We start from the raw sequence: 44,736 nt of genomic DNA, 5'->3' as shown, positions 1-44,736 counted from the left end.
CGGCCCCGCGGGCCGAGACTCGGCTCCGCGGACAGTTCCGCGGCCCGATCGCCCCGGAACTGTCCGACTGGCCGAGTCTCGGGTGACCGCCGCGACGGCGACGGCGGCCGACGGGGCGGCGCTCGCTAGTGCCCCATCCCCAGACCGCCGTCGACCGGGATGACCGCGCCCGAGATGTACCCGGCGCCATCACCGGCCAGGAAGAGCGTGGCGTCGGCGACGTCGTCGACGGTGCCGTACCGCGATGCCGGGATCTGCTTCTTGAACTCGGCCACGAGCTCGTCGGGCAGCGACGCCGTCATGTCGGTCTGGATGAAGCCCGGTGCCACGACGTTGGCGGTGATGTTCCGGGAGCCCAGCTCGCGCGTGATCGAGCGCGCCATGCCGACGAGCGCGGCCTTGGACGAGGCGTAGTTGACCTGGCCGACCTGGCCGTAGGCCCCGACGACGCTCGACATGAGCACGATCCGGCCGAACTTCGCCTTCATCATCCCCTTGGTGGCGCGCTTGACGACCCGGAACGTGCCGGTGAGGTTCGTGTCGATCACGCTCGTGAAGTCGTCCTCGGTCATGCGCAGGAGGAGCTGGTCGTTCGTGATCCCGGCGTTCGCGACGAGCACCTCGACCGGACCGAGCTCGGCTTCGACCTGCGTGAAGGCGGCGTCGACGGAGGCGGTGTCGGTGATGTCGGCCTGGACCGTGAGGGCACCCTCGGGGCCACCCTGGCCGCTGCGGGAGGTCACGGCCACGCGGTGTCCCTCGGCGACGAAACGGGCGGCGAGGGCGTGGCCGATGCCGCGGTTGCCGCCGGTGACGAGGACGGTACGGGGGGTGGTCATGGTCGCTCCGATCGAGTGGTGACAGTCCGACGCGCCGCGCCCCTGTCGGGGCCGACGCGCCCGGACGAGCGTACCCGAGCCGATCCCCGCACTCCGATCGAGCGCGGCTGAACCGGAATGCGCGGCGCGGGCTTAGGCTTGTACCCGGTAGACGATGGACAACCGCATGAAGACCTCGCACAGCATCACGGCCCTCCCCGAGTCGCCGGAGCAAGACCGTGCGCACCGACTCTCCCGCTACGTCTGGCAGATGGCCGTCCGCGTGGTCTGCTTCGTCGCCGCGGTCCTGGTCTGGACCGCCTGGCACACCTGGCTCGTCGTCATCCCGATCATCCTCGCCGGTGTGATCCCCTGGGTCGCGGTGATCCTCGCGAACGCCGGCAACCGCACCGAGAGCCGCGTCGTCGCCCCCGCCGGTGCCATCACGCTCTACGACGCCGACGACGTCCGCATCCGCGAGGAGCAGGAGGCCGCCCGGGCGCAGGCGTACCGCGACGAGCAGGACCGCCTGCGGCACGAGGCACAGCACGACCAGGACGAGTGGCAGCGGTCCGGTGACCACACCAACGTCTGGCCCCCGCGAGGTGGCAGGCGCTGATGGGAGCGACGTTCGACCTCTTCACCGAGCCCGGCTCGACGCCCGTGTGCTCCCGGGCGGGCTGCGGGGAGACCGCGGCGTGGCGGGTCAACTGGCGGAACCCGCGCATCCACGCCACCGACCGGGTGAAGATCTGGGCCGCGTGTGACGAGCACCGGGACTTCCTCGCCGACTACCTCCGCTCGCGCGCGTTCCCGGTGCGGGTCACCGGCATGCACGAGGACGTCGACCGTCTCGACGACCTCCGTGACCCGAACGCCGGACCGAAGAACGACGTCGGGGTGCGCGCCGCCGGCACCGACCGATGAGCGACGGGTTCGACCCGGCCTCGCGCTACGGCCGGCGGTACGCCGCGAAACTGCAGCGCGCGGCGGCGGTCCCGGCCGGCAGCACCGGGCACGGTCCCGACGAGCGCGGTCCCGACACGACCGAGCGCGACCCCGACGAGCCGTTCGTCGGCTGGCGGTTCGTCCGGAGCCGTCGGTGGGTCGGCTACTTCGCGATCGCCGTCGCCTTCGCGGTCCTGTGCACGCTGTTCGGCATGTGGCAGTGGGACCGCCGCAACGAGGCCGTGCGCGAGAACGAACAGGTCGCGCAGAACTACGACCACACCCCGGTGCCGCTCGACCAGGCACTGCCGCGAGCCTCGAGCTGGAACGACGGACAGACCTGGCTCCGCGTCACCGTCACCGGCCGCTACGACACCCGCGACCAGCTCCTCGTCCGCAACCGGGTGCACAACGGCCAACCCGGCTTCGAGGTGCTCACCCCGCTCGTCACCGACGACGGACGTGCGTTCATCGTGGACCGTGGGTGGGTCCCCACGGGCAACCGGCAGGACGCTCCCGACCACGTTCCCGCTCCCCCGAGCGGCGAGGTCACGGTCATCGCCCGCCTCCAGCAGAGCGAGCCGCGCATCCCCGGCCGGACCGACCCGGCGCACACCGACCAGGTCCAGTCGGTCACGCTCGCGGACGTCGCGAAGAAGGTCGACACGCCGATCTGGACGGGCGCCTACGGGCAGCTGGCCTCCGAGTCCCCGGCCCCGACCGAGGCCCGCCCGCTCGGCTGGGACCGGCCGACCGCCGACACCGGCCTCCACCTCAGCTACTTCATCCAGTGGTTCATGTTCGCCGCCGGCGGCTTCGGGTTCCTCGCGTACCTGATGGTGCAGGAGTACCGGAACCTCAACCAGGACGACCCCGAGGAACGGGAGCGCGCCGAGGAGCGGCGCCGCCGTCGCGACGCGCGCCCGAAGTCGGACGCCGAGATCGAGGACGAGCTGCTCAACGCGCGGTCCTGACGCGCGCGACCGCGGATCCGCCGCTGACGCGGCCAGCGGACGGACGGGAGGCCCGTGGCGGTGTCGCCACGGGCCTCCCGTCCGTCAGCGCGCACCGCGCGTACCGACTCAGGCGAGCTCGACGAGCTCCGCGTAGTCCTTGTTCCAGTGGTCCTCGGTGCCGTCCGGCAGCAGCAGGACCCGCTCCGGGTTGAGGGCCTCGACCGCGCCCGCGTCGTGCGAGACGAGCACGACCGCGCCCTCGTACCCGGCGAGGGCGCCGAGGATCTCCTCACGCGAGGCCGGGTCGAGGTTGTTGGTCGGTTCGTCGAGCAGCAGCACGTTCGCACCGGACACGACGATCATCGCCAGCGACAGACGCGTCTTCTCACCACCGGACAGCACACCCGCCTTCTTGTAGCCGTCGTCGCCGGTGAACAGGAACGAGCCGAGGACGCGTCGAGCCTCGGTCTCCGTCAGGTTCGGCGACGCCGAGACCATGTTCTCGATCACGGTGCGGTTCACGTCGATGTTCTCGTGCTCCTGCGCGTAGTAGCCGATGCGCAGCCCGTGGCCGGGGAGGATCTCCCCCGTGTCCGGCTGGTCGGCGCCCGCGAGGATGCGGAGCAGCGTCGTCTTCCCGGCACCGTTGAACCCGAGGATGACCACCCGCGAGCCCCGGTCGATGGCGAGGTCGAGTCCCGCGAAGATCTCGAGCGACCCGTACGACTTCGACAACCCCTCGGCCATGAGCGGGGTGCGCCCGCACGCGACCGGGGTCGGGAAGCGCAGCTTGGCGACCCGGTCGACGGCACGCTCGTCCTCGAGTCCGGCGAGCAGCTTCTCGGCGCGGGCCACCATCTGGTGCGCCGCGGCGGCCTTCGTGGCCTTCGCACCGAACCGGGCGGCCTGGTCCTTGAGGGTCGCGGCCTTCTTCTCGGCGTTCGCGCGCTCCTTGCGGCGCCGCTCCTCGTCGGCGGCACGCTGCCGCTGGTAGAGCTTCCACCCCATGTTGTAGACGTCGATGCACTGCCGGTTCGCGTCGAGGTAGAACACGCGGTTGACGACCTCGTCGACGAGCTCGACGTCGTGGGAGATCACGATGACGCCGCCCGGGTAGGTCTTGAGGTGCTCACGGAGCCAGACGATCGAGTCGGCGTCGAGGTGGTTCGTCGGCTCGTCCAGGATCATCGTCTCGGCGTCCGAGAACAGGATGCGGGCGAGCTCGATGCGGCGGCGCTGACCACCGGAGAGCGTCTTGAGCGGCTGGTCGAGGATGCGGTCCGGCAGCTTGAGGTTCGAGGCGATCGAGGCCGCCTCGGCCTCGGCCGCGTACCCACCCAGGGCGTTGAACTGGTCGTCGAGCCGCGTGTACCGGCGCATCGCCTTCTCGGCGACCTCGGGGTCGTCGCTCGCCATCGCCTCGGTCGCCAGGCGGATGCCCTCCACGAGCTCACCGAGCCCTCGGGCATCGAGGATGCGCTTTCGGGCGGTGTCCTCCGGGTTGCCGGAGCGGGGGTCCTGCGGCAGGTACCCGATCTCGCCGGTGCGCTCGATCTTGCCGCCGGTCGGCTGCGTCTCCCCCGCGAGGGCCTTGGTCATCGTGGTCTTGCCGGCACCGTTGCGGCCGACCAGGCCGATCTTGTCGCCCTTCTCGACGCGGAAGGAGACGTTCTCCATGAGGAGACGGGCTCCGACGCGGATCTCGAGTTCGTGCACGGCAAGCACAGAGGACGTCCAATCAGTTGGTGGATGTGCACAACGGTGTGTGCGGGAGGTGCACCGCTACGCTGACGGGACCGATGGTTCCGGAACGGGACCAGCAGTCCATTCTAGGAGAATCCATGACGAACGCCACCGGGTTCGCTCCCCGCGCAGTCCTCGCCGACCGTCTGCGCACGCGCGGCCTCGCCACCGACGCCGCACTGATCGCCGGCGGTGCGCTCTTCACCGCGGGCATGGCGCAGGTCGAGGTCCCGATGTGGCCGGTGCCGATGACCGGGCAGACCCTCGCTGTCGTCCTCGTCGGTGCGTCCCTCGGTGCTCGCCGCGGCACGCTGTCGCTGCTGCTGTACGCCGTGGTCGGTCTCCTCGGCCTGCCGGTGTTCGCGGACCACGCGGGCGGCCTCGCGTCGCTCACGTCCCCGAGCTTCGGGTACGTCATCGGCTTCGTCGTCGCCGCGGGTGTCGTCGGCTGGCTCGCCGAGCGCGACTGGGACAAGCACTTCGTCCGCGCCGCCGGGGCCATGCTGCTCGCAAGCGCGATCCCGTTCGTGTTCGGTCTGCCGTGGCTCGCGGTCGTCCTCGGCCAGCTCGGAGCACCGAACGACCTGCAGTCCGTGCTCGCGGCGGGCTTCTACCCGTTCATCGTCGGCGGGGTGGCGAAGGCCCTCATCGCGGCGGGCGCGCTGTCGCTGGCGTGGAAGGCACTCGGCCGGCGCTGAGTCGCCACCGCACGGCGTAGCGGCCGAGGTTCCGCCTAACGGCCGAGGTTCCGAAATTCCGGAACCTCGGCCGTTTTCTCGTTCCCGCGCGGAACCTCGGTGGACGGCACGCGGCGAGTCGTGGAACTCCGGGGCGGAGGGACGACCATGCACCGGAGCCGCGCTCCGGGGCCCGGACCAACGCCCGCGTGGCCGCCCACGCGGTCGCACGGCATGCCGCGCGGATGCCGTCGCGGTCGCCCAACGGGTCGCCCCTTGGCGCGCCGCGCGACACTTCGTGCGACCAGGCCGGACCTGCTGACATGCTCGGCTTGGAAGCAACGCACCCACACGACGGACGGGAGGCGCGGCACCTGCTGGCACCGCGCCTCCCGTCCGACCGTGGTGGCGTCTAGATCGAGAACCCGAGCGCACGCATCATCTCGCGCCCGTCGTCCGTGATCCGCTCTGGACCCCAGGGCGGCATCCAGACCCAGTTGATCCGGAACGCGTCCACGATGCCGTCGAGGGCGTTCGCCGTGTCGCCCTCGATGACATCGGTGAGCGGGCAGCCCGCACTCGTCAGCGTCATGCTGATCACGAGCGCGTTCGCCTCGTCGTCCATCGCGAGGTCGTAGATCAGCCCGAGGTCGACGATGTTGACGCCGAGCTCGGGGTCCTGGACCTCCTTGAGGCCCTCGACGACCTCGTCGAACTTCTCCGGGGAGAGTGCGGTGATCATCAGTTGCCCGCCGCTGCGGCCTGCACGTAGCGGTCGTAGCCCTCGTTCTCGAGCCGCTCGGCCAGCTCGGGGCCGCCCTGCTCGGCGACCTTGCCCGCCACGAAGACGTGCACGAAGTCCGGCTTGATGTAGCGGAGGATGCGCGTGTAGTGCGTGATGAGCAGCACGCCGAGGCCCGTCGCGGCCTTGGCACGGTTGACGCCCTCGGAAACGATCTTCAGCGCGTCGACGTCGAGGCCGGAGTCGGTCTCGTCGAGCACCGCGAACTTCGGCTTGAGGAGCTCGAGCTGCATGATCTCGTGCCGCTTCTTCTCGCCGCCGGAGAAGCCCTCGTTGACGTTGCGCTCGGCGAAGGAGCTGTCCATCTTGAGGTCCGACATCGACTGGCGGAGGTCCTTCACCCAGCCGCGGAGTGCCGGCGCCTCGCCGTCGATCGCGGTCTTCGCGGTGCGGAGGAAGTTCGACACGGTCACACCGGGGATCTCCACGGGGTACTGCATCGCGAGGAACATACCGGCACGGGCGCGCTCGTCGACGCTCATCGCGAGGACGTCCTCGCCGTCGAGGGTGATCGAGCCGCCGTCGACGTTGTAGCGCGGGTGGCCGGCGATCGTGTACGCGAGCGTGGACTTGCCGGAGCCGTTCGGCCCCATGATCGCGTGGATCTCGCCCTCGTTGATGGTGAGGTCGACCCCCTTGAGGATCTCCTTGGTGCCCTGGTCGGTGTCGATCGAGACCTGGAGGTCGCGGATTTCGAGAGTGGACATTGCGTTCCTTCGGTTGCAGCTGGTGTGCGGCGTCAGCCGCGGAAGAGAGTGGGGGTCGCTCAGTCGACCGGGACGATGTCGTGCACGTCGACGTAGACGTCGCCGTCACGGACCTCGACGCGGAACACCGGCACCGGTTCGTAGGCGGGGAAGTTCTGCGGCTTGCCGGTCGTGAGCGAGAACTTCGACCCGTGTGCCCAGCACTCGAGCGAATCGCCCTCGACGAAGCCCTCCGCCAGGGAGATGTCGCCGTGCGTGCAGGTGTCCCCGATGGCGTGCACGACGCCCGCGGAGTCCTTCACGATCGCCACCGCGGTGCCGTCGACGACGACCCGCATCGGGCTGTCGACCGCGATGTCGGCCTCGGCGCAGACCTTCTCGGCCATCAGGCGTCTGCCTGTGCGGTCTCGGGGTCCGCCTCGACGGTCTCGGGGTCCGCCTCGGCGATGACCGAGCGGCCGGCAGCCAGCTCTTCCTCGACCGCCGCGATCAGGCGCTCCTCGAGCTCGGGCGCACCGATCTTCTGGATGACCTCGACCAGGAAGCCGAGCACGACGAGCCGCCGGGCCTCTTCCTCGGGGATGCCGCGGGCCTGCAGGTAGAACAGCTGCTCGTCGTCGAACCGACCGGTGGCGCTGGCGTGGCCGGCACCCTCGATGTTGCCGGTCTCGATCTCGAGGTTCGGGATGCTGTCCGCCCGCGTGCCGTCGGTCAGGACGAGGTTGCGGTTCTGCTCGTACGAGTCGGTGCCGTCGGCCGGGCGGCTGATGAGCACGTCGCCGATCCACACCGTGTGCGCGCCCTCGCCCTGCAGCGCGCCCTTGTAGTTGACCCGGCCGCGCGTGTTCGGCGCGTCGTGGTTCACGTAGACCTGCTGCTCGATGTACTGACCGGCGTCGGCGAAGTACACGCCGTACATCTCGGTGTCGGCGCCCTGCGCACCGAGGTGCGTCGACGGGTTCACCCGGATGACGTCGCCGCCGAGCGAGACGACCACGTGCTTGAGGAAGGCGTCGCGGCCGACCTCGGCGAAGTGCGTCGAGACGTGCACCGCGTCGTCGTCCCAGTCCTGCAGGCTGACGACGGTGAGCCGTGCGTTGTCGCGCACGACGATCTCGACGTTCTCGCTGAGGAGCGCCGAGCCGCGGTTGTCGATCACGACGATGCCCTGCGCGTTCGCCTCGGCCGTGATCACGGTGTGGGCCGCGCGCGGCTGCGGACCGAAGTCCGACCGCGTGATCGTGATGAACTCGTGCTGCTCGGTCGGCTTCACGGTGACCGCGAGGACGGCGTCGCGAGCCGCCCAGGCGGCCGCGGACGCACGGTCCTCGGGGAGCCCGGCCGAACCGACGCGCTGGTCGTCGCTGCGGACCCACTCGACGTCGGCGCCCTCGGACTGGCGTGCCAGGTACGGGTACGGCGCGCCGTCCAGACCGCCGTCGAGCAGCGGCCGGAGCTTCGCGAGCGGCGCGAACTTCCAGTTCACCTCGCGGCCGGTGACGGTCGGGAACGCGTCGAGGTCGGCGGAGCGGAAGCGCTCCGACCGGGTCTGGACGGGGACCTTCTTGTCGGCCGAGTCCCACCCGCCGTCGGAGTGCGCACGTGCGCCGTGCTGCTCGGTACCGCCGGTCGCGGCGGTGCTGGGCTGTTCGGTGGTGCTGGACATCTAGCCGACGGATCCTTCCATGCTCATCTCGATGAGCTTGTTGAGTTCGAGCGCGTACTCCATGGGGAGCTCGCGGGCGATCGGCTCGATGAAGCCGCGCACGATCATCGCCATCGCCTCGTCCTCGGGCAGGCCGCGGGACATGAGGTAGAAGAGCTGCTCCTCGCTGACGCGCGAGACCGTGGCCTCGTGGCCGAGCTGGACGTCGTCGACGCGGATGTCGATCGCCGGGTACGTGTCGGAACGGCTGACCGTGTCGACGAGCAGCGCGTCACACCGCACGGTGTTGGCGGCGTGGTGCGCGTTCGGGTCCACCCGGACCTCACCGCGGTACCCCGCACGCCCGCCGCCGCGCGCGATCGACTTCGAGACGATCGACGACGTCGTGTACGGCGCCATGTGGATCATCTTCGCGCCGGCGTCCTGGTGCTGGCCCGGGCCCGCGAACGCGACCGAGAGGGTCTCGCCCTTGGCGTGCTCGCCGGCCAGGTAGATCGACGGGTACTTCATCGTGACCTTGGACCCGATGTTGCCGTCGATCCACTCCATCGTGGCGCCCTCGTGCGCGATGGCGCGCTTGGTGACGAGGTTGTAGACGTTGCTCGACCAGTTCTGGATGGTCGTGTAGCGGACGCGGGCGTTCTTCTTGACGATGATCTCGACGACCGCGGAGTGCAGCGAGTCCGACTTGTAGATCGGAGCCGTGCAGCCCTCGATGTAGTGGACGTAGGAGTCCTCGTCGGCGATGATCAGCGTCCGCTCGAACTGGCCCATGTTCTCGGTGTTGATCCGGAAGTAGGCCTGCAGCGGGATCTCGACGTGGACGCCCTTGGGGACGTAGACGAACGAGCCGCCCGACCAGACGGCCGTGTTCAGCGCGGCGAACTTGTTGTCGCCGGCGGGGATCACGGTGCCGAAGTACTCCTCGAAGAACTCCGGGTGCTCGCGCAGCGCCGTGTCGGTGTCCATGAAGATGACGCCCTGCTGCTCCAGGTCCTCGCGGATCTGGTGGTAGACGACCTCGGACTCGTACTGGGCGGCGACACCGGCGACGAGGCGCTGGCGCTCGGCCTCCGGGATGCCCAGGCGCTCGTAGGTGTTGCGGATGTCCTCAGGGAGCTCTTCCCAGGTCTGGGCCTGCTTCTCCGTCGACTTCACGAAGTACTTGATGTTGTCGAAGTCGATCTCCGACAGGTCCGCGCCCCACGAGGGCATCGGCTTCCGGTCGAAGAGCGTGAGCGCCTTCAACCGGTTCTTCGTCATCCACTCCGGCTCGGACTTGCGGGCCGAGATGTCGGCGACCACTTCCTCCGAGAGACCACGACGCGCGGAGGCTCCTGCCGAGTCGGAGTCGGACCAGCCGAACTCGTATTGGCCGAGCCCTTCGAGCTCGGGACGGTCGATGAGCACGTCGGACATGGTCTCCTCGTTTCCTTCTCGCGGCAGCGTCTCCGGGAACAACCCGGCACGGCTGGACGCCATTCCACCCCGGACCACCGACACGGTCGGCCAGGGCGCTGCTGCCTCGCAACGTCTATGGTTCCACGCGGTCCTGTGCCGGCGTGACGATCACGGCCCATTCCGAGCCGGCGCCTGCCTAGACTTGACTGCCGCTGAACCCTCGAATCCTACAGGTTCACCGCCCGGAACAACAGGAAGGCACCGCCCTCGTGACCCGCGTCGCATCCCCCGTCGAACCGGACGTCCGCACCCCGTGGTGGTCCCTCCCCCGAACCGTCGACCGTCGCGTGATCTGGCTGGCCTGGGCGTCGTTCGTCGTCGAGGTCGTCCTGATCGGCACCGGCGGACTCGTCCGGCTGACGGCCTCCGGGCTCGGTTGCCCGACCTGGCCGAAGTGCACCGCGGACTCGCTCGTGTCCACGCCGGAGATGGGCGTGCACGGCATCATCGAGTTCGGCAACCGGCTGCTCACCTTCGTGCTCGTGGTGGTCGCGATCGCCACGTTCCTCGCGGTCGTCCGCATGCGACGCACCCGCCCCGAGCTGTTCTGGCTCGCGTTCGCCCAGGGCGCCGCGATCCCCGGTCAGGCGCTCCTCGGCGGCATCAGCGTCTGGACGAACCTCAACCCGTTCGTCGTCGGCCTGCACTTCGTCGTCTCGGCCGCACTGACCTCGGTCACCGCCGCGCTGGTCTACCGGGCGCTGAACGGTCCGCGCACCGCCGTCCGGCTCGTCCCGGCCTGGTACACGAACGTCGTGCGGGGCACCGTCGCGGCCGTCGCGGTCACGGTCCTCGTCGGCATCCTGACGACCGGCAGCGGCCCGCACGCGGGCGCTGACGAAGCCGTCGACGGCGGACGCCTGCACCGCACCGGTTTCGACCCGGCGATCATGGAGCACGTGCACGCCGTCCCGGCCTACGCGCTCTTCGCCCTCACGCTCGTCCTCGTCGTCGGCGCCGTCCGCCTCCGCATCTCGAGCCGCTGGCCGCTGGCGCTGCTCGTGGTCGAGTTCGTGCAGATCGCGGTGGGCCTCACCCAGGCCCGCACCGGTCTGCCGGTCGGCCTGGTCGGCACCCACATGGTCCTCGCCGGGCTGCTGGTCGCGGCCACCACGGCGGTCGTCCTCTCGACCCGGGAGAGTGCGGGCCGCGACGCGGTCCGCGAGCCGCTCGCGGCCTGAGCGGCGTCGGCCGTCCGACGAAGCGCGCGTCGAACGACGCGCGCTTCGTCGCACCGCGCGCGCTTCCTGCGCTGACGCACCCGACCCGGACGGGAGACGCGGGCCAGCCCGCCACGCGCCTCCCGTCCGACACGCACCACGACGTCGACGGAACGCGCGTCGAACGACGCGCGCTTCGTCGCACCGCGCGCGCCCCGTGCGCTGACGCACCCCGCCCGGACGGGAGGCGCGGCGCCAGCCCGCCACGCGCCTCCCGTCCGACACGCACCACGACGTCGACGGAACACGCGTCGAACGACGAGTGTCCCGGCGAAACGCGCGCGTTTCGCCGGGACAGGCAGCGGGGCCGACGCCCCTAGAAGCTGAAGACCTGCGGCAGCAGCGGGTCGATGCCCACCGCGATGAAGAGCAGCGTCAGGTACGTGATCGAGCTGTGGAAGACGCGCATCGGGTGCACCTGCTCGACGTGCTGGATCGCCCGCGAGTACAGCCGGTGCGACTCCACGACGAACCAGATCCCCGCGGCCAGTGCGACGACCGTGTAGAGCGGCCCCATGTGCCCCACCGGGACGAGCAGCAGCGAGCAGACCAGCGTCGCCCACGCGTAGAGGACGACCTGCAAGCCGACGACCGTGCGGCCGCGCACCACCGCGAGCATCGGGACCTCGGCCGCGTCGTAGTCGTCCCGGTACTTCATCGACAGCGGCCAGTAGTGCGGCGGGGTCCAGAGGAAGATCACCATGAACAGGATGACCGGCTCCCACGACAGCGACCCCGTGACACCCGCCCAGCCGATCAGCACCGGCATGCAGCCCGCCGAGCCGCCCCAGACGATGTTCTGCGGGGTGCGGCGCTTGAGCCAGAGCGTGTAGACGCAGACGTAGATCAGGATCGCGACGACGCTGAGCGCGGCGGCGAGCCAGTTGACCAGGAGGCCGAGGACCGCGGTCGAGAGCACGGCGAGCGTCCAGGAGAACACGAGGGCCTCGCGGTCGGACAGCTCCCCCGTCACGAGCGGCCGCTTGCTCGTCCGCTTCATGAGCCGGTCGATGTCGCGGTCGATGTAGCAGTTGAACGCCGACGCCGACCCGGCGGACATGGCGCCGCCGAGCATCGTCCAGAACACGAGCCACAGGTCCGGCACCCCGCGCGCGGCGAGGAACATCGTCGGCGCCGTCGTGACGAGGAGCAGCTCCATCACCCGGGGCTTCGTCAGCGAGACGTACGCCCGGACCTTGCGCGCGAGCGTCGATCGGGGTCGATCGGTGTCCGGCCGGGTCACGGTGGCAGTGGGCAAGGGAACCTCAGTCTGTTCGCGTCAGCTCGCACACTCGGTGGACGGCTCCGTCGTCGTCCGGGCGTGCGTCGACCCGGAATGCACACGGGCCGGTGTCAGTTTAGGCCATCGAGGCGCCGCGACGATGCCCCGCCCGCCATCCGGATCGGGCGACCCTGCGTCGGCCGGGTCCTGCACGGCATACCGTGTCCGACCCGACACGCCCGAGTGATCGGCAGCCCGGCCGTTGGAGCGCTGCACCGCACGATCGGCGCACGTGACGACCACCGGCTGCGACCCGCGTCATCTGAACGCTCTCTGAGTGCATGGTCACTATGCTGGAGAGGCCTCCCGCAGAGCGTGCCCCGAAGACGTGAGCCGCGACGAGCCGGTCGGCCGCCGCCCGACGGCGACCCGAGCGCCGGTCCCGGGATGGTGATCATGTCCGTGCGATGGCACGAGCCCTCGCACATGTCGCATTCAAGAAGGGTCAACATCCAAGTGGCTGAATTCACCTGGGACGCCATCGACAAGAAGGCCGTCGACACGGCCCGCGTACTCGCCGCCGACTCGGTCGAGGCCGCCGGCAACGGTCACCCCGGTACCGCGATGAGCCTCGCGCCGGTCGCCCACCTGCTCTTCCAGAAGGTGATGCGTCGCGACCCCAGCGACTCCACCTGGATCGGTCGTGACCGCTTCATCCTGTCCGCCGGTCACGCCTCGATCCTGCAGTACGTGCAGTTCTACCTGCACGGCTACGGCCTCGAGCTCGAGGACCTGCAGCACCTCCGCAAGTGGGGTTCGAAGACCCCGGGTCACCCGGAGTACGGTCACACCGACGGCGTCGAGATCACCACCGGCCCGCTCGGCCAGGGCCTGGCGTCCGCCGTGGGCTTCGGCTACGCGCAGCGCTTCGAGCGCGGCCTGTTCGACCCGGAGACCGCTGACGGCGAGTCCCCCTTCGACCACTTCACCTACGTGATCGCCGGCGACGGTGACATGCAGGAGGGCGTCACCAACGAGGCCGCGAGCCTCGCCGGTCGGCAGCAGCTCGGCCGTCTCGTCGTGTTCTACGACTCGAACCAGATCTCCATCGAGGACGACACCGACATCGCGTTCTCCGAGGACGTCGCCGCCCGCTACGAGGCGCTCGGCTGGCACGTGCAGCACGTCGACTGGAAGAAGACCGGCGAGTACTCCGAGGACGTCGAGGAGCTGTACCGCGCGGTCGAGGCCGCCAAGGCCGAGACGACGAAGCCGTCGCTCATCGTCCTGAAGACCATCATCGGTTGGCCGTCGCCCACCAAGCAGAACTCCGGCAAGATCCACGGCTCCGCCCTCGGCGGCGAGGAGCTCAAGGGCCTCAAGGAGGTCCTCGGCTTCGACCCGGAGCAGACCTTCCACGTCGACCCCGAGGTGCTCGAGTACACCCGCGGCGCCGTCGCCAAGGGCCAGGCGGAGCACGCCGAGTGGCAGAAGACCTTCGACGCGTGGGCCTCGGCCAACCCGGAGAAGAAGGCGATGCTCGACCGCATCAACGCCGGCGAGCTCCCCGAGGGCCTCGAGGAAGCGCTCCCGGTGTTCTCCACCGAGAAGGCCGTCTCGACCCGCGCCGCCTCGGGCAAGGTCATCAACGCGATCGCGCCCCTCATGCCCGAGTTCTGGGGCGGTTCGGCCGACCTCGCCGAGTCGAACCTCACCACGATCGAGGGTGCCAAGTCCTTCGGTCCGGCCGAGGCCTCGACCAAGACGTGGAGCACCGACCCGTACGGCCGCGTGCTGCACTTCGGCATCCGCGAGCACGCGATGGGCTCGATCCTGTCCGGCATCGTCCTGCACGGGAACACCCGTCCCTTCGGCGGCACCTTCCTCATCTTCAGCGACTACATGCGCCCGGCGGTCCGTCTCGCCGCGCTCATGAAGGCGCCGGCGATCTACGTGTGGACGCACGACTCCGTCGCCCTCGGTGAGGACGGCCCGACGCACCAGCCGATCGAGCAGCTCACCGCGCTCCGTGCGATCCCGGGTCTCGACGTCGTCCGTCCGGCCGACGCCAACGAGGTCTCGTACGCCTGGCTCGAGATGCTCAAGCACAAGGACCGCCCGGCCGGCATCGCGCTGAGCCGTCAGAACCTCCCCGTCTTCGAGCGCGGCGAGGGCGAGGCCTCCGGCGAGACCCTCGCGTCGGCGAAGAACGTCGCGAAGGGCGCCTACGTCCTGGCCGAGGCGCCGAACGGCACCCCGGACGTCATCCTGATCGGCACGGGTTCCGAGGTGCAGATCGCCCTCGACGCCCGCGAGCAGCTCAAGGGCGAGGGCATCAACGCCCGCGTCGTGAGCGCGCCGTCGCTCGAGTGGTTCTTCGAGCAGTCGGAGAACTACCGCGAGCAGGTCCTGCCGCGCGCCGTCACCGCCCGCGTCTCCGTCGAGGCCGGGATCGCGATGAGCTGGCGCGACATCGTCGGCGACAAGGGCCGCAGCGTCTCGATCGAGCACTTCGGTGCCTCGGCCGACTACCAGACGCTCTTCCAGGAGTTCGGCTTCACGACGGAGCACGTCGTCGCCGCCGCGAAGGAATCGATCGCGGCTTCCTGACCCACCAGGGCCGGGTCCGGTCACCCGGATCCGGCCCTTCTGCCGGGAGGCGCGGCTCGGCCCCGCCACGCGCCTCCCGGTCCCCCACCAGACCACGACCGCACGGCCCACGGCCAGACGGCCGATGAAGGAAGAAGACACACACATGGCTGAGACCACCCCCACCGCCGCCCTCTCCGAGGTCGGCGTCAGCATCTGGCTCGACGACCTCTCGCGCGAGCTCCTCGAGACCGGCAAGCTCGAGCAGCTCATCGCCGAGAAGAACGTCGTCGGCGTCACCACGAACCCGACGATCTTCGCGTCCGCCCTCGCCAAGGGCGAGCGCTACGACGCGCAGGTCAAGGAGCTCGCCGCGGCGGGCACCGACGTCACGGACGCGATCTTCGAGATCACGACCCAGGACGTCGCGAACGCGTCCGACGTGTTCAAGCCGATCTACGACGAGACCAAGGGCTTCGACGGCCGCGTCTCGATCGAGGTCGAGCCGGGCCTCGCGCACGAGACCCAGAAGACCATCGAGCAGGCGAAGTTCCTGTTCGACAAGGTCGGCCGCGAGAACGTCCTCATCAAGATCCCGGCGACCGTCGAGGGTCTGGAGGCCATCACCGAGGTCATCGGTGCCGGCATCTCGGTCAACGTGACCCTGATCTTCTCGCTCGAGCGCTACCGCGCCGTGATCGACGCCTACCTGGGCGGGCTCGAGAAGGCCAAGGCCGCCGGCCACGACCTCTCGAAGATCCACTCGGTCGCCTCGTTCTTCGTGTCGCGCGTCGACACCGAGATCGACAAGCGCCTCGACGCCGTCGGCACCGACGAGGCCAAGGCCCTGAAGTCGAAGGCCGGCATCGCCAACGCGCAGCTCGCGTACCAGGTCTGGACCGAGGCGTTCGCCACCGAGCGCGCCCTGGGTCTCCTCGAGGCCGGCGCGAACACGCAGCGTCCGCTGTGGGCCTCGACCGGTGTCAAGGACCCGTCGCTGCCCGACACGCTCTACGTGACCGAGCTCGCCGCGCCGAACACCGTCAACACCATGCCCGGCAAGACGCTCGACGCGACGTTCGACCACGGCGAGATCCACGGCGACGCCATCGCCGGCTCGTACGACGCCGCGCAGGAGGTCCTCGACCAGATCGCCGCGCAGGGCATCAGCTACGACGAGGTCGTGGCGCTGCTCGAGAAGGAGGGCGTGGACAAGTTCAACGTCTCCTGGGGCGAGCTCGTCGACACCGTGAAGACGGCCCTCGAGGGCGCGAAGTAGCGTGACCGTCTCCATCGCCGCCAGGGGCGCGGCTGCGCGGACCATCGAACAGGTGGTCCCGCAGCTCGTCGCCGACCTGGTCGCGTCGGGCATCACGGCGCAGGACCCCGAGCTCTGGGGTCCTGCCGCCGAGGCGGAGGCGTCGGGGCGTCTCGGGTGGACGGAGGCCGTCGCGGTCTCCCGTCCGCTCGTCGCGGAGATCACCGCGCTGCGCGAGCGGTTCGCCGCCGACGGGGTCGACCACGTCGTCCTCGCCGGCATGGGCGGCTCGTCGCTGGCGCCCGAGGTGATCGCGCGGACGTACGGCGTCCCGCTGACGGTGCTCGACTCGACCGACCCGGCACAGGTCCGGGCGGCGGTGGGACACGACCTCGAGCGCACCGTGCTCGTGGTCTCGTCGAAGTCCGGCTCCACGCTGGAGACGGACTCGCAGCGTCGTGTGTACGAACAGGCGTTCCGTGACGCGGGGATCGACCCCGCGTCACGGATCGTCGTCGTCACCGACCCGGGCTCCTCGCTCGAGCAGCTCGCACACGACGCCGGCTACCGCGTGTTCACCGCGGACCCGACCGTCGGCGGACGGTTCTCGGCACTGACCGCGTTCGGCCTCGTGCCGTCCGGCCTCGCCGGTGCCGACATCGCTGAGCTCCTCGACGAGGCGGACGCCATCTCGGTGCTCCTCGCAGTGGACACCGACGAGAACCCCGGCCTCGTGCTCGGGGCCGCCCTCACGACCATCGACCCGACGGTGGCTAAGATCGGCCTCGTTCCCGACGGCACCCACATCGTCGGTTTCGGCGACTGGGTCGAGCAGCTCCTCGCGGAGAGCACGGGCAAGGACGGCAGGGGCCTGCTCCCCGTCGTCCTCACCCCCGGCGCCCCCGAGGTCGCCGCCGGCCTGCCCGATCTGCAGGTCGTCCGCATCGTGGGCTCCCGCGACGACGAACGACACGTCGCCGCGGACGAGGTCGAGATCGACGGCACCCTCGGCGGCCAGTTCCTCGTGTGGGAGTACGCCGTCGCCGTCGCCGGGCGGCTCATCGGCGTCAACCCGTTCGACCAGCCCGACGTGGAGGCCGCCAAGGTCGCCGCCCGAGCGCTGCTCGACGACCGCCCCACCCCCGCCGAGCCCGCGTTCACCGCGGACGGCACCGCCGTCCGCGCGACGGAGGGCCTGTCGGTCGGGACGACGATCGCGGAAGCCGTGACGGCCCTCCTGTCCGAACTCGACGCCACCGGCTACCTGGCCGTGCAGGCGTACGTGGACCGCACCGCGGACAGCGGCCTCGAGTCGCTGCGTGACGCCCTCGCGGCGCGCAGCGGCCGACCCGTCACGCTCGGGTACGGCCCGCGGTTCCTGCACTCGACCGGGCAGTACCACAAGGGCGGGCCGGCGAACGGCGTCTTCCTGCAGATCGTGGCCGACGAGGCGGAGGACCTGGCGATCCCGGGTCGCCCGTTCACGTTCGGCCGTCTCATCCAGGCCCAGGCCGCCGGCGACGCGAGCGTGCTCGCGCAGCACGGCCGGCCGGTCCTGACCCTCACGACGTCGGACGTCGCCGCTGCCACCGCAGCGTTGCGCGCCGCCGTCTCCCTCTGACTCGTAAGGAGTTCACCGACTCATGTCACCGGTGGCGATCACCCCGGAGCACAATCCGCTCCGGCTGCCGACCGACCGACGTCTGAACCGGATCGCGGGGCCCAGCACCCTCATCATCTTCGGCGTGACGGGCGACCTGTCCCGCAAGAAGCTGATGCCCGCGGTCTACGACCTCGCGAACCGGGGCCTGCTGCCGCCGGGCTTCGCGCTCGTCGGGTTCGCCCGGCGCGACTGGGAGGACCAGGACTTCTCCCAGCTCGTGCACGACGCGGTCCGGGACCACTCCCGCACCCCCTTCGACGAGGCCGTCTGGAAGCAGCTCGAACAGGGCATCCGCTTCGTGCAGGGCTCGTTCGACGACCCCGAGGCGTTCACGGAGCTCAAGCGCACGGTCGACGAGCTCGACGCCCAGCGCGGCACGCTCGGCAACCACGCCTTCTACCTGTCGATCCCGCCGAAGATGTTCCCGGTCGTGACCGAGCAGCTCAAGGTCTCCGGTCTCACCGAGAAGCGCGACGGCTCGTGGAGCCGCGTCGTGGTGGAGAAGCCGTTCGGTTCGGACCTCCGCACCGCGCGCGAGCTGAACGCGATCGTCGAGAGCGTGTTCGCGCCGGACGACGTGTTCCGCATCGACCACTACCTCGGCAAGGAGACCGTCCAGAACCTCCTGACGCTCCGGTTCGCGAACCAGATGTACGAACCCATCTGGAACTCGAACTACGTCGACCACGTGCAGATCACGATGGCCGAGGACATCGGCGTCGCCGGACGTGCGGCGTACTACGACGGCATCGGCGCGGCCCGCGACGTCATCCAGAACCACCTGCTGCAGCTCCTCGCGCTCACCGCGATGGAGGAGCCCGTCTCGTTCAAGGCCGCCGACCTGCGCGCCGAGAAGGAGAAGGTGCTCTCCGCGGTCCGCCTGCCCGAGGACCTGTCCACCGCGACGGCCCGCGGCCAGTACGCCGGCGGGTGGCAGGGCGGCGAGAAGGTGCTCGGCTTCCTCGAGGAGGCGGGCATGGACCCGCAGTCGGGCACCGAGACCTACGCCGCGATCAAGCTCGACATCGCGACCCGTCGGTGGCAGGGCGTCCCGTTCTACCTGCGCGCCGGCAAGCGTCTCGGCCGCCGCGTCACCGAGATCGCGATCGTGTTCAAGCGTGTCCCCGAGGACGTCTTCGGCATCCCGCAGTCGCCGCTCGGGCAGAACGCGCTCGTCATCCGCGTGCAGCCCGACGAGGGCGTCACGCTCCGCTTCGGCTCGAAGGTCCCCGGCGTCGGCACGCAGGTGCGCGACGTGACGATGGACTTCGGCTACGGCCACGCGTTCACCGAGGCCTCGCCCGAGGCGTACGAACGACTCATCCTCGACGTGCTCCTCGGCGACCCGCCCCTGTTCCCGCGTCACCAAGAGGTGGAACTGTCGTGGAAGATCCTCGACCCGATCGAGGAGTTCTGGGCCACGCAGGGCCAGCCCGAGCAGTACCGTCCCGGCACGTGGGGCCCGGCGTCCGCCGATGCCCTGCTCGCCCGCGACGGCCGGACCTGGAGGCGTCCATGAAGATCGACCTGCCGAACACCACGGTCTCGAAGATCCAGAAGAAGCTCGTCCACATCCGCGAGGAGGGCGGCGCGGTCGCACTCGGCCGCGTCCTGACGCTGATCATCTCCACGGCCCTCGGGCACGAGGAAGAGGCGATCAACGCGGCGAACGAAGCCTCGCGCGAGCACCCGATGCGCGTCATCATCGTCTCGAAGAACGAGGGCGACACGAAGTCGCCCGGGCGCCTCGACGCGCAGATCCGCGTCGGAAGCGACGCGGGCGCGAGCGAGGTCATCGTCCTCCGTGCCTACGGCGAGACCGCGACGGACGAGGAGAGCCTGGTCACCGGACTGCTCCTGCCGGACGCCCCGGTGGTCGCCTGGTGGCCCGACGCCGCCCCGTCGAAGCCGTCCGAGTCCGCACTGGGCCGCATCGCCCAACGGCGCATCACGGACGCCGCGGCGCAGAAGGACCCGAACGAGGCCATCGCGGCGCTCGGCGCGTCCTACGTGCCCGGCGACACCGACTTCGCCTGGACGCGACTGACCCTGTGGCGCAACCAGCTCGCCGCGGCGCTCGACCAGCCGCCGTACGAGCCGGTCACCGCGGTCGAGGTGTCGGGGGCGTTCGACAGCCCGTCGACGATCCTGCTCGCGGCGTGGTTGCAGCTGCGGCTCGAGGTCCCGGTGTCGGTCGTGACCTCGCCCCGTGCGACGGGCTCGAGCGGCATCCACGGCGTCAAGCTCGTGCGCGAGTCCGGGACGATCGAGCTCGAGCGCTCCCTCGTCGACGTGGCGACCCTGTCGATGCCGGGTCAGCCGACGCACGACCTGTCGCTCCCCCGCCGCAACCTGCGCGATTGCCTCGCCGAGGAACTCCGTAGACTCGACCCCGACGTGCTCTTCGGAGACGTCGTCGAGCACGGGGTACCCCAGCTCCGCGAGTCGATCGCCGGCTGAACACCCTGCACGACCGGGACCCTCGGCAGCACCGAGGGTCCCGGTCGGACCGAAGGCGGTCCGCTCCGGCCCGCCGACCTGAACACGGGAGTCACGTGACCAACGAACGGCGGGTGCTGGTGCACCCCGACAAGCAGGCCCTCGGCGCGTCGGTCGCCGCACGCTTCATCACCAAGATCATCGACGTCCTCGACGAGCAGGTGCGCGCCGACATCGCGATCAGCGGTGGCTCGGTGTCGACCCTGGTCCTCGCGGCCATCGGGCAGTCCCAGGCCCGCGAGAGTGTCGACTGGTCGAAGGTGCACGTGTGGTGGGTGGACGAGCGCTGGGTGCCGGCCGGGGACGCCGACCGCAACGACGTCGGGACGCAGACGGACTTCTTCGACCACGTCGACATCCCGGCGTCGAACATCCACCGGATCGCCGCGTCCGACGCCGGCCTCTCGATCGAGGACGCCGCGCTGCAGTACGAGCGCGAGCTCCAGGACGCCGCCCCCGAGGGAGCCGTCGCCCCGCGCTTCGACATCACGCTCCTCGGCGTCGGCCCCGACGGTCACACCGCGTCGCTGTTCCCCGAGTTCCCACAGCTCGCCGTCACCGACCGCGCCGTCGTGTCGGTCGACGACTCCCCCAAGCCGCCGCCGCAGCGCCTCACGCTGACCTTCCCGGTCATCAACGCCTCGCAGCGCGTCTGGGTGATCCTGTCCGGCGCCGAGAAAGCATCGGTGCTCGGCCTCGCCCTGGCCGGCGCCGCCGTGGACGAGGTCCCCGTGGGCGGCGTGCAGGGACGGAAGCGCACCGTGTTCTTCGTCGACCAGGACGCGGCGCGGGACGTCCCCGAGAACCTCATCGCGTCGACCTACTAGACGCGAGACCTGACGGCCGGGAGGCGCGGTGCCGGCTGGCACCGCGCCTCCCGTCTGTTCGTGGTGGCGCGGGCTCGCGCTGCTCGCGCTGGTCGCGCTGCTCGCGCCGTCGCGCCGTCGCGCCGTCGCGCCGAGCGGTCCCGCGGGCGAAGTTCCAGAATTGCGGCATCCGGGCGTTTCGCGAGCCGGTCTGTGGAACCTCGGCGTTGACCCCGCGGCGAGTCGTGGAACCTCAGCGTCGCGGGCCTGGCGCGCGCACGTGCACATCCACTGGGACAGCGCGCGCTCGGACACACGAAGGCCCCCGTACCGGTTCGGTACGGGGGCCTTCTGCCGTGCGAGTCGCCTACTTCGAGGCGGTGCCGCGTCGCGCGCGGAGCTGCTGGAGCGCGTCCTCGAGGAGCTGCGCTGCCTCTTCCTCGGTACGACGCTCCTTGACGTACGCGAGGTGCGTCTTGTACGGCTCGGTCTTCGCGACCTGCGGCGGGTTGTCCTTGTCGCGGCCGGCCGGGAGCCCCGTGGACGGCGAGTCGACCGTCTCCGGGATCTCGTCGTCGGGCAGTCCGGCGGCGAAGTACCGCACGACCTCGTTGCCGAGGGCGTCCCAGTACGAGATCGCCACCCGCTCGGCCTGGACCCCGCGGTCCTGCTCCCCCATCGGCCCCGCGCCCACGCGCGAGCCACGGATGGCGCTGCCTCCTGTTGCCATGTGTCAGCTCCCCGTCGTGAACTTGTTGATGAGACCGAGCACGATGATCGAGATGATCCAGATCAGCCCGAGGATCACCGTGATGCGGTTGAGGTTTCGCTCGGCGACGCCGGACGCCCCGAGGTTGCTCGTCACACCGCCGCCGAACATGTCGGACAGGCCGCCACCGCGGCCCTTGTGCAGCAGGATGAGGAGCGTGAGCAGGAGGCTCGTGATCGCGAGCAGGACCTGCAGCACGACGGAGAGAATCGCCACGACGTACCTTTCGTGTCAGTCAGCCGTACGAGTATACCGAGGACGTGTCGCCCCCGGGCCCGACCGGCCGGGCGTGGGACGAGCCGACCGCACGGGGCGGCCGGCTCGTCCGGGTGGGTCAGAGTCCGACGTGCTGCCGGAAGCGCGCGATCGCCGCGAACTCCTGCACGTCGAGCGACGCTCCGCCGACGAGCGCACCGTCGACGTCGGGCTCGCGGAGGAAGCCGGCGATGTTGCCCGACTTCACCGAACCGCCGTACAGGATGCGGGTCGCGGCTGCGGCCTCGTCACCCCAGGCGGCGGCGATGCCACGACGGATCGCCGCACACTCCTCCTGCGCCTGCTCGGCCGTGGCGGCCTGGCCGGAACCGATCGCCCAGACGGGCTCGTACGCCACGACGATCTCCGCCGGCTTGACGGCGTCGAGGACGACCTGCAGCTGCTCGACCGCGACGACACCCGCGCCGCGCTCCTCACGCTGCTCGCCGGTCTCGCCGACGCAGACGACCGGCACGAGACCGTGCCGGATCGCGGCGGCGGTCTTCGCGGCGACGACCTCGTCCGTCTCACCGTGCATGGTCCGACGTTCGGAGTGGCCGACGATCACGTACTGGGCGTCGAGGGCTGCCAGGAACGCACCCGAGACGTCACCGGTGTAGGCACCGGAGTCGTGCGGTGACAGGTCCTGGGCGCCGAACCGGATCGACAGCTTGTCGGCCGAGATCAGCGTCTGGACGCTCCGCAGGTCGGTGAACGGCGGGAACACCGCGACCTCGACCTCGTCGTGGTCGTGCCGTGCGTCCTTGAGCGTCCACGCGAGCTTCTGGACGGTGGCGATGGCCTGGAGGTGGTCCAGGTTCATCTTCCAGTTGCCGGCGATGAGCGGTGTGCGGGTCATCGGGTCCACCCCAGTGCTTCGAGACCGGGGAGCGACTTGCCCTCGAGGAACTCGAGGCTCGCGCCGCCACCGGTCGAGATGTGTCCGAACTGGTCGTCGGAGAACCCGAGCGACCGGACGGCCGCCGCGGAGTCACCGCCGCCGACGACCCCGAGGCCGTCGACCTCGGTGAGCGCCTGCGCGACCGTCTTCGTGCCGGCTGCGAACGCGGGGAACTCGAACACGCCCATCGGGCCGTTCCAGAACACCGTCTTCGAACCGGACACCGCGGACGCGAACCGCGCTGCCGTCTCCGGGCCGATGTCGAGCCCGATGCCGTCGGCGCCGAACGACGACGACTCGATCGCGTCGGCCGCGACGGTCTCGTGGTCGGCGTCCGCCGCGAAGCCCGAGGCCACCACGACGTCGGTCGGCAGGTCGATCGTCACACCGAGCTCCTGCGCCCGCGAGAGGTACCCGCGCACGGTGTCGAGCTGGTCCTGCTCGAGCAGCGACTTCGCGACCCCGTGGCCCTGGGCCGCGAGGAACGTGAAGAGCATGCCGCCGCCGATGCAGAGCGTGTCGACCTGCGGCAGGAGGTGGTCGATGACGCCGAGCTTGTCGCTGACCTTCGAGCCGCCGAGGACGACGGTGTACGGCCGCTCCGGGTCCGTCGTGAGTCGCTCGAGCACCGAGAGCTCGGTCTCGATCAGCGAGCCCGCCGCCGACGGCAGCGCCGACGCGAGCTCGTAGACCGAGGCCTGCTTGCGGTGCACGACCCCGAAGCCGTCCGACACGAACGCGTCGCCCAGCGCCGCGATCCGCTCGGCGAACTCCGTGCGCACGGCGGCGTCCTTCGAGGTCTCCTCCGGGTTGAACCGGAGGTTCTCGAGCAGCAGGACGTCACCGTCCTCGAGGTCCTCGGCGGCCGCGGTCGCCTCGTCGCCGACGGTCTCGCCGACGAACGTGACCTCTTTCCCGAGCAGCTCCGAGAGCCGCTGCGCGACCGGCGCGAGCGAGTACTCCGGCTTCGGCTCGCCGTCCGGGCGACCGAGGTGCGAGACCACGATGACGCGTGCGCCGGCGTTGACGAGGGTGTTCAGGGTCGTGAGCGAGGCCCGGACGCGGCCGTCGTCCGTGATCGTGCCGTCCTTGAGCGGGACGTTCAGGTCACAGCGGACGACGACGCGCTTGCCGGCGAGGTCGCCGAGGTCCTCGAGGGTGCGGAGGGCCATGCGTTACAGGCGCTCGCCGACGAACTCGGTGAGGTCGACCAGGCGGTTCGAGTAGCCCCACTCGTTGTCGTACCACGACGTGATCTTCACGAGGCCGCCCATGACCTTGGTGAGGCCGGCGTCGTAGATCGAGGAGTGCGGGTCCGACTGGATGTCGGTCGACACCAGCGGGTCCTCGCTGTAGAGCAGGATGCCCTTGAGCGGCCCCTCGGCGGCCTCCTTGTAGGCGGCGTTGATCTCGTCGACCGTGACCTCGGACTTCGTCTCGAGGGTGAGGTCGGTGATCGAACCGGTGGGGACCGGGACGCGGAGCGCGAAGCCGTCGAGCTTGCCGGCGAGCTCCGGGAGGACCAGGCCGATCGCCTTCGCCGCACCGGTCGAGGTCGGGACGATGTTCAGGGCGGCGGCGCGGGCACGGCGCGGGTCCTTGTGCGGGCCGTCCTGCAGGTTCTGGTCGGCGGTGTACGCGTGCACCGTCGTCATGAGACCGCGCTCGATGCCGAACTTGTCGTTGAACACCTTGGCGAGCGGCGCGAGGCTGTTCGTGGTGCAGGACGCGTTCGAGATGATGTGGTGGTTGGCGGCGTCGTAGGTGTCCTCGTTCACGCCGAGCACGATCGTCACGTCGTCACCCGTCGCCGGGGCGGAGATGATGACCTTCTTGGCACCCGCGTCGATGTGCTTCTTGGCGTCCGCCGCCTTGGTGAAGAAGCCGGTCGACTCGATGACGATGTCGACGCCCAGCTCGCCCCAGGGGAGGTTGGCGGGGTCGCGCTCCGCCAGGACCTTGATGGCCTTGCCGTCGACGACGATGTTGTCGCCGTCGAGCTCGACCGTCGCCGGGAGCTTGCCGGTGATCGAGTCGTACTTGAGCAGGTTGGCGAGCGCCGCGTTGTCGGTGAGGTCGTTCACCGCCACGATCTCGAGGTCGGAGCCCTTGGCGAGGGCGGCCCGGAAGAAGTTACGGCCGATACGGCCGAAGCCGTTGATACCGATCTTGACGGTCAATGGATCTCCTGGTGGGTGTGGAGCGCCCCGGAGGGGCGCTGCTTTCGGAGTCGCGGACCCTTCGGGCCCACGTGTGGTGGACGATACGCCCCGTAACGTCGCCGTAACGACCCTAGCAGCCGGACACTGCGCGCCCGTGCCGGATGACGGTCCGTCCGGACGGTCACCACAGACGGACGGGAGGCGCAGTGCCAGCTGACACCGCACCTCCCGTCAGGACGTGGGGACGTGACCGATCAGGCCCCCTCGAGCTCCTCCGGCACGCTCGCCTCGGTGCCCGGGATGCCGAGGTCCGACGCCTTCTTGTCGGCCATCGCGAGCAGGCGGCGGATGCGCCCCGCGATGGCGTCCTTCGTCATCGGCGGCTCGGCGTGCTGGCCGAGCTCGTCGAGCGACGCGTCCCGGTGCTGCAGCCGCAGCGAGCCGGCGTACTTGAGGTGGTCGGGCACCTCGTCGCCGAGGATCTCGAGCGCGCGCTCGACCCGGGCGCAGGCGGCCACGGCGGCCTGCGCCGACCGACGGAGGTTGGCGTCGTCGAAGTTGACGAGCCGGTTGGCGGTGGCTCGGACCTCCCGACGCTGCCGCATCTCCTCCCAGTCCGCGGTCGTGCGAGCCGCACCCATGACGGTGAGCATCTGGCCGATCGCCTCGCCGTCGCGGATGACGACCCGGTGCACCCCGCGGACCTCGCGACCCTTCGCGGCGATGCCGAGGCGCGAGGCCGCACCGACGAGCGCCATGGCGGCCTCGTTGCCCGGGCAGGTGACCTCGAGCGCTGCGGCACGACCCGGGTCGGTGAGGGTGCCCGAGGCGAGGAACGCCCCGCGCCAGATGGCCGCGAGGTCCTCGCGGTTCCCCGTGGTCAGACGGTTCGGCAGGCCCCGGACCGGACGACGACGCGCGTCCATGAGCCCGGTCTGGCGTGCGAGGGTCTCCCCCGCCTCGAGCACGCGGACCAGGTAGCGGGTGCCGCGGCGCGAGGACGCGGACGAGCCGACGCTCGCCTCGGAACGGACGCCGTACAGCTCGGCGAGGTCCTTGCGCACCCGGTGCACGATGATGCGGGTGTCGAGCTCGACCTCGACGGCGATCCTGCCCGAGATGACGTGCAGGCCGCCCGCGAACCGCAGGATAGTCGCGAGTTCGGCGGCGCGGACCGTGTTGCGGTTCACGACGACCCTGGCCAGTTCGTCCTTGACCTCGGCAGTCAACGGCACAGCATCATTCCTAACGTTTTCTCGGTGGGGCTCCACGGTCCGGCGGCGCTCGCGTGGGGAGCGGCCGGAGGGACGGTCACTCCCGGCCGAGATCTCGGTTCTTCACACGCACGGCGACGCTGGGCATCCCGCGGAGGAGACTCGCCAGCTCGGCGACGATGGCGACCGAACGGTGCTTCCCGCCGGTACAGCCGATGGCGATCGTAGCGTGTCTTTTGTTCTCGCGCTGGTACCCCTCGAAGACCGGCTCGAGGACGTCGGCGTAGCGCTCGACGAACGACCGTGCTCCGGGCTGGGAGAGCACGTAGTCGGAGACCGGGGTCTCGAGGCCCGTGTGGGCCCGGAGTTCCGGCACCCAGTAGGGGTTCGGGAGGAACCGCACGTCGGCCACCATGTCGGCGTCGGCGGGCAGCCCGTACTTGAACCCGAAGCTCATCAGGGTGACCTGCACGCCCACGAAGTGGTCGTCGGCGAACTGCTCGGTGACGGTGTTCGCCAGCTGGTGGATGTTCAGGTCGGAGGTGTCGATGACGGTGTCCGACGCCTCGCGCAGGCCGGACAGCCGCTCGCGCTCGCGTCCGATGCCGTCGAGGAGCGTGCCGTCGCCCTGGAGCGGGTGCGGGCGGCGCACCTGCTCGAACCGCCGGACGAGCACGGCGTCGGTGGCCTCGAGGAAGAGCACCCGGACCCGCGCCGACGTCGTGGACCGCACCTGCTCGACCGCCTGCTCCGGATCGGTGAAGAACCGTCCGCCACGCACGTCGACCACGGTGGCGATCTTCGGGATCTTCTCCCCGGCGCGTTCGGCGAGTTCGGTGAGCGGACCGAGCATCTGCGTCGGGAGGTTGTCCACGACGTACCACCCGAGGTCCTCGAGGGCCTTGCCCACCGTGGACCGCCCAGCGCCGGACAAGCCCGTGACGATGAGGATGTCGTGCTGCTGGGGTGTGTGGCCGGACGACTCGGTTCCGGGGTCTGCTGCGCTGTCTGTCATCTGGGAGGAGGCTCCGTCGTGGCGGCCCGGGCGCGCCGGATCGTGTCGTGTGTCGTGCGTGTCGTGTGCGTCGTGAGTGACGTTCGGTGCCAGCGGTGGGGAGCCGGGTCGGTCCTGATCGGCGCGGCCCGGTGCGGTACCGGCAGGGTCCAGGCTATCGCCAGGACGGTCGGGAGGCGCGGGCCGCGTGCTCAGGGCAGCTCCGGCCCGTCGTTCCGCGGGTCCGGCACCCGGATCGCCTCGGCCGGGCTCCCCGGGTCGGCCGGGCCCGCCGCGCTGGTCGGGCTCGCCGCGCTGGTCGGGCCCGCCACGCTGGTCGGACTCGCTGGGCTGGTCGGGCTCGCTGGGCTCGCCGGGCTCGCCGGCTGCTGGGCGAGCTTGGCGACGACGGCCGCGGCGGTCGCGGGTCCGATCCCCGGCACCACACCGATCTCCTCGGCGGTGGCGGCGCGGAGGCGGGCGACCGACCCGAAGTGCTTCAGCAGCGCCGCGACCCGGGACGGTCCGAGGCCGGGGATCTCGGACAGCTGCGATCGGACGTCCCGCTTGCGTCGTGTGCGCTGGTGGGTGATCGCGAACCGGTGCGCCTCGTCGCGGATGCGCTGGATCAGGAAGAGCGCCTCGGAGTTGCGCGGCAGGATCACCGGGAAGTCGTCGTCCGGCAGCCACAGCTCCTCGAGCCGCTTGGCGATGCCCACGAGCGCGATGTCGTGCACGCCCGCCTCGTCCATGGCCCGCTTCGCCGCCTGCACCTGCGGCTGCCCTCCGTCCACGATGAGCAGCTGCGGTCGGTAGGCGAAGCGCTTGGTCGGCTTCGACCCCTCGACGACCTCGTCCGACGTGACGTCCGGGACGTCGGGCACCGCCGCGTCCTCGTCGAGCCGGGCCAGACGCCGCGTGAGCACCTGGTGCATGCTGTCGGTGTCGTCGGTCGTCTCGGCGATCGTGTACCGGCGGTACTGGTCCTTGCGCGGCAGGCCGTCCTCGAAGACGACCATCGAGGCGACGACGTTCGTGCCCTGCAGGTGCGAGATGTCGTAGCACTCCATGCGCAGCGGCGCCTCGGACATGCCCAGGGCCTCCTGGATGTCCGCGAGCGCGGCCGACCGCGTCGTGTAGTCGGCGGAGCGCTTCGTCTTGTAGAGCATGAGCGCCTGCGCGGCGTTCTGCTTCGCGGTGCGCGCGAGGCCGGCCCGGTCGCCGCGCTGCGCGGTGCTGAGCTTCGTGCCCCGCCCGCCGCGACGCTCGCTCAGCCACTGCTGCAGCGCCTCCGCGTCCTCGGGGAGCTCCGGCACGACGACCTCGCGCGGGGGCTCGTCACCGCTCGCGTAGTTGCCCTGGACGATCTGCTCGACGAGGTCGCCCGTGGCGATGTCGAGCTCCTTGTCGACGACCCACCCACGCACACCGCGGATGCGGCCACCGCGGACGGAGAAGAGCTGCACGGCGGCGGCGAGCTCGTCCTCGGCGATGCCGAACAGGTCGAGGTCGACGCTGTCGCGCAGCACCACGGCGCTCTTCTCGAGCACCGCTTCGAGCGCCTCGACCTGGTCCCGGAAGCGAGCGGCCTGCTCGTACTGCATCGCGTCGGCCGAGGCCGCCATGCGCTGCCGGAGCTGCGTGATCACCCGTCGGTCGTAGCTCGACATGAAGCGCACGAACTCCTCGACGAGCGCCCGGTGCTCCTCGATCGTCACGCGCTGCGAGCACGGCCCGCCGCACTTGCCGATCTGCCCGGGGAAGCACGGCTTGCCCGTCTGCATCGCCCGCTTGTACGACGAGTCCGAGCAGGTGCGGATCGGGAACACCTTGATCATCAGGTCGATGGTGTCGTGCACCGCCCAGATCTTCGGGTACGGGCCGAAGTACTTCGCGCCCTTGATCTTCCGGTTCCGTGTGACCATCACCCGCGGCGCCTCGTCCGCCATCGTGATCGCCATGTACGGGTAGGACTTGTCGTCGCGGAACTTGACGTTGAACGGCGGGTCGAACTCCTTGATCCAGGTGTACTCGAGCTGCAGCGCCTCGATCTCCGACCCGACCGTCGTCCACTCGACACTGCGTGCCGTGAGGACCATGCGCCGGGTCCGTTCGTGCAGCGTCGGGAGGGGCGCGAAGTAGTTGCTCAGCCGGGCGCGGAGGTTCTTCGCCTTGCCGACGTAGAGCACCCGGCCGTTCTCGTCACGCCAGCGGTAGACGCCGGGATCGGTCGGGATCTCCCCGGCCTTCGGACGCCACGGAACGGTGTCCGCCACCTACTGCGCACCCGCCTTCTGCTTCGACCCGGCTCCGTTCTTCGCACCCGCGCTGGCCTTCGCACCGGAGCGCGCGGAGCCGCCCGCCGTGCGCGCGCCGACGGCCTGCTCCTTGCCGACCCGGGCGTCCTGTGCGTCGAAGATCTCGCGGAGGAACACTCCCGTGTGGCTCTCGGGCACGTCGGCCACGTGCTCGGGCGTACCCGTTGCGAGGACCGTCCCGCCGCCGGCACCGCCCTCCGGCCCCATGTCGATGAGCCAGTCAGCGGACTTGATGACGTCGAGGTTGTGCTCGATCGTGATGACGGTGTTGCCCTTGTCGACCAGGCCCTGCAGCACGAGGAGCAGCTTCCGGACGTCCTCGAAGTGCAGACCCGTGGTGGGCTCGTCGAGCACGTACACGGTGCGGCCGGTGGACCGGCGCTGCAGCTCGGTCGCGAGCTTGACGCGCTGCGCCTCGCCGCCGGAGAGCGTGGTGGCGCTCTGCCCGAGCCGGACGTAGCCGAGCCCGACGTCGACGAGGGTCTTCATGTACCGGTGGATCGCCGAGATCGGCTCGAAGAAATCGGCCGCCTCGCTGATCGGCATGTCGAGGACCTCGGAGATGTCCTTGCCCTTGTAGTGGACCTGCAGTGTCTCGCGGTTGTACCGCGCCCCGCCGCAGACCTCGCACGCGACGTAGACGTCGGGCAGGAAGTTCATCTCGATCTTGATCGTGCCGTCGCCCGAGCAGTTCTCGCAGCGCCCGCCCTTCACGTTGAAGCTGAAGCGACCGGGCTGGTAGCCGCGGGCCTTCGCCTCGGGCGTCTCGGCGAACAGCTGCCGGATCCGGTCGAACACGCCCGTGTAGGTCGCAGGGTTCGACCGCGGGGTGCGGCCGATCGGAGCCTGGTCGACGTGCACGACCTTGTCGAGCTGGTCGAGGCCCTTGACGCGGGTGTGCTTGCCGGCGATGTGCCGCGCCCCGTTGAGCTGGTTCGCGAGCACCTTGTAGAGGATGTCGTTGACGAGCGTGGACTTGCCCGAACCGCTCACCCCCGTCACGGCCGTGAACACGCCGAGCGGGAAGTCGACGTCGATCTCCTTGAGGTTGTTCGCCCGTGCGCCCTGCACGCTGATGACGCGCTTCGGGTTCGCCTTCCGCCGCTCGGCCGGGACCTCGATCGCGCGACGACCGGCGAGGTAGTCACCGGTGATCGACTCCCGGTTCGCGATGATGCCGTCGTACGAGCCGGAGTGCACCACGTGCCCGCCGTTGACGCCGGCGCCGGGGCCGATGTCGACGACCCAGTCGGCGGTGCGGATCGTGTCCTCGTCGTGCTCGACGACGATGAGCGTGTTGCCGAGGTTCTTGAGCTTGACGAGCGTGTCGATCAGCCGCCGGTTGTCGCGCTGGTGCAGCCCGATGCTCGGCTCGTCGAGGACGTAGAGCACGCCGGTGAGGCCGGAGCCGATCTGGGTTGCGAGCCGGATGCGCTGCGCCTCGCCGCCGGAGAGCCCGCCCGCGCCACGCGCGAGCGTCAGGTAGTTCAGCCCGACCTCGAGCAGGAACTCCAGGCGCGCCCGGATCTCGCGCAGGACCGCGGCAGCGATGTGGGCCTCGCGCTCGGTGAGGGTCAGGTCCTCCATGCACCCGTAGGCGTCGTCCAGCGACATCTCCGTGACGTCGGCGATGCTCCGGCCGTCGACCGTGACCGCGAGCACCTCCGGCTTGAGCCGGGTGCCGTCGCAGACCGGGCAGGGGACCTCACGCAGGTAGCCCTGGAACCGCTGACGCTGCGAGTCGGACTCGGCCTCGGCGAACTTGCGCTCGATGTAGGGCATCACGCCCTCGAAGCCGCTCGTGTACCGCATCTCGCGGCCGAACCGGTTGCGCCACGAGACCGACACCTGGAAGTCCTTGCCGGTGAGGATCGCCGCCTGGACCTTCGGGTCGAGCTGGTTCCACGGGGTGTCCAGCGAGAACCCGAGGTCCTTCCCGAGCCCGGCGAGCAGCTTCTCGAAGTAGGAGTACAGCCCGCTCGTGCCGGTCCACGGGAGCAGGACGCCGTCGGCGAGCGACGCCTCCGGATCGCCGAGCACCAGGTCGGGGTCGACCGACATGCGCGTGCCGAGGCCCGAGCACTCCGGGCAGGCCCCGAACGGCGCGTTGAACGAGAACGTCCGCGGTTCGATCTCGGTGAGCGCCAGCGGGTGGTTGTTCGGGCACGAGAGGTTCTCGGAGTAGGTGCGGACCGCCCCCGGCCCCTCGTGGTCGACCAGGTCGATCGCCACCGTGCCGCCCGTCAGGCGGAGCGCCGTCTCGAGCGAGTCGGTGAGCCGCCCGAGGATGTCGTCGTTGGCGACGAGCCGGTCGACGATGACCGAGATGTCGTGCTTGACCTGCTTCTTCAGCTTGGGCGGATCGCTCAGCTGGACCCGCTCGCCGTCGACGATCGCCCGAGCGTAGCCGGAGGCCGCGAGCTCCTGGAAGAGGTCGACGAACTCGCCCTTCTTCTTCGAGACGACGGGGGCGAGGACCTGGAACCGCGTGCCCGACTCGAACTCCATCAGCTGGTCGGCGATCTGCTGCACGGTCTGCTTGCTGATCACCTCGCCGCACACGGGGCAGTGCGGGATGCCGATGCGCGCCCAGAGGAGCCGCATGTAGTCGTACACCTCGGTGATGGTGCCGACCGTCGACCGCGGGTTGCGGTTGGTCGACTTCTGGTCGATCGACACCGCGGGCGAGAGCCCCTCGATGAAGTCGACGTCCGGCCGGTCCACCTGGCCGAGGAACTGCCGCGCGTACGCGGACAGGGACTCGACGTAGCGGCGCTGGCCCTCGGCGAAGATCGTGTCGAACGCGAGGGACGACTTGCCGGACCCGGAGAGCCCCGTGAAGACGACGAGCGAGTCCCGCGGGATCTCGAGGTCGACGTCGCGGAGGTTGTGCACGCGCGCGCCCCGGACGCTGAGCGTGGTGCTGCTCGGCGTCGTGCCACTCGGGGTCGGGGAGCTGTGCGGCGCCGTGCCGCCCGGGATGTGGAGGTCGGCAGGCTCGCCGAAGGCGTTCCGGCCAGGGGGCGCGGTACCGCGGTCAGAGGTGATGGTCATCGCCGACGATTCTACGAAGCGGGTCTGACATTCGCCGGTCCGGGGCCGTCACCCGAGTGCGTCGAGAGCGAACGCGGTCCCGGGCGTGACCGGACACGACCCCTGGCGTCAGCGCACGTGCCCGGCGGACTCCATCTGCCGCAGGGCCTTCTTCAGGTCCTGCACCTCGTCGCGGAGACGCGCGGCCAACTCGAACTTCAGCTCCGCAGCGGCCTGCAGCATCTGGTCGTTGAGGTCCGCGATCGTCGCCTCGAGCTGGGTCGCACCCTCGCCCGCGATGCCCTCGCGCCGCAGGTTCGGCGTCGGCGCACGCCGACCGTCCGCGCCCGCACGACCCTCGAGCAGGGCCTTGGTGTCGTCGTTCTCGCGGGCGAGCACCTCGGTGATGTCGGCGATCTTCTTGCGCAGCGGCTGCGGGTCGATGCCGTGCTCCAGGTTGTAGGCGACCTGCTTCTCGCGACGACGGTCGGTCTCCTCGATGGCGTTCCGCATCGAGTCCGTCATGGTGTCGGCGTACATGAGGACCTGACCCGAGACGTTGCGGGCGGCGCGACCGATCGTCTGGATCAGCGACGTCGAGGAGCGGAGGAAGCCCTCCTTGTCGGCGTCGAGGATCGCCACGAGCGAGACCTCCGGCAGGTCGAGCCCCTCACGCAGGAGGTTGATGCCGACGAGCACGTCGTAGACGCCCTGCCGCAGCTCGGTCAGGAGCTCCACGCGCTTCAGCGTGTCGACGTCGGAGTGGAGGTACCGCACGCGGACCCCGGCGTTGCCGAGGAAGTCCGTGAGCTCCTCGGCCATGCGCTTGGTCAGCGTGGTCACGAGGACGCGCTCGTCCTTCTCGACGCGCTGCTTGATCTCCTCGAGTAGGTCGTCGATCTGGCCGTCGCTCGGCTTCACCACGATCTCGGGGTCGACCAGGCCGGTCGGGCGGATGATCTGCTCGACCACGCTGTCCGTGACACCGAGCTCGTAGCGCCCCGGCGTGGCGGACAGGTAGACCTTCTGCCCCGCCCGCTCGAGGAACTCCTCCCACGTCAGCGGGCGGTTGTCGAGGGCGCTCGGGAGCCGGAAGCCGTGCTCGACCAGGGTGCGCTTGCGGGAGGCGTCGCCCTCGTACATCGCACCGATCTGCGGGACCGTGACGTGCGACTCGTCGATGACGATGAGGAAGTCGTCGGGGAAGTAGTCGAGCAGGCAGTGCGGCGCCTCGCCCGCCTGGCGGCCGTCCATGTGCCGGGAGTAGTTCTCGATGCCGGAGCAGAAGCCGATCTGCTCCATCATCTCGATGTCGAACGTCGTCCGCATCCGGAGCCGCTGGGCCTCGAGCAGCTTGCCCTGCCCCTCGAGCTCGGCCAGGCGCTCGGCGAGCTCGACCTTGATGTCGGCGATCGCGCGGTGCATGACGTCGGTGTCGGCGACGTAGTGCGACGCCGGGAAGATCGACACGGCGGGCAGGTCCTCGATCACCGAGCCGGTGAGCGGGTGGAGTGAGGACAGCGCCTCGACCTCGTCGCCGAACATCTCGATGCGGATCGCGTGCTCTTCGTACATCGGGATGATCTCGATGGTGTCGCCGCGGACCCGGAACGTGCCGCGGGCGAAGTCGACGTCGTTGCGCTGGTACTGCATCGCCACGAACCGGCGCACGAGCTGGTCGCGCGAGATCGTCTGGCCGACGTGCAGCGCCACCGAGGCGTTCATGTACTGCTCCGGCGTGCCGAGGCCGTAGATGCACGAGACCGTCGAGACGACCACGACGTCGCGGCGGCTGAGCAGCGAGTTCGTCGTGGAGTGCCGGAGGCGCTCGACCTCGGCGTTGACGGACGAGTCCTTCTCGATGAAGGTGTCCGTCTGCGGGACGTACGCCTCGGGCTGGTAGTAGTCGTAGTAGGAGACGAAGTACTCGACCGCGTTGTTCGGCAGGAGCCCGCGGAACTCGTTCGCCAGCTGCGCGGCGAGGGTCTTGTTGTGGGCGAGCACGAGCGTCGGCCGCTGCACCTGCTCGATGAGCCACGCCGTCGTCGCCGACTTGCCGGTACCCGTCGCGCCGAGCAGCACCACGTCGGTCTCGCCGGCGTTGATGCGTCCGGCCAGCTCCGCGATCGCCGCAGGCTGGTCACCGCTCGGGGAGTACTCGCTGATCACCTCGAACGGGCGCACCGCCCGCGTGGGCTCGATGTCGACTGCCATGCCCCCAACGGTAGTCGCGACCACTGACAACGCAGCGGCCGCGACCATCGCGACCACGGACGACGCAACGGCCGCGACCATCGCCACCACGGACGACGCAACGGCCGCGACCATCGCCACCACCGACGACGCAACGGCCGCGACCATCGCCACCACGGACGGCGCAGCGGCCGCGACTGCCGCGACCACGGACGACGCAGCAACCCGTGGCCCCGCGCCACCGGGGCCCCGGCGGCGTACTGTTCGCCGCAAGCGCGCTCGAAGCCAGCTGATAGTGACGCGCCGTAGCCTCCGATCCGTTCAGCTCCCGACCACTCCCCACCCCCCACTCCCCCGAAGAGGCACCATGACGACGGCGACCCCGGCCGCACCCTCGAAGGGCACCCCGTTCCGTGGACGCATCCGCGGCAAGGTGCTCCTGCTCCTCTGCTTCATGTACGCGATCTCGTACATCGACCGCACCAACATCTCGACGGCGCTCCCCCACATCACGGAGGAGTTCGGCTTCAACGAGGCGACGGCGGGGCTCATCGTCTCCGCGTTCTCGTTGCCGTACGCGCTGCTGCAGGTGTTCGGCGGCACGATCAGCGAGAAGTTCGGCCCGCGGAAGGCCCTCTTCGTCATCACCGTCGTGTGGGGCGTCGCGACGCTCTGGACGGGGCTGGCCGTCGGGTTCTGGACCCTGTTCGCCGCGCGACTGCTCCTCGGGCTGTCCGAGGCCGCCGCCTTCCCGTCGGCCACGCAGGCGATGAGCCGGTGGATCCCCCGTGACCGCAACGGCTTCGCGCAGGGCGTCGTTCACTCGGCAGCGCGGCTCGGCAACGCGCTCGCCCCGCTCCTCGTGGCCTACTTCATCGCCCTGAGCGGCTGGCGGCTGGCGTTCTTCGCGACCGCCGCGCTGTCGATCGTCTGGGGGATCGTCTGGTTCGCGTTCTTCCGCGACCGTCCGGAGTCGGCGAAGGGCATCACCCGCGCCGAGCTCGCCGAGCTCCCCCCGGTCGAGACCCGCGCCACCCGGCCACCGGTGCCGTGGCGGCAGATGGCGAAGCAGATCCTGCCCGTCACCTTCGTCGACTTCGGCTACGGCTGGACGCTCTGGGTGTTCCTCACCTGGATCCCGACCTTCCTCAGCAGCACGTACGACCTCGAGATCAGCTCGTTCGCCTGGTTCACCTCCGGCGTCCTCCTCGCCGGGGTCGTGGGCGACACCGTCGGCGGCATGCTGAGCGACCGCATCATCCACCGCGGCGGCGACACCCGGCACGCACGACGCCTCGTCCTCGTGGTCGGCCTCGGCGGGTCGCTCCTCTGCCTCCTGCCGCTCGTGTTCGGACAGGGCCTCGCCGTCGCCACGGTCTCGCTCGCGCTGTCGTTCTTCTTCCTCGAGCTCTGCAACGCGAACCTCTGGGCGATCCCGATGGACGTGGCGCCGCAGTGGTCCGGGACCGCCTCCGGGTTCATGAACACCGGGTTCGGCATCGCCGGCGTCGTCTCACCGATCGTGTTCGGCGTACTCATCGACGCCTCCGGCTGGCAGCTGCCGTTCGCCCTGTCGTGCGTGCTCCTCGGCGCCGCCGCGGTGGTCGCGTGGATCATGAAGCCGCAGCGGCTCACCTCGACCGACGGTCGCCTCGAGGTCGGCACCCCCGCGGCGGAGCGCACCGGCGTCTGACCGGTCGGTCCGCGCGGTCGCGGACGCGACCACGGGACGGACGGGAGGCACGACACCAGCCGGTGGGGAGCCTCCCGTCCGTCGTCCCGGTGGTCAGCGCACGCGTCGCCGCTTCGCCAGCGACGGGCGCCCCGTGAGGGGCACGCTCAGCGGCGTCCACCGGAACGCCTCGGTGACGAGCACCGACAGGACCACGACGAGGACGTAGGTGACGAGCGTCAGCCAGGGCTTCGCGACGTGCCCCTCGAGCCAGCTGTCGCCGTACAGGAGCAGCCAGATGACGAACGGGTGGCTCAGGAAGATGCCGAACGAACGGTCGGAGCCGTAGTCGACGACGCGCGCGAGGAGGCTCCCCGGTCGGCGGCGGTCCGCCCACCGCGCCCCGATCGCGAGGAACCCGACGAACACGGCGGTGCTCCACACGGCCTGGACGGGCTGCAGCGGGGTGCCGGCGGCGTAGAGGGACTGTCCGGCGAGCACCTGCACGGTCCACACGCCGAGCGTCCCGACGCCGACCGCCGCGAAGCCCCACAGCACGCCGGTCCGGTGCACCCGGATGAAGCGCAGGAAGGCGTCGGCGTGGTCGGCGGCGACCGCTCCCGAGACGATGAAGAACACGTACGAGAAGAAGAACTGCTTCTGGTAGCCGTTCAGCCACGCCGCGCTCTCCGGGAAGTACTTGTACCCGGCGAAGACGACGAGCTGGACGAGCATCGCGACCGCCAGCACAGCGACGTGGTGCCCGCGCGTGCGCCGGACGAGCCAGACGATCACCGGCAGCAGCAGGTAGACCTGCATCGTCACGAGCAGGAAGTACAGGTGGTACCAGGCGACGCCGGTGACGATGCCCTCGGCGTACGTGCGGACCAGGTCGGGCACGTCACCGCGACGGGTCGAGCTGAGCAGCCACGACGCGGCCACGTAGACGAACGACCAGGCCAGGTACGGTACGCCGACGAGCAGGAAGCGCTTCGGCCAGAACTGCGCCATCGGCCGGGGCCGGAGGTCGTAGCTGTAGACGAGGACGAACGCGGTCAGCGAGAAGAAGACGAGCCGCGTGAAGTGCAGCAGCCCCAGCAGGGCGTTCAGCGGGACGTCGTCGTCGGCCACCGTGTGGCTCGTCGTGTGGACGCCGATGACGCACGCGAACGTGAGGATGCGGAGGACGTCCACCTCGTACAGGTGCCGCGGCTTGCCCTCCGCCGTGCGGGTGGGCGAACCGGCGACCGCGGTGGGAGCCGCGGCGGTGGTGGCGCCGGTCACGTCTCGACCTCACCGACCGTGCTGGCCATCGAGCGGACCTCGGCTCGCCGGATCTTCCCCGTCGGCGCGCGCGGCAGGTCCGGCACCACGGTGATCTCGACCGGGCGGCGGAAGCGGGTCAGCCCCGACTCGGCGCGTGCGGTGAGGTCGGCGACGAGCGCGACCGGGTCGACGTCGGCCTCGGGCTGGGCGATGACGTACGCCACGGGGACGGCACCGAGGACGTCGTGCGGACGGCCGACGACCACCGCCTCGAGCACGCGGGCGTCACCCAGCAGGACGTCCTCGACCTCGGACGGGTAGACCTTCTCGCCGCCCCGGTTGATGACGTCGTCGGACCGACCGGCGAGGGACACCCACCCGTCGGCGGCGACCGAGCCCACGTCGCCGGTGCTCAGCCAGCCGTCGGCGTCGAACCGTTCTGCTGCTCGACCGCCGAGGTAGTGGTCGACGATCCCGGGGCCGCGCACCCACAGGGCGCCGACGTGGTCGGGGCCGAGCACACGGCCGTCGTCGTCGCGGGCCTGGACCTCGCACCCCACCGGGACACCGACGCTCCCGGGTCGTGCCGGGGCGTCGAGCGGTGTCGCGGTGATCTGGGACGCGCCCTCGGTCATGCCCCAGCTGACCACGAGCGGCACGTCGCCGAGCGCCGCCCGCACCGGGTCCGGCAGCGGTGCCGATGCGCTCCGCACGAACCGCAGGCCGTCCGGGAACGCCAGCGGCCCGGTCTTCGCGAGCACCGCGAGGATCGCCGGGACCGCGTTGAGCCAGGTCACGCGCCGGTCGGCGAGCAGCTCCCAGAAGCCCGTCCGCCGGAACCGTCGGTCGAGCACCAGGGTCGCCCCGGCGACGAGGGTGGCGAGCAGACCCACGACCTCGGCGTTCACGTGGAAGAGCGGCAACGAGTTGAACCCGCGGTCGTCCGCTGTCAGGCCGTTGTGGTCCGCCACCGCGCGCGCCACGAAGAGCAGCTGCGATTCGGGCAGCTCGACCCCCTTCGGCGTGCCCGTCGAGCCCGAGGTGAACAGGACGACGGAGCCCTCGCCGGGCGTCTCGGGCACGTCCGACGGGACGTCGCCGTCGCGCACCCCGGTCGGCAGGAACGTCCCGGGGTCGATCCGAGCGGACGGCGCGCCGGGGACGGTGGCGTCCTCGTCGCGGTCGGAGACGACGAGCGAGGCACCGCCGAGCAGCGCTCCGAGCCGTCCCGGTTCGGTCGTCGGCTGACCGGTGTCGACCGGGACGGCGCGACGGCCGGAGGCGACCGCGGCGAGGTGCACGACGGCGAACGACAGCGGGTCGCCCAGGTCCACGAGCACGGCGCCGGACGCGGGCACGCCGATGGTGTCGAACACGGCGGTCCACGCCGAGACCGCGCGGTCGAGGGTCCCGTAGGTGAGGACGCGCTCGGACCGGGCGTCCTCGAGGTAGGCACGCCGGGACCCGTGCGCACCACGATCGGCGATCACGGCGCGCAGTCCCGGGAGTTCTGCTGGTTGCTGCACGACCCGAGCGTATTGCGGTCGGCTATGACCCGCCCGGGGAAGGTGCGGAAGACGTGGCCGTGGTGCCCTGCGTCGCTGCGCCCTGCGTCGCTGTGCCCTGCGTCGCTGTGCCCTGAGTCGCGGTGCCCTGAGTCGCGGTGCCGTCGGCCGTGGTGTCGCCCGTGGGCGCGCTCGCCGTCGTGGCGCCCGCGGTCGGCACGCCGGACACCGGTTCCGCGGTGGTCGGGAACCGGTGCAGCATCCACTGCCAGAGCGGCAGCATCTCCGGGGCCCCGTCCCGGTCCAGCGGCGTCGAGTCCTTCACGATCCGCGAGTGCGCCTGCCCCGGGTCGCCGAAGTCCAGGTCGGTGAGGATCGCGTGCGGGTCCGTGCCCGTCGGCGGCGGTGCGGTCGCCGTCCGGAACGGCCCCGTCGTCCCGTCGAGCCCGAGCACCTTCCACGAACCACGGATGCGCGGCCCGAACACGTCCGCGACGTCGTCGATGGCGTACATGCGGTCGACGGGCGTCCGTCCGGGGTGGTCCATCCACGCGGCGTGGGCGGCACCGAGCGACTCGACCGGCGACGAGAACATGAGCGCCCCGCGTACCGAGCGGATGTGCGCGATGTACGCCGCCTCGCCCCCGCCCTGGGAGTGTCCGGCCACGACGATGTCCGACCACGCGATGTCCCGTCGTGGCTCGACGAACCGTCCCCAGCCGCCGTTCGGGTCGTGGTCGTCCAGGTAGGCGATGGCATCGCGGAACCGGGACACGATCGACCCGGCCGGGGTGACGTCGCTGTCCGCGGACGGCTGCGTCCCGTCGAAGCGGTTGCGCTGCACCTGGCCGTAGCAGTGCGGGTCTGCCTCGCAGGTGCCGGACAGGGTGCGGCCGAGGTTCCAGTAGTCGAGCCCGAGCACGTGGTAGCCGTCCTGCAGCGCCGCCGCGAGGAAGCGCTGGTAGTCGGCCGGCTTCGCCCGGGTCGCGGGCAGGAAGAGCAGGAGCGGGCCGGACGCGGCCGTGCGCGCCGCGAAGTCGTCGCGGTTCGGCTCGAGGCGCTCCCCCGCGACCGAGCCGAGCCGGAAGCGGTGGAACTCACCGTCCGGACCGTGTTCGTCGCCGCGGGCGCGCTCCTGGGCAGCCGTCCGACCCTGGTCGGCCGTGCGCTGTCCGGCGAGGACGTTCGCCCCGACGAACGCCCCGGCGACGATCGCGACCAGCAGGACGAACGCGGCGAGCAGGAGGACCCGGTGCTTCACCGTGCGGACCGGGTGAGACGTGCCCAGACCTCGTCGGCCGACCGGACCGTGTCGGCGACGGTGCCGGTGGCGTCGACGACGTGGTCGGCCAGTGCGAGGCGCTCGGCGTCGGAGACCTGCGCTGCGACCCGACGTTCGGCCTCGGCGCGGTCCATGCCCCGGTGCTCGACGAGACGCTCCACGCGCTGGTCGGCCGGGGCGTCGACCACCACGACGGCGTCGAACCGGATCGGACGCGACCCGGCGGCCTCGGCGAGCAGCGGGACGTCGTAGACGACGACGGCGTCGGGGTCGGCGGCCTCCGCCGCGTCGAACGCCTGCTGCGCCAGCCGCCAGACCTCCGGGTGGGTGATGCGTTCGAGGTCCTTGCGGGCTTCGGGGTCGGCGAACACGACCGCGCCGAGCGCGGGGCGGTCGAGCGATCCGTCGGGTGCGATCACGGACGGCCCGAACCGCTCGGCGACCCGTGCGAGGCCGGGGCTCCCGGGCTCCACCGCCTGGCGGGCCAGCCGGTCGGCGTCGACGACGACCGCCCCGTGTTCGGCCCAGCGGGCGGAGACCGTCGACTTGCCGGCGGCGATGCCACCCGTGAGACCGATGATGCGCACGGCAACCAGGCTAACGTCGGTCAGCCCCGAGGACGACCGGAAGCGCCTGCGGAACGGCCGGAAGCCCGGCACCCCCGCTGAGGGAGTGCCGGGCTTCCGGTGCTGTCGACCAGCTCGATCAGTTGTTCGAGCTGAGCTTCTCGCGGAGCGCTGCGAGCGAGGCGTCGTCGGCGAGGGTGCCCGCACCGTTCGACTCGCCCGAGAACGAGGAGGACGACGAAGCGCTGGCCGGGAGGTCGAAGCCACCCTGCGCCTCCTCGGCGATGGTCTTCGCGACCTGCGCCTTGTGGGCCTCCCAACGCGACTGGGCGGCGGCGTACTGCCCCTCCCACTCGGTGCGCTGGGTCTCGTAGCCCTCGCGCCACTCGTTGGTCTCCGGGTCGAAGCCCTCGGGGTACTTGTAGTTGCCCTGCTCGTCGTACTCGGTCGGCATGCCGTAGAGCGCCGGGTCGAACTCGGTGCCCTCCGGGTCCACGCCGTCGTTCGCCTGCTTGAGGCTGAGCGAGATGCGGCGACGGTCGAGGTCGATGTCGATGATCTTGACGAAGACCTCGTCACCGACGGACACGACCTGCTCGGCGAGCTCGACGTGCTTGTTCGACAGCTCCGAGATGTGCACGAGGCCCTCGATGCCGTCGGCGACGCGGACGAAGGCACCGAACGGCACGAGCTTCGTGACCTTGCCCGGTGCGATCTGACCGATCGCGTGGGTGCGGGCGAAGACCTGCCACGGGTCCTCCTGCGTCGCCTTGAGCGACAGCGAGACGCGCTCGCGGTCCAGGTCGACCTCGAGGATCTCGACGGTGACCTCCTGGCCGACCTCGACGACCTCGCTGGCGTGCTCGATGTGCTTCCAGCTGAGCTCCGAGACGTGGACGAGACCGTCGACGCCGCCGAGGTCCACGAACGCACCGAAGTTGACGATCGAGGAGACGACGCCCTTGCGGACCTGGCCCTTGTGGAGGTTGTTGAGGAACGTGGTGCGCGACTCGGACTGCGTCTGCTCGAGCAGGGCGCGGCGCGAGAGGACCACGTTGTTGCGGTTCTTGTCGAGCTCGAGGATCTTCGCCTCGAGCTCCTGACCGAGGTACGGCGTGAGGTCGCGGACGCGGCGCAGCTCGATGAGCGAGGCCGGGAGGAAGCCGCGGAGGCCGATGTCGACGATCAGGCCGCCCTTGACGACCTCGATGACCGTGCCGGTCACGACGCCGTCGGACTCCTTGATCTTCTCGACGTCGCCCCAGGCGCGCTCGTACTGCGCCCGCTTCTTCGACAGGATCAGGCGGCCTTCCTTGTCCTCCTTCTGGAGGACGAGGGCCTCGACCTCGTCACCGACCTCGACGACCTCGTTGGGGTCGACGTCGTGCTTGATCGAGAGCTCGCGCGAGGGGATGACACCCTCGGTCTTGTAACCGACGTCGAGGAGGACCTCGTCGCGGTCGATCTTCACGACGGTGCCGGAGATGAGGTCTCCGTCGTTGAAGAACTTCAGGGTCTTCTCGACCTCGGCCAGGAAGTCATCAGCCGAGCCGATGTCGTTGATGGCGACCTGCTTGGGAGCCTTGGTCGTGGTGGTTGTCATGTAGAGATTGCTCCGAACGGACATGAGTCGGGCTGCGCGGCGAGGGAGCGACCCTCTGGTCCGCACCTCAGACGAGGGCGAGCCGAGCAGCGGTGTGGTTGTGTGACGCGGATTGCGCCGCACAAGTCTAACCGCAGCGGACGAGGCGTCACAACCGGGCGTGTCGCTGCGCGACCACGGACGGACGGGAGGCGCGGTGCGGGCCCGCCCCGCGCCTCCAGGCCGTCGTCGGCGTCAGCCGAGCAGGGCGCTCCGCAGGGTGTCGAGTCCGATGCTGCCGAGCGCGAGCGCGCGGTGGTGGAACGACTTGAGGTCGAAGGCGGCGCCCTCGCGCGCCGCGACCTCGTCGCGGATGGACTCCCACACGCGCTGCCCGACCTTGTAGGACGGTGCCTGACCCGGCCAGCCGAAGTAGCGCGCGACCTCGAACCGGACGAACTCCGGCGCCATGTTGACGTTCCGTCCCATGAAGTCGAGCGCGTACTCCCACGTCCAGGCGCCGCCGTCCGGGTTCGTCTTCTGCAGGTGCACGCCGATGTCGAGCACCACGCGGGCGGCTCGCATGCGCTGCCCGTCGAGCATGCCGAGGCGGTCGCCGTCGTCGTCGAGGAAGCCGAGCTGCTCCATGAGGCGCTCGGCGTAGAGCGCCCAGCCCTCGACGTGCCCGGACGACCCGGCGAGCTGGCGACGCCAGGTGTTGAGCTCGCCGCGGTTGTAGACGCCCTGGCTGATCTGGAGGTGGTGGCCGGGGACGCCCTCGTGGTAGACGGTCGTCTTCTCGCGCCAGGTCCCGAACTCGGTCACGCCCTCCGGCACCGACCACCACATCCGGCCGGCGCGCGAGAAGTCGTCGGACGGGCCGGTGTAGTAGATCCCGCCCTCCTGCGTCGGCGCGATCCGGCACTCGAGACGCTTGATCGGGTCCGGGATGTCGAAGTACCGGCCGTCCATCTCGCGGATCGACTCGTCGCTCGTCTCCTGCATCCAGCGCTGCAGCGCGTCGGTGCCGTGCAGGATCCTGGCCGGGTCCTGGTCGAGGACCTCGATGGCGCGGGCGACGCTCGCGCCCGACTCGATGCGGTCGGCGATGCGCTCTTGCTCCTCGCGCATCCTGGCCAGCTCCTCGATCCCCCACGCGTACGTCTCGTCGAGGTCGACCACGGCGCCGAGGAAGTGCCGGGAGTGCAGCTCGTAGTCCTCGCGGCCGACGGCGTCGACAGGCGTGGCGAGCGGGAGCAGCTCGTGCTCGAGGAACTGCCCGAACGACCGGTACGCGGCAGCCGCGACCTCCGCTCCGCGCTGCAGCTCGGCGCGGAGGGCGTCCGGCACCGGTGCGTCGCCGTCGAGCGTGGCGCCCGCTGCGAGCTGGTGGAAGAGGCCGCCGTCGGCGCCGTTGCGGGCGGCCTGCTCGGCGACGAGTGCGACCTGGCGCTTCGCGGGCGTGACCTGCTCGCGGGTGCCCTCGAGGAGGGTCTCGCGGATGCCCTCGAGCGCGTCGGGCAGCGCCCGGAGCCGGCTCGCGACGTCCTGCCAGTCGGACTCGGTCGCGGTGGGCATGAGGTCGAGGACCTCGCGGACGGACTGGGCCGGGCTCGCGATGACGTTGAGGTCGCGGAGGTGCAGCTTCCGCTCGTACGACTCGACGACGAGGTCGAGCTCGGCGCCGAGGTCGGCCTTGGTGACGCGGTCGACGTCGTCGGTGGCCTCGGCCGCGTCGAGGGCCCGCTTCGCCGCCGCGGCCGCCTCCGCCATCGCCGACGCCCCGGCCGGTGAGGTGTCGCCGTACTCCCCCGTGCGCCCGGGCACGCCGATGTACGTGGCGACGGTCGGGTCGAGGTCGACGAGGGTGGTCACCCAGTCCTCGGCGACGCGGTCGACGGCGGACGGTTGGCGGACGGGACGGTCTTCGGTCATGGGTCCGACCCTACTCACGGGTAGGCGGGGGCACGACGGTGGGCGGGTGGGTGG

At 70.5% G+C, this 44,736-nt stretch carries 36 protein-coding genes; 12 read left to right on the top strand and 24 right to left on the bottom strand.

Translation table 11 applies throughout. The features are described from left to right. Nucleotides 1-125: 125 nt before the first annotated feature. Nucleotides 126-839: a 3-oxoacyl-ACP reductase FabG gene (fabG, locus tag Csp2054_RS15230; protein ID WP_096900306.1), complete on the bottom strand. Its 714-nt coding sequence runs from the start codon at nucleotides 837-839 to the stop codon at nucleotides 126-128. Between the two features lie 166 nt (nucleotides 840-1,005). Between fabG and Csp2054_RS15225 the strand changes: the two genes are divergently transcribed. Genes Csp2054_RS15225 through Csp2054_RS15215 form a run of 3 tightly spaced genes read left to right on the top strand, consistent with a single transcriptional unit; the run spans nucleotide 1,006 to nucleotide 2,740 of the window. Then, nucleotides 1,006-1,437 (top strand): DUF3099 domain-containing protein, encoded by a 432-nt coding sequence (locus tag Csp2054_RS15225; protein WP_176491745.1) that lies wholly within the window; start codon nucleotides 1,006-1,008, stop codon nucleotides 1,435-1,437. Further along, on the top strand, nucleotides 1,437-1,745 hold the full coding sequence (locus Csp2054_RS15220; RefSeq protein ID WP_411897160.1) for a hypothetical protein: 309 nt from the start codon (nucleotides 1,437-1,439) through the stop codon (nucleotides 1,743-1,745). The genes Csp2054_RS15225 and Csp2054_RS15220 overlap by 1 nt, the downstream gene beginning before the upstream one ends. After that, a complete protein-coding gene (locus Csp2054_RS15215) occupies nucleotides 1,742-2,740 on the top strand; it encodes an SURF1 family protein (RefSeq protein ID WP_096900304.1) in 999 nt (332 codons plus the stop codon). Before Csp2054_RS15220 ends, Csp2054_RS15215 begins: the two co-directional genes overlap by 4 nt. A gap of 108 nt (nucleotides 2,741-2,848) precedes the next feature. Here Csp2054_RS15215 and Csp2054_RS15210 read toward each other — a convergent pair whose 3' ends face one another. Further along, nucleotides 2,849-4,447, bottom strand: a complete 1,599-nt coding sequence (locus Csp2054_RS15210) for an ABC-F family ATP-binding cassette domain-containing protein (protein WP_096900303.1) — start codon at nucleotides 4,445-4,447, stop codon at nucleotides 2,849-2,851. 116 nt (nucleotides 4,448-4,563) lie between these two features. Between Csp2054_RS15210 and Csp2054_RS15205 the strand changes: the two genes are divergently transcribed. Further along, nucleotides 4,564-5,163 carry a biotin transporter BioY gene (locus Csp2054_RS15205; protein ID WP_096900302.1) on the top strand — a complete coding sequence of 200 codons (600 nt, stop codon included), beginning with the start codon at nucleotides 4,564-4,566 and terminating at the stop codon, nucleotides 5,161-5,163. 391 nt (nucleotides 5,164-5,554) lie between these two features. On the opposite strand, the gene Csp2054_RS15200 is transcribed toward Csp2054_RS15205, so the two are convergent. The 5 genes from Csp2054_RS15200 to sufB are packed head-to-tail and all read right to left on the bottom strand — an operon-like array spanning nucleotide 5,555 to nucleotide 9,736. Then, the gene (locus Csp2054_RS15200) at nucleotides 5,555-5,884 is read right to left on the bottom strand and encodes a metal-sulfur cluster assembly factor (RefSeq protein ID WP_022902786.1); all 330 of its coding nucleotides are present in this window, start codon (nucleotides 5,882-5,884) and stop codon (nucleotides 5,555-5,557) included. Further along, entirely contained in the window at nucleotides 5,884-6,651 is a 768-nt protein-coding gene (gene sufC, locus Csp2054_RS15195) for a Fe-S cluster assembly ATPase SufC (protein WP_096900301.1), read from the bottom strand. The genes Csp2054_RS15200 and sufC overlap by 1 nt, the downstream gene beginning before the upstream one ends. A gap of 59 nt (nucleotides 6,652-6,710) precedes the next feature. Next, a complete protein-coding gene (locus tag Csp2054_RS15190) occupies nucleotides 6,711-7,037 on the bottom strand; it encodes a non-heme iron oxygenase ferredoxin subunit (RefSeq protein WP_411897159.1) in 327 nt (108 codons plus the stop codon). Next, nucleotides 7,037-8,317: a Fe-S cluster assembly protein SufD gene (sufD, locus tag Csp2054_RS15185; protein WP_096900300.1), complete on the bottom strand. Its 1,281-nt coding sequence runs from the start codon at nucleotides 8,315-8,317 to the stop codon at nucleotides 7,037-7,039. Before sufD ends, Csp2054_RS15190 begins: the two co-directional genes overlap by 1 nt. Beyond that, nucleotides 8,318-9,736: a Fe-S cluster assembly protein SufB gene (gene sufB, locus Csp2054_RS15180; protein ID WP_096900299.1), complete on the bottom strand. Its 1,419-nt coding sequence runs from the start codon at nucleotides 9,734-9,736 to the stop codon at nucleotides 8,318-8,320. It abuts the gene before it with no gap. Nucleotides 9,737-9,987: 251 nt separating this feature from the next. Here sufB and Csp2054_RS15175 point away from each other — a divergent pair, with 251 nt between their 5' ends. Continuing rightward, nucleotides 9,988-10,959: a COX15/CtaA family protein gene (locus Csp2054_RS15175; protein WP_096900298.1), complete on the top strand. Its 972-nt coding sequence runs from the start codon at nucleotides 9,988-9,990 to the stop codon at nucleotides 10,957-10,959. A 355-nt stretch (nucleotides 10,960-11,314) separates the two neighbouring features. Here the strand turns inward: Csp2054_RS15175 and Csp2054_RS15170 are convergent, their stop codons facing one another. Continuing rightward, on the bottom strand, nucleotides 11,315-12,241 hold the full coding sequence (locus Csp2054_RS15170; RefSeq protein ID WP_096900297.1) for a heme o synthase: 927 nt from the start codon (nucleotides 12,239-12,241) through the stop codon (nucleotides 11,315-11,317). Nucleotides 12,242-12,736: 495 nt separating this feature from the next. Here Csp2054_RS15170 and tkt point away from each other — a divergent pair, with 495 nt between their 5' ends. From tkt to pgl, 6 genes are all read left to right on the top strand, one after another. Then, nucleotides 12,737-14,830 carry a transketolase gene (gene tkt, locus Csp2054_RS15165; RefSeq protein WP_096900296.1) on the top strand — a complete coding sequence of 698 codons (2,094 nt, stop codon included), beginning with the start codon at nucleotides 12,737-12,739 and terminating at the stop codon, nucleotides 14,828-14,830. Between the two features lie 145 nt (nucleotides 14,831-14,975). Then, entirely contained in the window at nucleotides 14,976-16,088 is a 1,113-nt protein-coding gene (gene tal / locus Csp2054_RS15160) for a transaldolase (RefSeq protein WP_096900295.1), read from the top strand. A gap of 1 nt (nucleotide 16,089) precedes the next feature. Continuing rightward, a complete protein-coding gene (locus Csp2054_RS15155; RefSeq protein ID WP_096900294.1) occupies nucleotides 16,090-17,688 on the top strand; it encodes a glucose-6-phosphate isomerase in 1,599 nt (532 codons plus the stop codon). Between the two features lie 22 nt (nucleotides 17,689-17,710). Next, entirely contained in the window at nucleotides 17,711-19,249 is a 1,539-nt protein-coding gene (zwf, locus tag Csp2054_RS15150) for a glucose-6-phosphate dehydrogenase (RefSeq protein WP_096900293.1), read from the top strand. Continuing rightward, entirely contained in the window at nucleotides 19,246-20,190 is a 945-nt protein-coding gene (locus Csp2054_RS15145) for a glucose-6-phosphate dehydrogenase assembly protein OpcA (protein WP_096900292.1), read from the top strand. Before zwf ends, Csp2054_RS15145 begins: the two co-directional genes overlap by 4 nt. A 95-nt stretch (nucleotides 20,191-20,285) precedes the next feature. Next, nucleotides 20,286-21,056, top strand: a complete 771-nt coding sequence (pgl, locus tag Csp2054_RS15140) for a 6-phosphogluconolactonase (RefSeq protein WP_096900291.1) — start codon at nucleotides 20,286-20,288, stop codon at nucleotides 21,054-21,056. A 346-nt stretch (nucleotides 21,057-21,402) separates the two neighbouring features. On the opposite strand, the gene Csp2054_RS15135 is transcribed toward pgl, so the two are convergent. The 10 genes from Csp2054_RS15135 to uvrB form a co-directional block, all read right to left on the bottom strand. After that, a complete protein-coding gene (locus Csp2054_RS15135; protein ID WP_096900290.1) occupies nucleotides 21,403-21,765 on the bottom strand; it encodes an RNA polymerase-binding protein RbpA in 363 nt (120 codons plus the stop codon). 3 nt (nucleotides 21,766-21,768) lie between these two features. Continuing rightward, nucleotides 21,769-22,020, bottom strand: a complete 252-nt coding sequence (gene secG / locus Csp2054_RS15130) for a preprotein translocase subunit SecG (protein ID WP_096900289.1) — start codon at nucleotides 22,018-22,020, stop codon at nucleotides 21,769-21,771. A gap of 118 nt (nucleotides 22,021-22,138) precedes the next feature. Continuing rightward, on the bottom strand, nucleotides 22,139-22,918 hold the full coding sequence (tpiA, locus tag Csp2054_RS15125) for a triose-phosphate isomerase (RefSeq protein ID WP_096900309.1): 780 nt from the start codon (nucleotides 22,916-22,918) through the stop codon (nucleotides 22,139-22,141). Continuing rightward, a complete protein-coding gene (locus tag Csp2054_RS15120; protein WP_096900288.1) occupies nucleotides 22,915-24,132 on the bottom strand; it encodes a phosphoglycerate kinase in 1,218 nt (405 codons plus the stop codon). Before Csp2054_RS15120 ends, tpiA begins: the two co-directional genes overlap by 4 nt. Nucleotides 24,133-24,135: 3 nt before the next feature. After that, complete coding sequence (gap, locus tag Csp2054_RS15115) at nucleotides 24,136-25,140, bottom strand: type I glyceraldehyde-3-phosphate dehydrogenase (RefSeq protein WP_096900287.1); 1,005 nt, start codon at nucleotides 25,138-25,140, stop codon at nucleotides 24,136-24,138. 236 nt (nucleotides 25,141-25,376) lie between these two features. Continuing rightward, on the bottom strand, nucleotides 25,377-26,357 hold the full coding sequence (whiA, locus tag Csp2054_RS15110; RefSeq protein WP_096900286.1) for a DNA-binding protein WhiA: 981 nt from the start codon (nucleotides 26,355-26,357) through the stop codon (nucleotides 25,377-25,379). Between the two features lie 76 nt (nucleotides 26,358-26,433). Continuing rightward, the gene (rapZ, locus tag Csp2054_RS15105) at nucleotides 26,434-27,351 is read right to left on the bottom strand and encodes an RNase adapter RapZ (RefSeq protein ID WP_096900285.1); all 918 of its coding nucleotides are present in this window, start codon (nucleotides 27,349-27,351) and stop codon (nucleotides 26,434-26,436) included. 191 nt (nucleotides 27,352-27,542) lie between these two features. Then, nucleotides 27,543-29,606 (bottom strand): excinuclease ABC subunit UvrC, encoded by a 2,064-nt coding sequence (gene uvrC, locus Csp2054_RS15100; RefSeq protein ID WP_096900284.1) that lies wholly within the window; start codon nucleotides 29,604-29,606, stop codon nucleotides 27,543-27,545. Continuing rightward, nucleotides 29,607-32,702, bottom strand: a complete 3,096-nt coding sequence (gene uvrA / locus Csp2054_RS15095; protein ID WP_255252771.1) for an excinuclease ABC subunit UvrA — start codon at nucleotides 32,700-32,702, stop codon at nucleotides 29,607-29,609. It abuts the gene before it with no gap. A 108-nt stretch (nucleotides 32,703-32,810) separates the two neighbouring features. After that, nucleotides 32,811-34,883, bottom strand: coding sequence for an excinuclease ABC subunit UvrB (gene uvrB, locus Csp2054_RS15090; RefSeq protein WP_096900307.1), 2,073 nt, complete (start codon nucleotides 34,881-34,883; stop codon nucleotides 32,811-32,813). A 358-nt stretch (nucleotides 34,884-35,241) separates the two neighbouring features. Here uvrB and Csp2054_RS15080 point away from each other — a divergent pair, with 358 nt between their 5' ends. Beyond that, nucleotides 35,242-36,567, top strand: coding sequence for an MFS transporter (locus Csp2054_RS15080; RefSeq protein WP_096900282.1), 1,326 nt, complete (start codon nucleotides 35,242-35,244; stop codon nucleotides 36,565-36,567). 93 nt (nucleotides 36,568-36,660) lie between these two features. Here Csp2054_RS15080 and Csp2054_RS15075 read toward each other — a convergent pair whose 3' ends face one another. The 6 genes from Csp2054_RS15075 to Csp2054_RS15050 all read right to left on the bottom strand — a co-directional run bounded on the left by Csp2054_RS15075 (nucleotide 36,661) and on the right by Csp2054_RS15050 (nucleotide 44,682). After that, nucleotides 36,661-37,830: an acyltransferase gene (locus tag Csp2054_RS15075; RefSeq protein ID WP_096900281.1), complete on the bottom strand. Its 1,170-nt coding sequence runs from the start codon at nucleotides 37,828-37,830 to the stop codon at nucleotides 36,661-36,663. Next, complete coding sequence (locus Csp2054_RS15070) at nucleotides 37,827-39,338, bottom strand: class I adenylate-forming enzyme family protein (RefSeq protein WP_096900280.1); 1,512 nt, start codon at nucleotides 39,336-39,338, stop codon at nucleotides 37,827-37,829. The genes Csp2054_RS15075 and Csp2054_RS15070 overlap by 4 nt, the downstream gene beginning before the upstream one ends. Nucleotides 39,339-39,360: 22 nt before the next feature. Then, nucleotides 39,361-40,578 carry a BPSS1187 family protein gene (locus Csp2054_RS15065; protein WP_096900279.1) on the bottom strand — a complete coding sequence of 406 codons (1,218 nt, stop codon included), beginning with the start codon at nucleotides 40,576-40,578 and terminating at the stop codon, nucleotides 39,361-39,363. Continuing rightward, nucleotides 40,575-41,186 (bottom strand): dephospho-CoA kinase, encoded by a 612-nt coding sequence (gene coaE, locus Csp2054_RS15060; protein ID WP_096900278.1) that lies wholly within the window; start codon nucleotides 41,184-41,186, stop codon nucleotides 40,575-40,577. Before coaE ends, Csp2054_RS15065 begins: the two co-directional genes overlap by 4 nt. Before the next feature lie 118 nt (nucleotides 41,187-41,304). Beyond that, nucleotides 41,305-42,768: a 30S ribosomal protein S1 gene (gene rpsA / locus Csp2054_RS15055; RefSeq protein WP_096900277.1), complete on the bottom strand. Its 1,464-nt coding sequence runs from the start codon at nucleotides 42,766-42,768 to the stop codon at nucleotides 41,305-41,307. Nucleotides 42,769-43,002: 234 nt separating this feature from the next. Further along, entirely contained in the window at nucleotides 43,003-44,682 is a 1,680-nt protein-coding gene (locus Csp2054_RS15050; protein WP_096900276.1) for a DUF885 domain-containing protein, read from the bottom strand. Between the last annotated feature and the right edge of the window lie 54 nt (nucleotides 44,683-44,736).

Source organism: Curtobacterium sp. 'Ferrero' (assembly GCF_002412165.1).
Taxonomy (GTDB): Bacteria; Actinomycetota; Actinomycetes; order Actinomycetales; family Microbacteriaceae; genus Curtobacterium.
This window is presented reverse-complemented; position numbering and strand designations above follow the sequence as displayed.

Excerpts from the sequence above, each read along its gene's own strand:
- Csp2054_RS15200 (WP_022902786.1), bottom strand. The coding sequence starts at position 5,884 with ATGATCACCGCACTCTCCCCGGAGAAGTTCGACGAGGTCGTCGAGGGC.
- Csp2054_RS15205 (WP_096900302.1), top strand. The coding sequence starts at position 4,564 with ATGACGAACGCCACCGGGTTCGCTCCCCGCGCAGTCCTCGCCGACCGT.
- Csp2054_RS15080 (WP_096900282.1), top strand. The coding sequence starts at position 35,242 with ATGACGACGGCGACCCCGGCCGCACCCTCGAAGGGCACCCCGTTCCGT.
- Csp2054_RS15135 (WP_096900290.1), bottom strand. The coding sequence starts at position 21,765 with ATGGCAACAGGAGGCAGCGCCATCCGTGGCTCGCGCGTGGGCGCGGGG.
- sufC (WP_096900301.1), bottom strand. The coding sequence starts at position 6,651 with ATGTCCACTCTCGAAATCCGCGACCTCCAGGTCTCGATCGACACCGAC.
- Csp2054_RS15120 (WP_096900288.1), bottom strand. The coding sequence starts at position 24,132 with ATGGCCCTCCGCACCCTCGAGGACCTCGGCGACCTCGCCGGCAAGCGC.
- Csp2054_RS15220 (WP_411897160.1), top strand. The coding sequence starts at position 1,437 with ATGGGAGCGACGTTCGACCTCTTCACCGAGCCCGGCTCGACGCCCGTG.
- sufD (WP_096900300.1), bottom strand. The coding sequence starts at position 8,317 with ATGTCCAGCACCACCGAACAGCCCAGCACCGCCGCGACCGGCGGTACC.
- zwf (WP_096900293.1), top strand. The coding sequence starts at position 17,711 with ATGTCACCGGTGGCGATCACCCCGGAGCACAATCCGCTCCGGCTGCCG.
- Csp2054_RS15225 (WP_176491745.1), top strand. The coding sequence starts at position 1,006 with ATGAAGACCTCGCACAGCATCACGGCCCTCCCCGAGTCGCCGGAGCAA.
- tpiA (WP_096900309.1), bottom strand. The coding sequence starts at position 22,918 with ATGACCCGCACACCGCTCATCGCCGGCAACTGGAAGATGAACCTGGAC.
- Csp2054_RS15145 (WP_096900292.1), top strand. The coding sequence starts at position 19,246 with ATGAAGATCGACCTGCCGAACACCACGGTCTCGAAGATCCAGAAGAAG.
- sufB (WP_096900299.1), bottom strand. The coding sequence starts at position 9,736 with ATGTCCGACGTGCTCATCGACCGTCCCGAGCTCGAAGGGCTCGGCCAA.
- Csp2054_RS15190 (WP_411897159.1), bottom strand. The coding sequence starts at position 7,037 with ATGGCCGAGAAGGTCTGCGCCGAGGCCGACATCGCGGTCGACAGCCCG.
- Csp2054_RS15215 (WP_096900304.1), top strand. The coding sequence starts at position 1,742 with ATGAGCGACGGGTTCGACCCGGCCTCGCGCTACGGCCGGCGGTACGCC.
- rpsA (WP_096900277.1), bottom strand. The coding sequence starts at position 42,768 with ATGACAACCACCACGACCAAGGCTCCCAAGCAGGTCGCCATCAACGAC.
- rapZ (WP_096900285.1), bottom strand. The coding sequence starts at position 27,351 with ATGACAGACAGCGCAGCAGACCCCGGAACCGAGTCGTCCGGCCACACA.
- uvrA (WP_255252771.1), bottom strand. The coding sequence starts at position 32,702 with ATGACCATCACCTCTGACCGCGGTACCGCGCCCCCTGGCCGGAACGCC.
- Csp2054_RS15050 (WP_096900276.1), bottom strand. The coding sequence starts at position 44,682 with ATGACCGAAGACCGTCCCGTCCGCCAACCGTCCGCCGTCGACCGCGTC.
- fabG (WP_096900306.1), bottom strand. The coding sequence starts at position 839 with ATGACCACCCCCCGTACCGTCCTCGTCACCGGCGGCAACCGCGGCATC.
- tal (WP_096900295.1), top strand. The coding sequence starts at position 14,976 with ATGGCTGAGACCACCCCCACCGCCGCCCTCTCCGAGGTCGGCGTCAGC.